The 40,636-nt window shown below is 64.9% G+C and carries 39 protein-coding genes and 1 riboswitch (1 of these 40 only partly in view); of the genes, 30 read left to right on the forward strand and 9 right to left on the reverse strand.

Annotation, left to right across the window (positions count from 1 at the left end; translation table 11 throughout):
- Window positions 1-1,527: the 3' portion of a CTP synthase gene (locus XI04_RS13830; RefSeq protein WP_028141581.1), read on the forward strand. Its footprint begins 105 nt before the window's first position; 1,527 of the gene's 1,632 nt are visible here — the last part of the coding sequence; the start codon falls outside the window, past its left edge; it ends in the stop codon at window positions 1,525-1,527.
- Window positions 1,528-1,531: 4 nt separating this feature from the next.
- Here the strand turns inward: XI04_RS13830 and XI04_RS13835 are convergent, their stop codons facing one another.
- From XI04_RS13835 to XI04_RS13845, 3 genes are all read right to left on the reverse strand, one after another.
- Complete coding sequence (locus XI04_RS13835; RefSeq protein ID WP_271592715.1) at window positions 1,532-2,194, reverse strand: class I SAM-dependent methyltransferase; 663 nt, start codon at window positions 2,192-2,194, stop codon at window positions 1,532-1,534.
- Between the two features lie 106 nt (window positions 2,195-2,300).
- On the reverse strand, window positions 2,301-3,677 hold the full coding sequence (locus XI04_RS13840) for a sensor histidine kinase (RefSeq protein WP_271610085.1): 1,377 nt from the start codon (window positions 3,675-3,677) through the stop codon (window positions 2,301-2,303).
- On the reverse strand, window positions 3,674-4,348 hold the full coding sequence (locus XI04_RS13845) for a response regulator (protein WP_028141583.1): 675 nt from the start codon (window positions 4,346-4,348) through the stop codon (window positions 3,674-3,676). The genes XI04_RS13840 and XI04_RS13845 overlap by 4 nt, the downstream gene beginning before the upstream one ends.
- A gap of 197 nt (window positions 4,349-4,545) precedes the next feature.
- On the opposite strand from XI04_RS13845, the gene XI04_RS13850 reads away from it, so the two are divergent.
- From XI04_RS13850 to XI04_RS13865, 4 genes are all read left to right on the forward strand, one after another.
- Complete coding sequence (locus XI04_RS13850; RefSeq protein WP_028141584.1) at window positions 4,546-4,872, forward strand: NIPSNAP family protein; 327 nt, start codon at window positions 4,546-4,548, stop codon at window positions 4,870-4,872.
- Between the two features lie 126 nt (window positions 4,873-4,998).
- Window positions 4,999-5,847, forward strand: coding sequence for a 3-deoxy-8-phosphooctulonate synthase (kdsA, locus tag XI04_RS13855; RefSeq protein WP_028141585.1), 849 nt, complete (start codon window positions 4,999-5,001; stop codon window positions 5,845-5,847).
- Complete coding sequence (locus XI04_RS13860; RefSeq protein WP_271623710.1) at window positions 5,847-7,055, forward strand: MFS transporter; 1,209 nt, start codon at window positions 5,847-5,849, stop codon at window positions 7,053-7,055. The genes kdsA and XI04_RS13860 overlap by 1 nt, the downstream gene beginning before the upstream one ends.
- A 111-nt stretch (window positions 7,056-7,166) precedes the next feature.
- A complete protein-coding gene (locus XI04_RS13865; protein ID WP_271610084.1) occupies window positions 7,167-7,658 on the forward strand; it encodes a GNAT family N-acetyltransferase in 492 nt (163 codons plus the stop codon).
- Between the two features lie 68 nt (window positions 7,659-7,726).
- Here XI04_RS13865 and queF read toward each other — a convergent pair whose 3' ends face one another.
- Window positions 7,727-8,179 (reverse strand): preQ(1) synthase, encoded by a 453-nt coding sequence (gene queF, locus XI04_RS13870; RefSeq protein ID WP_271610083.1) that lies wholly within the window; start codon window positions 8,177-8,179, stop codon window positions 7,727-7,729.
- Between the two features lie 154 nt (window positions 8,180-8,333).
- Window positions 8,334-9,311: a Vgb family protein gene (locus XI04_RS13875; RefSeq protein ID WP_028141589.1), complete on the reverse strand. Its 978-nt coding sequence runs from the start codon at window positions 9,309-9,311 to the stop codon at window positions 8,334-8,336.
- A gap of 176 nt (window positions 9,312-9,487) precedes the next feature.
- On the opposite strand from XI04_RS13875, the gene eno reads away from it, so the two are divergent.
- From eno to XI04_RS13955, 16 genes are all read left to right on the forward strand, one after another.
- Window positions 9,488-10,771: a phosphopyruvate hydratase gene (gene eno / locus XI04_RS13880; RefSeq protein WP_028141590.1), complete on the forward strand. Its 1,284-nt coding sequence runs from the start codon at window positions 9,488-9,490 to the stop codon at window positions 10,769-10,771.
- A gap of 44 nt (window positions 10,772-10,815) precedes the next feature.
- A complete protein-coding gene (locus tag XI04_RS13885) occupies window positions 10,816-11,949 on the forward strand; it encodes a zinc-binding dehydrogenase (protein ID WP_028141591.1) in 1,134 nt (377 codons plus the stop codon).
- A 112-nt stretch (window positions 11,950-12,061) separates the two neighbouring features.
- Window positions 12,062-13,060 carry an MBL fold metallo-hydrolase gene (locus XI04_RS13890; protein ID WP_271610082.1) on the forward strand — a complete coding sequence of 333 codons (999 nt, stop codon included), beginning with the start codon at window positions 12,062-12,064 and terminating at the stop codon, window positions 13,058-13,060.
- Between the two features lie 289 nt (window positions 13,061-13,349).
- Window positions 13,350-13,901, forward strand: a complete 552-nt coding sequence (locus XI04_RS13895) for an NADPH-dependent FMN reductase (protein WP_271610081.1) — start codon at window positions 13,350-13,352, stop codon at window positions 13,899-13,901.
- Window positions 13,902-14,147: 246 nt separating this feature from the next.
- Window positions 14,148-14,465 carry an FtsB family cell division protein gene (locus XI04_RS13900; RefSeq protein ID WP_028141594.1) on the forward strand — a complete coding sequence of 106 codons (318 nt, stop codon included), beginning with the start codon at window positions 14,148-14,150 and terminating at the stop codon, window positions 14,463-14,465.
- 214 nt (window positions 14,466-14,679) lie between these two features.
- Window positions 14,680-15,639 (forward strand): helix-turn-helix domain-containing protein, encoded by a 960-nt coding sequence (locus tag XI04_RS13905; RefSeq protein ID WP_161966439.1) that lies wholly within the window; start codon window positions 14,680-14,682, stop codon window positions 15,637-15,639.
- Between the two features lie 345 nt (window positions 15,640-15,984).
- Entirely contained in the window at window positions 15,985-17,502 is a 1,518-nt protein-coding gene (adh, locus tag XI04_RS13910; protein ID WP_028141596.1) for an aldehyde dehydrogenase, read from the forward strand.
- Window positions 17,503-17,770: 268 nt separating this feature from the next.
- Complete coding sequence (gene pdhA, locus XI04_RS13915) at window positions 17,771-18,793, forward strand: pyruvate dehydrogenase (acetyl-transferring) E1 component subunit alpha (protein ID WP_028141597.1); 1,023 nt, start codon at window positions 17,771-17,773, stop codon at window positions 18,791-18,793.
- A 29-nt stretch (window positions 18,794-18,822) separates the two neighbouring features.
- Window positions 18,823-20,208 (forward strand): pyruvate dehydrogenase complex E1 component subunit beta, encoded by a 1,386-nt coding sequence (locus XI04_RS13920; RefSeq protein WP_038971488.1) that lies wholly within the window; start codon window positions 18,823-18,825, stop codon window positions 20,206-20,208.
- A gap of 3 nt (window positions 20,209-20,211) precedes the next feature.
- A complete protein-coding gene (locus XI04_RS13925) occupies window positions 20,212-20,514 on the forward strand; it encodes a DUF5076 domain-containing protein (RefSeq protein WP_018320291.1) in 303 nt (100 codons plus the stop codon).
- 2 nt (window positions 20,515-20,516) lie between these two features.
- Complete coding sequence (locus XI04_RS13930) at window positions 20,517-20,969, forward strand: nucleoside deaminase (RefSeq protein ID WP_028141599.1); 453 nt, start codon at window positions 20,517-20,519, stop codon at window positions 20,967-20,969.
- A gap of 62 nt (window positions 20,970-21,031) precedes the next feature.
- The gene (locus tag XI04_RS13935; protein WP_028141600.1) at window positions 21,032-22,387 is read left to right on the forward strand and encodes a pyruvate dehydrogenase complex dihydrolipoamide acetyltransferase; all 1,356 of its coding nucleotides are present in this window, start codon (window positions 21,032-21,034) and stop codon (window positions 22,385-22,387) included.
- Window positions 22,388-22,409: 22 nt separating this feature from the next.
- On the forward strand, window positions 22,410-22,643 hold the full coding sequence (locus tag XI04_RS13940; protein WP_038974895.1) for a hypothetical protein: 234 nt from the start codon (window positions 22,410-22,412) through the stop codon (window positions 22,641-22,643).
- Window positions 22,644-22,660: 17 nt separating this feature from the next.
- The gene (gene lpdA / locus XI04_RS13945; RefSeq protein WP_028141602.1) at window positions 22,661-24,082 is read left to right on the forward strand and encodes a dihydrolipoyl dehydrogenase; all 1,422 of its coding nucleotides are present in this window, start codon (window positions 22,661-22,663) and stop codon (window positions 24,080-24,082) included.
- A 215-nt stretch (window positions 24,083-24,297) separates the two neighbouring features.
- Window positions 24,298-25,539, forward strand: a complete 1,242-nt coding sequence (locus tag XI04_RS13950; RefSeq protein WP_028141603.1) for a threonine synthase — start codon at window positions 24,298-24,300, stop codon at window positions 25,537-25,539.
- A 180-nt stretch (window positions 25,540-25,719) separates the two neighbouring features.
- Entirely contained in the window at window positions 25,720-26,691 is a 972-nt protein-coding gene (locus XI04_RS13955) for a tripartite tricarboxylate transporter substrate binding protein BugD (RefSeq protein ID WP_028141604.1), read from the forward strand.
- A 54-nt stretch (window positions 26,692-26,745) separates the two neighbouring features.
- On the opposite strand, the gene XI04_RS13960 is transcribed toward XI04_RS13955, so the two are convergent.
- The 3 genes from XI04_RS13960 to XI04_RS13970 all read right to left on the reverse strand — a co-directional run bounded on the left by XI04_RS13960 (window position 26,746) and on the right by XI04_RS13970 (window position 30,304).
- Entirely contained in the window at window positions 26,746-27,126 is a 381-nt protein-coding gene (locus XI04_RS13960; protein ID WP_085968097.1) for a response regulator transcription factor, read from the reverse strand.
- A 92-nt stretch (window positions 27,127-27,218) separates the two neighbouring features.
- Entirely contained in the window at window positions 27,219-27,884 is a 666-nt protein-coding gene (locus tag XI04_RS13965) for a response regulator transcription factor (protein WP_028141606.1), read from the reverse strand.
- Window positions 27,881-30,304 (reverse strand): PAS domain S-box protein, encoded by a 2,424-nt coding sequence (locus XI04_RS13970; RefSeq protein ID WP_038949824.1) that lies wholly within the window; start codon window positions 30,302-30,304, stop codon window positions 27,881-27,883. Before XI04_RS13970 ends, XI04_RS13965 begins: the two co-directional genes overlap by 4 nt.
- Before the next feature lie 709 nt (window positions 30,305-31,013).
- On the opposite strand from XI04_RS13970, the gene XI04_RS13975 reads away from it, so the two are divergent.
- Genes XI04_RS13975 through XI04_RS13985 form a run of 3 tightly spaced genes read left to right on the forward strand, consistent with a single transcriptional unit; the run spans window position 31,014 to window position 31,944 of the window.
- On the forward strand, window positions 31,014-31,409 hold the full coding sequence (locus XI04_RS13975; protein WP_095424098.1) for a hypothetical protein: 396 nt from the start codon (window positions 31,014-31,016) through the stop codon (window positions 31,407-31,409).
- The gene (locus tag XI04_RS13980; RefSeq protein ID WP_049801976.1) at window positions 31,406-31,594 is read left to right on the forward strand and encodes a hypothetical protein; all 189 of its coding nucleotides are present in this window, start codon (window positions 31,406-31,408) and stop codon (window positions 31,592-31,594) included. The genes XI04_RS13975 and XI04_RS13980 overlap by 4 nt, the downstream gene beginning before the upstream one ends.
- A 44-nt stretch (window positions 31,595-31,638) precedes the next feature.
- Complete coding sequence (locus XI04_RS13985) at window positions 31,639-31,944, forward strand: hypothetical protein (protein WP_244625800.1); 306 nt, start codon at window positions 31,639-31,641, stop codon at window positions 31,942-31,944.
- 80 nt (window positions 31,945-32,024) lie between these two features.
- On the opposite strand, the gene XI04_RS13990 is transcribed toward XI04_RS13985, so the two are convergent.
- Complete coding sequence (locus XI04_RS13990; RefSeq protein ID WP_212428631.1) at window positions 32,025-34,211, reverse strand: transglycosylase SLT domain-containing protein; 2,187 nt, start codon at window positions 34,209-34,211, stop codon at window positions 32,025-32,027.
- Between the two features lie 318 nt (window positions 34,212-34,529).
- Between XI04_RS13990 and XI04_RS13995 the strand changes: the two genes are divergently transcribed.
- From XI04_RS13995 to XI04_RS14020, 6 genes are all read left to right on the forward strand, one after another.
- Window positions 34,530-36,266, forward strand: coding sequence for an adenylate/guanylate cyclase domain-containing protein (locus XI04_RS13995; protein WP_095424100.1), 1,737 nt, complete (start codon window positions 34,530-34,532; stop codon window positions 36,264-36,266).
- 124 nt (window positions 36,267-36,390) lie between these two features.
- Complete coding sequence (locus XI04_RS14000; protein WP_018320305.1) at window positions 36,391-36,567, forward strand: hypothetical protein; 177 nt, start codon at window positions 36,391-36,393, stop codon at window positions 36,565-36,567.
- Between the two features lie 138 nt (window positions 36,568-36,705).
- Entirely contained in the window at window positions 36,706-36,915 is a 210-nt protein-coding gene (locus tag XI04_RS14005; RefSeq protein WP_271610079.1) for a hypothetical protein, read from the forward strand.
- Between the two features lie 114 nt (window positions 36,916-37,029).
- A complete protein-coding gene (locus XI04_RS14010) occupies window positions 37,030-37,293 on the forward strand; it encodes a hypothetical protein (protein WP_240536374.1) in 264 nt (87 codons plus the stop codon).
- Between the two features lie 43 nt (window positions 37,294-37,336).
- Window positions 37,337-37,551: riboswitch (cobalamin riboswitch) on the forward strand.
- Between the two features lie 114 nt (window positions 37,552-37,665).
- Window positions 37,666-39,894: a TonB-dependent receptor gene (locus XI04_RS14015; RefSeq protein ID WP_271610078.1), complete on the forward strand. Its 2,229-nt coding sequence runs from the start codon at window positions 37,666-37,668 to the stop codon at window positions 39,892-39,894.
- A gap of 63 nt (window positions 39,895-39,957) precedes the next feature.
- Window positions 39,958-40,539 (forward strand): hypothetical protein, encoded by a 582-nt coding sequence (locus XI04_RS14020; RefSeq protein ID WP_028141614.1) that lies wholly within the window; start codon window positions 39,958-39,960, stop codon window positions 40,537-40,539.
- The last annotated feature ends 97 nt before the right edge of the window (window positions 40,540-40,636 follow it).

The raw sequence follows: 40,636 nt of genomic DNA on the forward strand, positions 1-40,636 counted from the left end.
CGCCTCCGCAAGCTCGACCCCTATCTCAACCTCGATCCCGGAACGATGTCGCCGTATCAGCACGGCGAAGTGTTCGTGACCGATGACGGCGCGGAGACCGATCTCGATCTCGGTCACTACGAGCGCTTCACGGGCCGGCCTGCGACCAAGCAGGACAACATCACCACGGGACGCATCTACCAGGACATCATCTCCAAGGAGCGCCGCGGCGATTATCTCGGCGCGACCATCCAGGTGGTTCCGCACGTCACCAACGCCATCAAGGAATTCGTCCTCTCCGGCAACGACGATTACGACTTCGTGCTGGTCGAGATCGGCGGCACCGTCGGCGACATCGAGGGCCTGCCGTTCTTCGAGGCGATCCGCCAGCTCAAGAACGAATTGCCGCGCGATCACGCCATCTACATCCACCTCACGCTCCTGCCTTACATTCCGAGCGCCGGTGAGTTGAAGACCAAGCCGACGCAGCACTCCGTGAAGGAGCTGCGCTCGATCGGCATCCAGCCGGACATCCTGCTCTGCCGCACCGACCGCGAGATCCCGAAGGAAGAGCGGCGCAAGCTGGGGCTGTTCTGTAACGTGCGCGAAAGCGCCGTGATCGAGGCGCGCGACGCCGACAGCATCTACGCCGTGCCCGAAGCCTATCACGCGGCAGGCCTCGACGACGAAGTGCTTGCCGCCTTCGGTATCGAAGCGCGCATCCCGCCGGTGCTCAAGAGCTGGCACCAGATCAACGAACGCATCCGCAATCCCGAGGGCGACGTGACCATCGCCATCGTCGGCAAATATACCGGCATGAAGGATGCGTATAAGTCGCTGATCGAGGCGCTCTCGCATGGCGGCATCGCCAACAAGGTCAAGGTCAACCTCGACTGGATCGAGAGCGAGATCTTCGAGAAGGAAGATCCCGCGCCGTTCCTCGAGCATGTCAACGGCATCCTGGTGCCCGGCGGCTTCGGTCAGCGCGGTGCGGAAGGCAAGATCCGCGCGGCGCAGTTCGCGCGCGAACGCGACGTGCCTTATTTCGGCATCTGCTTCGGCATGCAGATGGCGGTGATCGAGGCCGCACGAAATCTCGTCGGCATCGAGGACGCCAATTCCACCGAGTTCGGCCCGACCAAGGAGCCGCTGGTCGGCCTGATGACGGAGTGGCTGCGCGGCAACGAGCTCGAGAAGCGCTCGCAGGCCGGCGATCTCGGCGGCACCATGCGGCTCGGCGCTTATCCCGCTGCGCTCAACCGCGGCAGCCGCGTCTCGCAGGTCTATGGCGGCGCGACCGAGATTTCCGAGCGCCACCGCCATCGCTACGAGGTCAACACCGCCTACAAGGCCCGCCTCGAGCAGCACGGTTTGAAATTCTCAGGCCTGTCGCCCGACGGCGTGCTGCCTGAGATCGTCGAGTACGAGGACCATCCCTGGTTCATCGGCGTCCAGTTCCACCCCGAGCTGAAGTCGCGGCCGTTCGAGCCGCATCCGCTGTTCGCCTCGTTCATTCAGGCGGCGATGGTGCAGAGCCGGCTGGTCTGACCGCTCAGCGCGCGGCGGAGTAGTCGCGCGTGCGCTGCATCGGCTCCGGCGCGGCCCGCGCGGATGATTCAGGCGCAACCGATCCCGCGACGATCTTCATCTGCGGCCGCCGCGTCAGCCTGTAGACGGCGGCAGGTGGCACGTTCAGCAAGGCGCGATCGACGAGCTTGGCGCGCAGGCCGAGCCGATCGAGCACGGGCCGCGGCACCGGGCAGCTCATGCCGTAGGTGAACTGGTAGAAGGCGCCGCCAGGGCGGACATAGCTGAAAGCGCCACCGATGATCGAGACGACCTTGCGCGTTGACATGTTGAGCAGCGGCAGGCCGCTCACGACGGCGCCGACGGGAGCGCCATCATAGAGGCGCTCGGTCGCAAGCCGGCCTGCGTCCATCCACAGCACGCGCGCCCCGGGAAAGCGCATCTGCAGGAGCTTCATGAAGTCGGAGCCGTATTCGATCAGCGTGAGGTCCTGCGGACGGACGCCGCGCTTGAGCAGCTTGTAGGTGAACGCGCCGGTGCCGGGACCGAGCTCGAGGATCGGACCCGTCGTTGCGCTGATCTCGCGCGTGATGAGATCGGCGAGCGCCGCACCCGACGGTGCGACCGCGCCAACCCGACGCGGGGACGACATCCAGGACAGGAAGAAGGAAAGAAAATCGTTGGGCATGCGCACTCCGGAATCTTGCTTTGCACCTCAATGAGGTGCGACGCATGCAGTGTCGCGGGAGCGCATTGCGACAGCATTGCGCTGACCTGTGCGAATGCGAATTGAATCAGCTCTGCCGCATTTCCGGCAGCGTCATCCGGAAACAGGCGCCGCCCTCCGGTCCGTCCGCGACCGAAACGTGGCCGCCATGCAGCTGGACGATCTCGCGCACCATGTTGAGGCCGAGGCCGGCACCGCGATCGAGCGGCGTCAGCCGGTAGAACGGCTCGAAGATCTGCTCGCGCTGACCGGCGGGAATGCCAGCGCCTTCGTCCGCGACCTCGATGCTCGCAGGCCTGCTGACGCGAATCCCGATCGTGCCGCGGCGCGGGCCGTGCTGGATTGCATTCTGCACGAGATTGGTCAGCGCGCGCTCCAGCGCCGCAGCATCGCCGATGGTCTCGATCGGTGTCGCCGGCGCGTCGAGGGCCAGCTCGTAGCCGGCGGCAATCGCCAGCGGCGCGAGATCGGCGGCGACGCTTTGCGCAACGGTGACGAGATTGACGCGCGTGAAGGGATGGCCGCAGCGGTCGATCCGCTGGATATCGAGCAATTGTTCGGCGAGCGTCGCCAGCCGCGCGGAATCCTCCAGCAGACGGGTCTTGTCCGGCCCAGGGGCCAGTGACTCCAGCCGCGTGTTCAGGATCGCGATCGGCGTACGAAGCTCGTGCGCGGCGTCGGCGACGAAGCGTTTGTGGCGGGCATAACCCTGGTCGAGCCGCGCCAGCGCGTCGTTGATCGCGCTCACGAGCGGCATGACCTCCAGCGGGATGCGCTCCACCGGCAGCCGCGCGCCGCGCTGATGGATGTCGATGCGCCGCGCCTCGTCCGCCGCGCTATCGAGCCCCCTGAACGCGCGCCGCACGATCATCGGCGTGGCGATGAACGTCGCCGTTCCCATCAGCAGCAGGCCGGGCAGGGCGATGCCGAGGAACGCAAGGGATGTCATGTACAGCGCCCTGGCGCCGGTCAGACGTCCTTGTGTCGCCGTGATGACCTGCACGTTGCCCGCATCGGTGTCGACCCGCTTCAGCCGTGCCGCCGGCTTGTGCGGATTGTCCTCGAACATCTGCCAGCCGAGCCGCGCCTGGCTGATCTGGTCGAGGCCGTTGCCGATCGCAGCGAATTCGGCCGGCACGGTGCCTTCGCTGAGCGAGTGGCCTTGCCGGTCGCGCACCAGAAACCAGAGGTCAGGTGTTTCACTGCGCAACTGCTTCAGCTCTGCGGTCGGCTGCAAGGCCAATCCGCCTTGCGCCTCGCGTGTGAGCGCGTGCTGGACGACGTCGATGACGCGGTCCTCGTCGCGCTCGGCCAGCACGAAGCCGGAGGCACAGAGCCCGGCGAGGACGACCGCAACCAGCGCGACCAGGATCGCGGCCTGAAGCGAGAGCAGGCGCCAGCTCAGCCGCGAGCGCAGGCAATAGGGATCGTCGTGCTTGCTCATATCAGCTTCTTCAGAAGATAGCCGACGCCACGGATTCCGTGGATCTCGATGCCCGCATCGGCTTCCGCGAGCTTTCGTCGGAGCCGCGACACGTGCGTGTCGAGCGCGTTCGACTGGATCTCGTCGTCGAAATTGTAGACCGCCTCTTCGAGCGCCGAGCGCAGCACGGTCCGGCCCATGCGGCGGACCAGGGCCTCGAGCACCAGCAGCTCCCGGCGCGGCAGCTCGAGTGGCACACCGTCGATGCTGGCCTCGCGGTGACTGAGGTCGAAGGCGAGGCGCCCGGCGCGGATCACATCAGGGGAGAGGCCGGCCGGCCGCCGCAGCACCGCGCGCAGCCGCGCCAGCAGCTCCTCGACGGCAAACGGTTTGGCCAGATAGTCGTCGGCGCCGCGATCGAGCCCGGCGACGCGGTCGGCGACCTCGCCGCGCGCCGTCAACACGATGATCGGCACCCCGTCGGCGCGGGCCCTCAGCTTCGGGATCAAGGCGAGACCGTCGCCATCGGGAAGCTGGCGATCGAGCAGGACGGCGGCGTGGACGTCGGCAGAAATGGCCTCCTCCGCCTCGGCGAGCGTAGGGGCATGGTCCACCACCATGTCGTAGCGCTTCAGCGCCGACGCCAGCGCGTCGGCCATTTCGGCCTCGTCCTCGACGAGCAAAATCCGCATGATCCGGCACCTCAACCTCACCCGTGCCATTCTAGCGGCCGTACCATTGCGGCAGCATTGCGGGAACCGGTCGCGACAGAGTGGCCTTGAGCGGGCCCCAGCCATGCGCGGAACGCGACAGGGGCGGTCGGGCGGGGCTCAAGACACCGTCAGGGCCAGTCGTTATAACCGCCGAACTTGGTCAGGGAGGAACAAGAATGATCTACGAAATGCGCATCTATCGTTGCGTGCCGGGCCGTCTGCCGGCGCTGCTCAAGCGATTCGAGACCGCGACGCTGAAGATCTGGGAGAAGCACGGCATCAAGCAGGCCGGATTCTTCACGACGCTGATCGGTGACTCCAATCAGGAGCTGACATATTTCCTGGCCTGGGACTCGCTCGCCGAGCGCGAGAAGAAGTGGGGCGCGTTCATGACCGATCCGGATTGGATGAAAGCACGCGCCGAGAGCGAAGCGGACGGCCAGATCGTCGGCAATATCGTCAGCCAGCTCCTGACGCCGACTGCCTTCTCGGCGGTGAAGTAGGAACCTGCCGATGCAAGGGCGGCGCCGGGGACCCCGGCGCAACCCTGATATTCGACCGGCCCTGGCCGAATAGGGTTGATCCGACCCTCATGGCGGCTATGGTCGCGCCGAAACGAGGGATTTGTCTTGAGCTCTTCGCATTCAGCGGCGCCGGTCGTCACCATTGGCACGGTCAAGTTCGGCAATGATCTGCCGATCTCGATCATTGCAGGACCCTGCCAGCTCGAAAGCCGCCAGCATGCGCTGGAGGTCGCCTCCGCGCTGAAGGAGATCGCGGCGCGGCTGAACATCGGCCTCGTCTACAAGACCTCGTTCGACAAGGCCAACCGCACCAGCGCGTCGGCGGCGCGCGGGCTGGGCCTCGCGCAGTCGCTGCCGATCTTCGCCGAAATCCGCTCCTCGCTCGGCCTGCCTGTCCTGACCGACGTGCACGATGCCGCGCAATGCGCCGAGGTGGCGCAGGCCGTGGACATCCTGCAGATCCCCGCCTTCCTGTGCCGGCAGACCGATCTGCTGCTGGCTGCCGCCGCAACCGGCAAGGTCGTCAACGTCAAGAAGGGGCAGTTCCTGGCGCCTTGGGACATGGCCAATGTCGTCACGAAGATTACCAGCGCTGATAATCCCAACGTGCTCGTCACCGAGCGCGGGGCGTCCTTCGGCTACAACACGCTGGTCTCCGACATGCGTGCTCTGCCGATCATGGCGCGGACCACCGGCGCGCCTGTCATCTTCGACGCCACTCATTCGGTGCAGCAGCCGGGCGGGAAGGGGACCTCGTCGGGCGGCGAGCGCGAATTCGTGCCGGTGCTCGCACGCGCCGCCGTGGCGGTCGGCGTCGCCGGTGTCTTCATCGAGACCCATCCCGATCCCGATCGCGCGCCGTCCGATGGGCCCAACATGGTGCCGCTGCGCGAGTTCGAGGGGCTGATCGCCAGGCTGAAGGCGTTCGACGCGCTGGCAAAGAACCCGCGCTGATGCAGCAAGGCGAGGCGCGGTCGCACGATCACGGCCTGCCGACAGCGCTCTACGTCATATCAGGAGCTAGCTTCGCCGCGGCGCTTTCGGCGCGCGCACTCGACCCGGTGTTGCCGCACGTCGCCGAGGATTTTGGCGTCAGCATTGCCACCGCCGCAGGCTTTGCCGCGGTGTTCGCCTTCACCTTCTCGATCATCCAACCCATTGTCGGTGCTGCCGCCGATCTGTTCGGCAAGACGCGGCTGATGATCGGCTGCCTCGCGCTGCTCGGCCTTGCCAACATCCTCGGCGCGCTCTCGTCCTCGTTCTCGGTTCTGTTTGCAACCCGCATCCTCGCCGGCATCGGCTCCGGCGGCGTGTTTCCGGTGGCGCTGAGCCTGACCAGCGATCTCGTCGGGCCCGAGAAACGCCAGGTCGCGATCAGCCGCACGCTTGCCGGCGCCATGACCGGCAATCTGCTCGGCGCCTCGGCTTCCGGCCTGATCGGCGATTTTCTCGGCTGGCGCGGCGTGCTCGCGGTGCTGGGCGGGCTCGTGATCGTGGCGTCGATCGCGGTCGCTGCCGGCTTTCGCGGCGCCAAGGTCAAGCATCCGCCGAAGACGAGCCTGTCGGCGTTGAAGGCCGGCTATCGCACCATCTTCACCAACCCCAATGCCTATGTCTGCTATTCGGCGGTGTTCGTCGAAGGCTGCTGCGTGCTCGGCCTGTTTCCCTATATCGCCTCGTTCCTGTTCGAGCTCGGGCAGACCTCGCTGTCGATCGCCGGCATGGTCATCGCGGGCTTTGCGGTCGGCGGCCTGTTCTACACGCTGACGGTGTCGCGTCTGCTACCGTGGCTCGGCGTCAAGGGCATGATGATCGCAGGCATGACGCTGGTCGCCTCGCAACTCGTCGCCGTCGCGTTCGGTCCACGCTGGGAAGTGCAGGCGCTGAATCTCATCGTGATGGGATGGGGCTTCTACATCGCCCATGGTTGTCTCCAGGTCTTCGCCAGCGAGCTCTCGGTCGAGGCTCGCGCCACCGCGCTGTCGCTGCATTCGTTCTTTTTCTTCATGGGGCAGACGGTGGGACCGCTCGCCTATGGCTTTGGGCTCCAGCATGCCGGCAAGATGCCGACCCTGTTCGCGAGCGCCGCGATCATGGTCGTGCTGGGCTGCGTCTGCGCCCGGCTGCTCAAGCAGCGGGCGCCGGCGGATGCGCGCGTTTAAGCGCTATGGTGTGGGACTAACCAGTCAGCCATCTGTCGCCCCTGCCGCGAGGGCTGTCGGGCGAGAGGCGCCTGGTCTATTGTCCAGATCATCGCCTGTGTGTCCTGCGCCATGTCAACGCAATTTGAGATCGAAGACCTTCACCGCGAGCCGAAAAGGGGCGCGCTGCTCCACCTGAACAATGCGAGCGCGCGCGAGACTTCGTTGCTCACGCCGGAGCGGTTCGACCGATTGATCGGATCGGCACGACTGGCGCTGTTCGTTCAACCCGGCGCAGCGCTTCTGCTGGCGTTCGAACAATCCGACGACTACGACGGCGGACACTTTCTTTGGTTTCGCGGTCGGTTCGACAGATTTCTCTATGTCGACCGGGTTATCGTTGCCGAGGCGTACCGGCGCCACGGTATCGGACGCTTGCTCTACGCCCATCTGCTGGAGCGCGCGGGGGAACTCGGCCATACCCGCGTCGTTTGCGAGGTGAACCTCGATCCGCCCAACCCTGTCTCCGACAGATTCCATGCAGCCCTGGGCTTTGTCGAGGTTGGAAGGGCAACCATCGAAAACGGCGCGAAGACCGTGCGCTATCTCGCCGCCAATTTGTAGGACGAGCATGGTCGCCAGCGCCAACTTTGTCGCGTTCCAAAGCCGCGGAAAAAACGACCGGTTGGCCGCTAACCCCGCCCGCGATACGGCGCGACGCCTTGCTCGGGCACCCACAGGCCCTTTGGCACGCGGCCGCTCTGCCAGAACACGTCGATCGGGATGCCGCCGCGCGGATACCAATAGCCGCCGATCCGCAGCCATTTCGGCTTGATCTCGCTCGCAATGCGCTTGCCGATCATCACGGTGCAGTCCTCGTGGAACGCGCCGTGATTGCGGAAGCTCGCGATGTAGAGTTTGAGCGATTTCGATTCCAGCAGCCACGCACCCGGCGCGTAGTCGATCATCAGATGCGCGAAATCCGGCTGGCCCGTGACCGGGCAGAGCGAGGTGAATTCCGGCACGGTGAAGCGCACCAGATAGTCGGTGCCCTTTTGCGGATTGGGCACGCGGTCGAGCTGGGCATCTTCCGGTGTGTGCGGCCATTCGACCGCGCGGCCGAGCTGGAGGGATTTCTTCGCCATCGTCGTCACATCCTTTGGAGCATGATCCGGACCCGAAGGGCCGCGTTAGCGCAAAGTGGGCACCGGTTTTCCGAAAGATCATGCTCAACAGAAATCGGAGCGCGACAAGATCGCGCTCCAGAGGATGCCGGGATGGACGCAAATGCCGCTGCCGTCAACCGGCGGCAATTGTCTGGATCAGCACGATGCGATCGTTGCCGGACTCGCAGCCCCAGAGTTCGCCCGGTCGGCCGTCGAGCTGGCGCACATTGGCGTTGGCCTTGTCGCTCGCGAACACGTTGAACCGCTCGGTGGCGGGATCGAAGCGGACAATCGCGTTGGCGGAGAAATCGGTCAGCCAGACCTTGTCCTTGTCGTCGACGAAGACGGCGTAGGCGCGGGGACGTTCGCCCGGCAGCTTCCAGCTCTTCCACGACCCATCGGCGGGATCGTGGACCGAGACATGGCCGCTGTTCCACTCGCTGACCCAGATCCGGCTCTTCGAATCCGACCAGACGCGCCGCGATCCCTGGCTTGGCGTTGGCGGCTCGACAACGCTGGCATGGCCGGTCGCCAGATCGATCCTGGCGATATAGCTGCCGGCAAGCGAGGCGTACCAGACCTCGCCCTTGGGCGTCACGGTGATGCCATAGGGGCCGACGCCCTTGGGCGCCCTGAACACATTCATGTCGCCGGACTTCGGCGCGAGCCGACCGTAATAGCCGGACTGGCCGGTGAACCAGTAAGTGCCTTCCTTGTCGAACACGCCAGTGTTGAGATTGGCCGAGGCGAACTTTTCCGGCAGGCGGAACAGCGTGACCTTGAGATCGCCGGGATCGACCCGTGCGATCGCGTTCTGGCCGCCCTCGGTGATCCAGGGCGCGCCATCGGGGCCGATGGTCACGCCATGCGGAGCGGCGCCCTGACCGAGGCCGACGGTCTTGAAACTGCCATCCCGGGGATCGAGCCTGCCGAGCAAGCCCTTGCCCTGCGCCGTGAACCAGACCGAACCGTCAGGGGCGGGCGTGAGATCGTGCAGGCCGATACCGGCACTGATCGGGAAGTATTTTGTCCGGAACGGGCCCTCTTGGGCAAAACTTGGGCGAACCACGAACAGGGCGGTGCTGGAAGCAAGAAACTGGCGGCGATTCATGGCGTTACCCCGACTGCTTGGGATTGAGGATGCACGCACAGACCCGATGCCCGCGACCTTAATCCTGGCGACTTCACGCGTCAGTCGAAGTGCCACCCTCAAGCGTTCACATTTGCTTGCGGCCCGTGTAAGACCCGCGGCGAACCGATCAGCTCCAACGAACGGAAGTGCACATCATGACCGCCATCATTGACATCATCGGCCGCGAAATCCTCGATAGCCGGGGCAATCCCACCGTCGAGGTCGATGTCGTTCTGGAGGATGGCGCGCTCGGCCGGGCCGCGGTGCCGTCGGGCGCCTCCACCGGTGCCCATGAGGCGGTGGAGCTGCGTGACGGCGACAAGGCTCGCTATCTCGGCAAGGGCGTCTCCAAGGCGGTCGGTGCCGTCAACGGCGAGATCTTCGAGGCCCTCAGTGGTCTCGATGCCGAGCAACAGGCCCAGATCGACCAGATCATGATCGACCTCGACGGCACGCCGAACAAGAGCCGGCTCGGGGCCAACGCCATCCTTGGCGTCTCGCTCGCCTGCGCCAAGGCGGCCGCGAATTCGCTCGACATGCCGCTCTATCGGTATGTCGGCGGCACCTCGGCGCGCTTGTTGCCGGTGCCGATGATGAACATCATCAATGGCGGCGTGCACGCCGACAACCCGATCGACTTCCAGGAGTTCATGATCCTGCCGGTCGGCGCATCCTCCTTCGCTGAAGGCCTGCGCTATGGCGCTGAAGTCTTCCACACCCTGAAGTCGGAGCTGAAGAAGGCCGGCCACAACACCAATGTCGGCGACGAGGGCGGCTTCGCCCCGAACCTGCCGTCGGCCGACGCCGCGCTGGAATTCGTGATGAACGCGATCGGTAAGGCCGGATTCAAGGCGGGCAGCGACATCGTGCTCGGGCTCGACTGCGCCTCGACCGAGTTCTTCAAGGGGGGCAAGTACGTCTATGAAGGCGAGGGCAAGACCCGCTCGATCTCGGAGCAGGCCAAGTATCTTGCAGACCTGGTCTCGCGCTATCCGATCGTGACCATCGAGGATGGCATGTCGGAAGACGACATGGACGGCTGGAAGGAGCTCACCGATCTCATCGGCAAGAAGTGCCAGCTCGTCGGCGACGACCTCTTCGTCACCAACGTCAAGCGCCTCGCCGACGGCATCAAGACCGGCCGCGCCAACTCGATCCTGATCAAGGTCAACCAGATCGGCACCCTGACCGAGACACTCGCCGCCGTCGAGATGGCCCACAAGGCCGGCTACACCTCGGTGATGTCGCACCGCTCCGGCGAAACCGAGGATTCCACCATCGCCGACCTCGCGGTCGCCACCAATTGCGGTCAGATCAAGACCGGCTCCCTTGCACGTTCCGACCGCACCGCCAAATACAATCAGCTCCTGCGCATCGAGCAGCAGCTCGGCAAGCAGGCGCTGTACGGCGGCAAGGCGGCACTGAAGGCGCTGGCATAAGCCAGCGCTTCGACTCGAGAAAAGACGGACAGGGGAGGATCGACATGAGCGACGGCAAGACCGGACTGCAACTGCGTTCGCTGCTGAAGAAGAGTGGCGAGCTGGAATTGTCGCTCGTGAATGTCCCGACGCCGGAGCCGGCCGACGATGAGGTCGTGGTTCGCGTCGAGGCCACGCCGATCAACCCGTCCGATCTCGGCCTCCTGATCGGGCCCGCCGACATGTCCGCCGCCAAGGCCTCCGGCACGAAGGAGATGCCGGTCATCACCGCGACAATGCCGGAGGCTGCGATGCGGATGATGGGAGCCCGGCTCGATCAGTCGCTGCCGGTCGGCAACGAGGGCGCCGGCACGGTGATCGCGGCCGGATCGTCGGACGCCGCGAAGGCGCTGATCGGCAAGACGGTGTCGATGATCGGCGGCGCGATGTACACGCAGTACCGCGTGCTGAAGGTCCGCGACGTCATGGAGCTGCCGGCGGGCACCACGGCCGCCGACGGCGCGTCCTGGTTCGTCAATCCGCTGACCGCGCTCGGCATGACCGAGACGATGCGGCGGGAGGGCCACAAGGCGCTCGTGCACACGGCGGCTGCGTCCAATCTCGGCCAGATGCTCAACAAGATCTGCATCAAGGACGGCATCGGCCTCGTCAACATCGTCCGGAGCAAGGAGCAGGCCGATATCCTGCACAAGATCGGCGCCAAGCACGTCGTGGATTCCAGCGCGCCGAGCTTCACAGACGATCTCACCAATGCGCTGGTCGAGACCGGCGCCACGATCGCCTTCGACGCCATCGGCGGCGGCAAGCTGGCCAGCCAGATTCTCACCGCCATGGAAGTTGCCGCCAACAAGACGGCGAAGGAATACAGCCGCTACGGCTCCAACGTGTACAAGCAGATCTACATTTACGGCAGCCTGGACAACCGTCCGACCGAATTGAGCCGGTCGTTCGGACTGACCTGGGGCGTCGGTGGCTGGCTGCTGACGCCGTTCCTCCAGAACATCGGCCCGGCCGAGATCGGACGGTTGCGCCAGCGCGTCGCGTCCGAGCTCAAGACCACCTTCGCCAGTCACTACACCAAGGTGGTGTCGCTGACCGAGGTGCTTGATCCCGCCAACATCGCCGTGTACGCCAAACGTGCCACTGGCGAAAAATTCCTCATCAACCCAAATAAATAATCGTGATCTGCGACGGCAGGTCATCGAAGGAAGGTCTTGCCTTCTGAGCGAAGCGGGGGATTATTCCGCCGCCATTGAATGCGGAAAACCGCAAGGCTCAGAAGGGGACTCCATGACCGATCTCAATCGTCGTCATTTGCTCGCTGGCGCCGCTGCCGTCGGCGCGGCCGCAGTAACCGGCCTCCGACCGGCCGCCGTCAATGCCGCGGTGCCGCAGGCCGGGACGCAGGCGCCGGGCTTCTATCGCTACAAGGTCGGCGCTTTCGAGTGCACGTCGATCAATGACGGTGCGCGCACCTTCCCGATGCCGGACAAGTTCGTCGCGAACCTGCAGAAGGACGAGGCGCTGGCCGCCGGCGAGGCGGCCTACATGCCGAAGGGCATGGTCACGGTGCCGTTCAACCCGCAGCTCATCAACACCGGCTCCAAGCTCGTCTTGATCGACACCGGCAACGGCATTGCGAATTTCGAAGCCAGCAAGGGCGCCGTCGGCCGCACTCTGCAAAATCTCCAGGCTGCCGGCGTCGAGGCGAAGAACATTGACGTGGTGCTGCTCTCACATCTGCACCCCGATCACACCAATGGCATTCGTCTCGCCGACGGCGCGCTCGCATTCCCCAATGCGGACATCATGGTGCCGGGCAAGGACTGGGAGTTCTGGACCAGCGAGGGCAACGCCGCCAAGGCCGAGTCCAATCCGATGATGAAGAACTACTTCGCCAACGTGAAGAAGACCTTCGCCGGCCTCGAATCCAAGGTGACCAAATACGAGTGGGGCAAGGAGGTCGCGCCGGGTATCACCTCGATCGCAACCCCGGGCCACACGCCGGGCCACACCTCGTTCGCTGTCGCGTCCGGCGATGCCAAGGTGCTGATCCAGTCCGACGTCACCAACATCCCGGAATTCTTCCTGCGCAATCCCGACTGGCACGTGATGTTCGACAACGATGCCGCGCTGGCGCAGGAGACCCGCCACAAATTCTACGACATGGCGGCGGCGGAGAAGGCGACCGTCATCGGCTTCCACTTCACGTTCCCGGCGGTCGGCCACGTCGAGAAGGACGGCGCCAAATATCGCCTGATCCCGTCGGCGTGGAATCCGACGATCTGATCGGGACCTGCAGCTTTGCGCGTACGTTCGGGCCGCCACTTGGCGGCCCGATTGTTTTGGATCGCATCCACGGGCACTGAATTGTAGCCCTGATGGAGCGCAGCATCATCCGGGACCGGCGTAGCTTGGGGCAGGGCCCTGGGTTACGCCGGCGCTCCATCCCGCCCAAACGTCTGCTTCCGCGAAACACAGCGTTTCCAAATCGGGCGGGTTCATGCACTTGCATCCACCGCACGAGATCGCTTAAGTGCCGTCGCGGTACTCCAGCTCAAGCCCTCAAGGACAATCCATGGCCTACAACATCGTCACGATCGCCGGCAGCCTGCGCAAGGACAGCTTTTCGCTGAAGATCGCCAATGCACTGGCCAAGCTTGCGCCTGATACGCTCAAGCTCGAGGTCGTCACGCCGGCGGGCATCTCGTTCTTCAACCAGGACCTCGAGGGCGCGCCGCCCGCGGACTGGCTGGCCTTCCGCGAGAAGCTTCAGAAGTCGGACGGCGTCATTTTCGTCACGCCGGAATACAACCGCGCGATCCCCGGCGTCCTGAAGAACGCCATCGACGTCGCCTCGCGGCCCTACGGCAAGAGCTCGTTCAACGGCAAGCCGGTCGGCATCGTCTCGAACTCGCCGGGTCCGCTCGGCGGCGTCAGCGCCGCAAAGACGCTTCAGAACATCCTGCCAGGCATTGCGGGCCCGATCATGCAGCAGCCGGAGATCTATCTGAATGCGGTCGGCGACGCCTTCGACGCCGAAGGCAACCTCACCAAGGACTCGCTGAAGCCCGTGCTCCAGGCCTATATCGACGCCTTCGCCGCGCACGTCGCCAAGCACCACGGCTGAGGCTTTTCCGCCGAAGCTTGCCCAACTCTCCGTCATGGCCGGGCAAAAGCGCGAAGCGCGTCTTCGCGCTGGATGTCCCGGCCATCCACGTCTTGGCCCCGAGCGACGAAGAACGTGGATGCCCGGGCCTTCGCCGCGCCGAAGCGGCTTCGGCCGCGCAGGCGGGACAAGCCCGGGCATGACGAGGAGGGATACGGGCAGGGGCTGATTAGCACTCCCTTAACCAACCTGTCCCATCTTCCCAAGATGGTCTCCCGCGCGCGCCTGAAATCGATCCTGACCGGTCTTGCCCTCTACGCGATGGCGGCCGCCATCGTCGGCTATTTCGGCGTCAACGCCTATACCGGCAAATATGGCCTCAACGCCCGCCAGGAGCTCGACCAGGAGATCATCGCGCTGACCAGCGAACTGGCCCAGCTCAAGCGTGAGCGCGCCAGGAGCGAGCAGCGGGTGTCGCTGCTGCGGTCCGAGCGGATCGACCCCGACATGCTGGACGAGCGGGCGCGCTTCCAGCTCGATTACGTCAATCCGCGTGATCTCGTTCGGATGATCCCGGCGAAGTAGCGTTTTCCGCAAGCTTTCGAAACCGACAGCGAAAGCCGCCGCCAAGATCCGACCACAGTGCCTTTCCTCCTGCGAAGGTCGTAAGTCCGGAACCGGGCGGCCGCCTTGACGGCAGTGCCGCGGCGGGGGCATGGCTTCTGTGGCTCGCCGAAGTTGACGCAGATCAAACGAGTGGCGCCGACACGATCTAGTCTGTGATCCGGAGGAAACAGTGATGAATGGGTCAATGCCCCGGCATCACGCGGCTCGCGTCGAGGCCGCCATCGCGTCAGGCCAGGCGGCACGATCCGCGCTCGTGGCCTCGTGGCGCCGTTCGTCCAGATTGCATCATCTCGATCCCGGCGGCCGCACCTCGCCGATGCGGCTGACCGAAGCCGAGCTGCACGAGGCGCGCGAGCGCATCGCGCCGCTGCTGGCCGCGGCGCAAGGCGCGATGGACCGGCTCTATCAGGCCGTCGGCGCGAGCGGGTGCTGCGTGCTGCTCGCCGACGGCGAGGGCGTGCCGGTCGATCGTCGCGGCACGGCGGCGGACGATGCGACGTTTCAATCCTGGGGTCTGTGGACCGGTGCGCTCTGGAGCGAGGAGCACGAAGGCACCAACGGCATCGGCACCTGCCTCGTCGAGCAGCGTCCGCTGACGATCGACCGCGACCAGCATTTCTTCACCCGCAACACGCTTCTGAGCTGCACCGCCGTTCCGATCTACGACCATGAGGCGGCGCTGGCGGGCGTGCTCGACGTCTCCTCCTGCCGCGCCGACCGCACCGACGCGTTTTCCAGTCTGATCGCGCTTGCGACGGGCGAGGCGGCCAAGCGTATCGAAGCCGATCTGTTCCGCAGGGCGTTCAGCCATGCCCGCATCGTCTTGACGCAAGCTGCGGACGGCCAATGCGGCGGCCTCATTGCGGTCGATGCGGACGATCTCGTGATCGGCGCGACCCGCTCCGCCCGGGCGGCGCTGGGAATCGCGCCCGGCCGGGCGTTGCAGCCGGTGCCCGCAGCCGATCTGCTCGGCGGCGAACCCGCGCGCGATCATCTTGCCGGCGGCCAGCGCGCGGTGGTGCAGCGGGCGCTGCTCCGCGCCGGCGGCAATGTCTCGGCGGCCGCCAAGGCCCTCGGCGTCAGCCGCGCCACGCTGCACAGGAAGCTCAAGCGGTTCGAGCTGAACCACTAGGCCGCGCTATTTCCCTGAAACCGTGCGCTCGAAATTCCGGTCTCGTGCCCCGGACGCAGCGCAGCGCGTCGCACTTGCGACGTGGTGCGCTGCAGAGTCGGGGCCCATGTCTCAGCATTCTCCCGTGCCGCCTGGGTCCCGGCTCTGCGCAGCAACGCGAAGAGCGTTGCAGCGCGTCCGGGACACGAGAATGAGCCGGGACACGAGTGTGTGTCGCAGAACTGCGACAGGTCGGCCCCGCCATCGCTCCCATCGGGGCTGACAGAAAACATCTCCCGCGACATCGTCGGTGCAAGTCGCGACCACGCGACGAATTGCGCAAACAGCAAACATCGGGAGTGATCAATGAACAAGGTGGAATTCCTCAATGTGACCAAAGTTCCCTTTGCCGAACGCTATGACAACTTCATCGGCGGCAAGTTCGTCGCGCCGATCTCCGGCAAATATTTCGACAATGCCTCGCCGGTGAACGGCCAGATCGTCTGCAAGATCGCGCGCTCGGACGCGCAGGACGTCGAGGCGGCCCTCGACGCGGCGCATGCCGCCAAGGGCGCCTGGGGCCGTACCAGCGTCGCCGAGCGCGCCGCGGTCCTGAACCGGATCGCCGACCGCATGGAAGAAAATCTCGAGCGTCTCGCCATTGCCGAGACCTGGGACAACGGCAAGCCGATCCGCGAGACCCGCGCCGCCGACATCCCGCTCGCCATCGATCACTTCCGCTACTTCGCCGGCGTCGTGCGCGCCCAGGAAGGCTCGATCGGCGAGATCGACCACGACACCATCGCCTATCATTTCCACGAGCCGCTCGGCGTGGTCGGCCAGATCATCCCCTGGAACTTCCCGCTGCTGATGGCCTGCTGGAAGCTCGCCCCCGCGCTCGCCGCCGGAAATTGCGTCGTGCTGAAGCCTGCCGAGCAGACCCCGGCCTCGATCATGGTCTGGGCCGAGATCATCGGCGACCTGCTGCCGCCCGGCGTCCTCAACATCGTCAACGGCTTTGGTCTGGAAGCCGGCAAGCCGCTGGCCTCGAGCCCGCGCATCGCCAAGATCGCGTTCACCGGCGAGACCTCGACGGGCCGGCTGATCATGCAATATGCCAGCCAGAACCTCATTCCGGTCACGCTGGAGCTCGGTGGCAAGTCGCCGAACATCTTCTTCAACGACGTCACCGCCGAGGACGACGATTACTTCGACAAGGCGATCGAAGGCTTCGTCATGTTCGCGCTGAACCAGGGCGAGGTCTGCACCTGTCCGAGCCGCGCGCTGGTTCATGCGGACATCTATGACCGCTTCATGGAGCGGGCGCTGAAGCGCGTCGCGGCGATCAAGCAGGGCGACCCGCGCGATGCCGCCACCATGATCGGCGCCCAGGCATCCGGCGAGCAGCTCGCAAAAATCCTGTCCTACATCGACATCGGCAAGCAGGAGGGGGCCAAGGTGCTCGCCGGCGGCGGACGTGCCGAGCTCGGCGGCGATCTCGCCGGCGGCTTCTACGTCAAGCCGACCGTGTTCGAGGGCCACAACAAGATGCGAATCTTCCAGGAGGAGATCTTCGGCCCCGTGGTCTCGGTCACGACCTTCAAGAACGACGACGAGGCGCTCGAGATCGCCAACGACACGCTCTACGGCCTCGGGGCCGGCGTCTGGAGCCGCGATGCCAACCGCTGCTACCGCTTCGGCCGGGCGATCCAGGCCGGCCGGGTCTGGACCAACTGCTACCACGCCTATCCTGCCCATGCGGCGTTCGGCGGCTACAAGCAGTCGGGCGTCGGTCGCGAGACCCACAAGATGATGCTCGATCATTATCAGCAGACCAAGAATCTCCTGGTCAGCTACAGCCCGAAGAAGCTCGGCTTCTTCTGATCGAGGTGCGGAGAGGGCGGCGCCATCCTGGCGACGTCCGCTCCGAAGGCCCGGATCGGCATGGTCCATAATTCTTGATCCGGTCACGAATCCGCAGGCGCACATGGCGCGCATAGATTTGTTGCCCGATCAGCGCCAAAGATTTTCCAATATTTCGACCACGTTGCACTGCGGCATAATGAAAGTCGTGTCATGCCGCTGCGGTGCTTTCCAAGGGCGTTTGAGTTGGGTTAGAGAGGACGAAAGTTTTCTCTGACCCGGAATTCCCATGGCCGCACCCAAGAAAGCCGCCGCAAGCACTCCACAGGACAAGACCGACGGCGGTTCGCCCCCGGAATTCACGAGGGAGCAGGAGCTCAAGGCGCTCCGCGACATGCTCCTGATCCGGCGGTTCGAAGAAAAGGCCGGCCAGCTCTATGGCATGGGCGCGATCGGCGGCTTCTGTCACCTCTATATCGGCCAGGAGGCCGTGGTGGTCGGCATGCAGATGGCCCTGAAGCAGGGCGATCAGGTCATTACCGGCTACCGCGATCACGGCCACATGCTTGCCACCGGGATGGATGCCAACGGCGTCATGGCCGAGCTCACGGGCCGCCGCGGCGGCTATTCCAAGGGCAAGGGCGGCTCCATGCACATGTTCAGCAAGGAGAAGCACTTTTACGGCGGCCACGGCATCGTCGGCGCCCAGGTATCGCTCGGCACGGGTCTGGCATTCGCCAATAACTACCGCGGCAACGACAATGTCAGCGTCACCTATTTCGGCGACGGTGCGGCCAACCAGGGCCAGGTCTATGAGAGCTTCAACATGGCGGAGCTCTGGAAGCTGCCGGTGATCTACGTCATCGAGAACAACCGCTATGCCATGGGCACCTCGGTCTCGCGCGCCTCGGCGCAGCAGGATTTCTCCAAGCGCGGTGCGTCCTTCAACATCCCCGGCAAGCAGGTCGACGGCATGGACGTCCGCGCCGTCAAGGCCGCCGGCGACGAAGCCGCCGCCTGGTGCCGCGCCGGCAAGGGTCCCTTCATCCTGGAGATGCAGACCTACCGCTATCGCGGCCACTCGATGTCCGACCCTGCAAAATATCGCACGCGCGAGGAGGTCGAGAAGGTCCGCCACGACCAGGACCCGATCGAGCAGGTGCGTAACCGCCTCTTGGCTGCCAAGGTCAGCGAGGCCGATCTCAAGGCGATCGACGCCGAGGTGCGCGACATCGTCAACGCGTCCGCCGATTTCGCCCAGCATGATCCCGAGCCGGATGCCGCCGAGCTCTGGACCGACGTTTACCGCTGAACGCGCGCAAGCTTTCTTTTGGAGTCGATATGCCAATTCAAGTGCTGATGCCCGCGTTGTCGCCCACGATGGAGAAGGGCAACCTCGCCAAATGGCTGAAGAAAGAGGGCGAGACGATCAAGTCGGGTGACGTGATCGCCGAGATCGAGACCGATAAGGCGACCATGGAGGTCGAGGCGACCGACGAAGGGACGCTCGGCAAGATCCTGATCCCCGAGGGGACCGCCGACGTCGCGGTGAATACGCCGATCGCGACCATCCTCGCCGACGGCGAAAGCGCGGCCGATCTTGCCAAAGCGCCTGCACCGGCCGCGCAGAAGGCTGCCGAGTCCGCTCCGCCTGCCGCCGCAAAGGCCGAGGTGCCCGCGCCCAAGGTTGCGCCGGCCCCGCAGGCTGTCGCCGAGCCGGATCCGGAGGTGCCTGCCGGTACCGAGATGATCACGCAGACCATCCGCGAAGCCTTGCGCGATGCCATGGCCGAAGAGATGCGCCGCGACGCCGACGTCTTCGTGATGGGCGAAGAGGTCGCCGAATATCAGGGCGCCTACAAGGTCACCCAGGGCCTGCTCCAGGAGTTCGGCGCCAAGCGCGTCATCGACACCCCGATCACCGAGCACGGCTTTGCCGGCGTCGGCGTCGGCGCCGCGATGACGGGCCTCAAGCCCATCGTCGAGTTCATGACCTTCAACTTCGCCATGCAGGCGATCGACCAGATCATCAACTCCGCGGCCAAGACGCTCTATATGTCCGGCGGCCAGATGGGCTGCTCGATCGTGTTCCGCGGGCCCAACGGCGCCGCTGCGCGCGTCGCCGCCCAGCACAGCCAGGATTATTCGGCCTGGTACTCGAACGTCCCGGGCCTGAAGGTCGTCGCGCCATTCTCGGCCGCCGATTACAAGGGTCTTCTGAAGGCTGCGATCCGCGATCCCAATCCGGTGATCTTCCTCGAGAACGAGGTGCTCTACGGCCACACCGGTGAGGTGCCGAAGCTCGACGATTTCGTGATCCCGATCGGCAAGGCCCGCATCGTGCGCTCAGGCAGCCATGTCTCGATCATCTCCTGGTCGAACGGCATGACCTATGCGCTGAAGGCGGCCGATGAACTTGCCAAAGAGGGCATCGAGGCCGAGGTGATCGACCTGCGCACGCTGCGTCCGATGGACACCGAGACCATCATCAACTCGGTGAAGAAGACTGGCCGTGCCGTCACGGTGGAAGAGGGTTGGGCCCAGAGCGGCGTCGGCGCCGAGATCGCCGCGCGCATCATGGAGAACGCCTTCGACTATCTGGACGCACCTGTGACGCGCGTCTCCGGCAAGGACGTGCCGATGCCCTATGCCGCGAACCTGGAGAAGCTCGCGCTGCCGTCGGCGGCAGAAGTCGTCGAGGCCGCCAAAGCCGTCTGCTACAGGTAGACCATGGCGGGCCCGAAGGAGCAGCCACTTCCGCCCGACGTCATGACCCGCGACGACGCGGTCGAGATCCTGCGCGTGTTCGTGCTGGACGGCGGGCTGTCGATGGCGTTCCAGCGTGCCTTCGAGGAGCCTGACATGTGGGGCCTGCTGCTCGTCGATCTCGCCCGCCACGCCGCGCGCGCCTATGCGCGCGAGAGCGAATATACCGAAGAGGACGCGCTGAACCGGATCCTGGAGATGTTCCAGGCCGAGATCGAGCGTCCCACCGACACCGGCACCACGACGCCGCGCGGCAAGGGACACTGACCGTGGCGATCGAAGCTCATCATTTCGATTTCATGCTGGAGGCGATCCGCGAGGCGGAGGCCTCGATCGCGCAGGGCGGCCTGCCGATCGGCGCCGTGCTGACGCGCGACAACAAAATCATCGCCCGCGGCCACAACAACCGCGTGCAGGAAAACAATCCGATCCTGCACGGCGAGATGAGCTGCCTGCGCGAGGCCGGCGCGATCTCGTTCCACGACACCGTCATGTACACCACGCTGTCGCCATGCTCGATGTGCGCCGGCGCGCTGGGGCTGTTCAAGGTCAAGCTCGTGGTGATCGGGGAATCCGTCACCTTCGAGGGATCCAAGGACATCCTCGACAAGTTCGGCATCCCCTGGATCGATCTTGCCGACGACCGCTCGATCACCATGATGAAGAATTGGCGTTCCATCCCTGCCAATGAGCGCCTGTGGCAGGGCGACATCGGCAACTAAACCTGGTCTGTTCGTCTCCGCTGTCGGAGGCGACGTTTTGCAAAGTTCTTCTTGAGGTCAGCATGCCCATCAACATCCTGATGCCCGCTCTCTCGCCGACGATGGAGAAGGGCAACCTCGCCAAGTGGCTGAAGAAGGAAGGCGACAAGGTCAAATCCGGCGACGTCATCGCCGAGATCGAGACCGACAAGGCGACCATGGAGGTCGAGGCCATCGACGAGGGCACGATCGCCAGGATCCTGGTGCCCGAGGGCACGCAGGACGTCCCGGTCAACGACGTGATCGCGGTGCTCGCCGGCGAAGGCGAGGACGTGAAGGCGGCGGGTGCCGCCAAGCCCAGCGCTTCGGCCGCACCTCCGAAGGCGGCCGAGGCTCCTGCTGCGGCGCCGGCTCCCGCAGCTGCGCCTGCCGCGCCCAAAGCCGCGCCGTCGCCGGCTGCTGCACCTGCGCCGCAGGCCGCTACTCCGGCCGCGCAGAGCAACGGCCAAGGTGGTCGCGTGTTCTCCTCGCCGCTGGCGCGGCGTCTCGCCAAGGACGCCGGCATCGACGTGTCGATGGTAACAGGCACCGGCCCGCACGGCCGCGTGGTCGCCCGCGACGTCGAGCAGGCCAAGTCGGGCAAGGGCCTCAAGGCGCCCGCCGCGGCACCATCAGGTGCGCCCTCGATCGCGCCCACCATGTCGGACAAGCAAATCCTGTCGCTGTTCGAGCCCGGCTCCTACGACATCATTCCGCATGACGGCATGCGCCGTACCATTGCGCAGCGCCTGACTGCATCGATCCAGAACGTCCCGCACTTCTACCTGACCATCGACTGCGACATCGGCAAGCTCCTCGCTGCCCGCGAGGAAATCAACGCTGCCGCGCCGAAGGACAAGGAGAAGAAGCCGCTCTACAAGATCTCGGTCAACGACTTCGTCATCAAGGCGATGGCAGTGGCGCTGCAGAAGATCCCGAACTGCAACGTCAGTTGGACCGAAAGCGGCATGGTCAAGCACCATCATTCCGACGTCGGCGTTGCGGTCGCAATGCCGGGTGGCCTGATCACCCCGATCATCCGCAAGGCCGAGACCAAGACGCTTTCGACCATCTCCAACGAGATGAAGGATTTCGCCGCGCGCGCCCGCTCGCGCAAGCTCAAGCCCGAGGAATACCAGGGCGGCACCACCGCAGTTTCCAACCTCGGCATGTACGGCATCAGCCACTTCACCGCCGTGATCAACCCGCCGCATGCGACCATCCTCGCGGTCGGCACCAGCGAGGAACGCCCTGTGGTACGCGGCGGCAAGATCGAGATCGCGCACATGATGAGCGTGACCTTGTCCTGCGATCACCGCGCCATCGACGGTGCGCTCGGCGCCGAGCTGATCGGCGCCTTCAAGCAGCTGATCGAAAACCCCGTCATGATGATGGTCTGACGCGGCGGCAGAGGGCGCAATTTTGCATGTCCGTACCCGCTGGCCATGGATATCGCTGCTGCTCGGAGCCGCGGTTGCGCTTAACCCGATCGGGCTCGATTTTCTGCACTCTGCGTTCTTTGCCGGTGAGCAACTGGCACGGAACATCGCCCAGCCCGTCGTGCTCATCGCTCTGGCCGTCATGGTCCTGGCGGTGATGCTCGAATGGCTGGTGAGGTCTTTTCTGGTCAAGCGCCGCGCCCGCGGCGCCTCTTGAGTTGAACGGGAGCCGCCATGGCCGACACATCCTTCGACGTCATCATCATCGGCTCCGGTCCCGGCGGCTATGTCACCGCGATCCGCGCCGCTCAGCTCGGCTTCAAGGTCGCGATCGTCGAGAAGTCGTATCTCGGCGGCATCTGCCTGAACTGGGGGTGCATCCCGACCAAGGCGCTGCTGCGCTCGGCCGAGATCTATCATTACATGCAGCATGCCGGGGATTACGGCCTGTCGGCGGAGAAGGTCTCGTTCGATCCGAAGGCGGTGGTGCAGCGCTCACGCGGCGTCTCCAAGCGGCTCAACGACGGGGTCGGCTTCCTGATGAAGAAGAACAAGGTCAGCGTGATCTGGGGCGCGGCCACGATCGACGCGCCCGGCAAGGTCACGGTGAAGAAGTCCGACGTCGAGGGCCCGAAGGGTGCGCTGGGCGAGGGGACCTATCAGGCCAAGCACATCATCGTCGCGACCGGCGCGCGGCCGCGCGTGCTGCCGGGGCTCGAGCCCGACAAGAAGCTGGTCTGGACCTATTTCGAGGCGATGGTGCCGGAGCGGATGCCGAAGTCGCTGCTGGTCGTCGGCTCCGGCGCGATCGGCATCGAGTTCGCCTCGTTCTTCCACACCATGGGTTCCGAAGTCACCGTCGTCGAGGTGCTGCCGCAGATCCTGCCCGTCGAGGACGCCGAGATCGCGGGGCTCGCCCGCAAGCGCCTGGAGAAGCAGGGCATCAAGATCATGTCCTCGACCAAGGTCACGAAGCTGGAGAAGAAGTCCGACAGCGTCGTCGCCACCATCGACGACGGCAAGGGCAAGCCCGTCACATCAGAGTTCGAGCGCGTGATCTCCGCAGTCGGCGTCGTCGGCAATATCGAGAATCTCGGCCTGGAAAAGCTCGGCGTGAAGACCGACCGCGGCTGCATCGTGATCGACGGCTACGGCAAGACCAACGTCCCCGGCATCTATGCCATCGGCGACGTCGCGGGGCCCCCGATGCTCGCACACAAGGCCGAGCATGAGGGCGTGATCTGCGTCGAGGCGATCAAGGGACTGCATCCGCATCCCATGGACAAGAACATGATCCCGGGCTGCACCTATTGCCAGCCGCAGGTCGCCTCCGTTGGCCTCACCGAAGCCAAGGCGAAAGAGAACGGCCGCGAGATCCGCGTCGGCCGTTTCCCCTTCGTCGGCAACGGCAAGGCGATCGCGCTCGGCGAGGACCAGGGCCTCGTCAAGGTGATCTTCGACAAGAAGACCGGCCAGCTGCTCGGCGCCCACATGGTCGGCGCTGAAGTCACCGAGCTGATCCAGGGCTACGTCGTCGCCATGAATCTGGAGACGACGGAAGAAGAGCTGATGCACACGGTCTTCCCGCATCCCACGCTGTCGGAGATGATGAAGGAAGCCGTGCTGGATGCGTATGGAAAGGTGTTGAATATTTGATGGAACGAGGGCTGCGGCGCAGCGTGCTGCCATCAGTCCCGTCATCCTAAGGTGCGAGTTCGGCGGCGCACCGCGCCGCCGAGTGACCCTCGAAGGATGAACGGCCGAGCTGCAGCAGCCGGGCTCGTTGCCCTTCGAGGCCTCCGCTTCGCTCCGGCGCCTCGGGGTGGCGGGTTTGATAGAGAAATACGAAAACAACAAAAGGGAATGAACCCATGCACGACAACGACAACCTCATCGTCGAACGCCCGACCTTCGTCACCCATCTCGAATGCGCAATGGAGGGCGATCATTACGCCGCCGACCAGGTCCACAATCTCTCCAAGGCCGGCAAACCGCTGCTGGTACGCTACGACCTCGCAGGCGTGAAGAAGGCGCTGACCAAGGACGCGCTCGCGCAACGCCCCGGCGACATGTGGCGCTACCGCGAGCTGCTGCCGGTGCGCAAATGCAAGGACATCGTCTCGCTCGGCGAGGTCACCACGCCCCTGATCCGGCTGCCGAAGCTCGGCAAGAAACTCGGCGGCGGCGAGATCATCGTCAAGGACGAGGGACGGCTGCCGACCGGCTCGTTCAAGGCGCGTGGCCTCGTGATGGCGGTGTCGATGGGCAAGGCGCTCGGCATCAAGCACATGGCGATGCCGACCAACGGCAACGCGGGGGCTGCGCTGGCGGCCTACGCCACCTCCTGCGGCATCAAGACCACAATCTTCTGCCCGGCCGATACGCCGGAGGTGAACGTCAGCGAGATCGAGCTGCAGGGCGCGACCGTCTACCGCGTCAACGGCTATATCGACGATTGCGGCAAGATCGTCGGCGAGGGCAAGGCCAAGGTCGGCTGGTTCGACACCTCGACGCTAAAGGAGCCGTACCGCATTGAAGGCAAGAAGACGATGGGCCTCGAGCTTGCCGAGCAGCTCGGTTGGGACGTGCCCGATGTGATCTTCTATCCGACCGGCGGCGGCACCGGCCTGATCGGCATGTGGAAGGCCTTCGACGAGCTCGAGAAGATCGGCTTCATCGGTTCGAAGCGCCCGCGCATGGTCGCGGTGCAGGCCTCGGGCTGCGCGCCGATGGTGCGGGCCTATGACGCCGGCACCGAGCACGCCACGCGCTGGGAGGACGCCCACACGATCGCCTCGGGCATCCGCGTGCCGCAGGCAATCGGCGACTTTCTCATCTTGCGCGCGGTCCGCGAGAGCAAGGGCTTTGCCATCGCGGTCGACGACGACAAGATCTCGTCGGCGCTGAACGAGGTTGCGCGCGAGGAGGGGCTGCTGCTCTGCCCCGAGGGCGCCGCGACCTATGCCGCCTACAAGGACAGCCTCGCCGATGGCCGCGTCTCGAAGGGTGACCGCGTCATGCTGTTCAATTGCGCGACCGGCCTGAAATATCCGCTGCCGCCGGTGACCCGCACGCTCGATCGCCACGAGCCGATCGATTACACACAGTTCTAGCTTGCTTCTCCTTCGCCCCGCTTGCGGGGAGAGGGTTGGGGTGAGGGGGAGTCTCCGCGGGGGCGGTGACAGCTGAACCTGCGGAGACCCCCCTCACCCGAATTGCTTCGCAATTCGACCTCTCCCCGCAAGCGGGGCGAGGTGAAGAAAAACAAGAACGACATCGCTGGGGAGAAGACAATGACGAAGGCCGTCTGGGCTGCGCTGTTTGCTATTCTCGCTGTGACCGGCGCCGCGCGCGCCGATGACTATCCCTCCCGTCCCATCACCATCATCGTGCCGTTCGCAGCCGGCGGCCCGTCGGATGCGATGGCGCGCGTGCTCGCCGAGCGGATGCGCACTCCGCTCGGCCAGCCCCTCGTGGTCGAGAACGTCACCGGTGCGGGCGGGTCGATCGGCGTCGGCCGCGCCGTGCAATCGCCGCCGGACGGCTACACCATCTCCTTCGGCCATCTCGGCACCCACGTCGCCAACGGCGCCGTCTACAAGCTCAAATACGACCTCGTTGCCGACCTCGAGCCGGTGGTGCTGCTGCCGAGCAATCCGATGATCGTCGTCAGCAAGAACGCGGTGCCGGCGACGTCGCTGAAAGAGCTGATCGAATGGCTGAAGTCACGGCCGTCGCCGCCGACAGCGGGCACCGCCGGCGCCGGCTCCGGCAGCCACATCGCCGGCGTCTATTTCGAGAGCGTCTCCGGCATCAAGCTGCAATACGTGCCGTATCGCGGCACGGCACCCGCGTTGAACGATCTCATCGCCGGCCAGATCGACGTCATCATCGACCAGACCTCCAACTCCATCGCGCAGGTCCGCGCCGGCACCATCCGCGCCTACGCCATCACCGACAGCAAGCGCCTTTCCTCGGCCCCCGAGATTCCGACCGCGGAGGAGGCAGGGCTCAAAGGCTTCAACATGACGCTGTGGTCGGGCATGTGGGTGCCGAAGGGCACGCCAAAGGAGATCGTTGCCAAACTCAATGCTGCGGCCGTGGAGGCGCTGAACGATCCTGCCGTGAGGAAGCAGCTCGAAAGCCAGGGGCTGGAGATGACGCCGAAGGACCAGCTCACGCCCGAAGCGCTCGGCACCCGTCAGAAGGCCGAGATCGCCAAATGGTGGCCGATGATCAAGGCGGCCAACATCAAGGTGGATTGAGCATGCCGCATGGCCGCAGACATGTCGTGGCCGTGGGGACGCGGGGCCGCCGCATCACATCGTGGCGTCACCGGGGTCCGACAATGCGGTCTCCAGGCACTGGATCAGGGCTGGGGTTGAAAACGGCTTGGCGAGAAAGCAGATCGCGCCGGCCCTGAGTGCGCGGTCGCGTACGGCCTCATCCGGAAAAGCCGTCATGAAAATGAAGGGCGTGACGCGCCCGAGGCCGCGCATGTGCGTCAGCAGCTCGACGCCGCTCATGACCGACATCTGCACGTCCGTGATCACGCAGCCGGTCGTCTCCAGTTGGGCGGATTGGAGAAATTCGTGAGCCGAGCCAAAGGTGTGGACCGTATACCCGCGCGACGTCAGGAGGTTGTTCGTCGCAAGACGAACGGAGGGATCATCATCAATGACGGAAATGATCGAAGACACTGGCAATATAATGCTCCTGCACGGGGAGCCGCCGGCTGCGATTCAGCCGCTTGAGGGAAGGTGGGCCACCGGAGCGAGATTGGAAAGCATACTTAGGTTTGCAAATGACCCCTGTTGCGCGGGATTCCGAGCGCGTCGGTCATTCTGACGAGGTCGGCCAACGACTTCGCCGCCATTTTCCGCATGATCTGGCCGCGATAGATCTTCACGGTGATTTCGGCCAATCCAAGCTCGGCAGCGACCTGCTTGTTCATCAGGCCGGATGCAACCAGGGCGAGGACGTCGCGTTCGCGCGCCGTCAGTCCCTCGAAACGGGATCGCACCCCCGAGATCGACTGCTCGGCATCGCGTCGCTTGCGATCGCGTTCGATCGCCGCCTGCACGGCATCCAGCATGTCCTGGTCGCGCACCGGCTTGGTCAGAAAATCGACGGCACCGCTTTTCATGGCTCTTACGGTCATGGGAATATCGCCGTGACCGGTGATGAAGATAATGGGCGTGTGAATATTGGCTTTGGCGAGGTCCGCCTGGAGGTCGAGGCCACTCAAGCCCGGCAGGCGGATGTCGAGCACGAGGCAACTGGGGACCGCCGGCGGTTTGGCTTCCATGATCTCCGCCGCCGAGCTGAAGGCTTCGACCTTGAGGCCGACCGATTGAAAGAGATTGGTGAGCGCACGGCGCATCGACGGATCATCATCGACGATCAGGACGATCGGATCACCGGCGCTCGCCTGGGCCTGCTTGGCATGATCAGTCACGACGTGTCCTTGTGTGGCAAGGGCAGGGCGATCTGGAATGTTGCTCCGCTCCCTTCATTTTGAATGGCCGAAAGCCGGCCCGCATGAGCCTCGATGATCGATCGGCAGATCGAGAGTCCCATTCCCAGACCGCCCGATTTCGTCGTGAAGAAGGGGGTGAAGATGCGTTCCTTGACGTCTTTGCCAAGGCCGACACCGCGGTCCGTCACGGTGAGGAGCAGGCGGTCGTCGTCCGTCCGGCTCGAGCGGATCGCCAGCTCGCGCGGGCGGTCGACATTGGCATGCATGGCTTCGATGCCGTTCACCACCAGGTTGATCAGCACCTGCTGAAGCTGGATCCGGTCGCCGCAAATCCTCGGCAGATCGGACGCCAACTCCATTCGCACCGACACCGCATGGATCGCCAGCTCGCGCCGAACCAGCGCCACTGCCTCCCTGACGACCTGGTTGATGTCGAGTGGAGCCATTTCGATCTCGGTCTTCTTCGCAAGCGCTCTGATCCGGCGGATCACCTCGCTTGCCCGATTGGCATCCTCGACAATCCACTCTGCGGAACGGCGCGCGGCCTTCAGGTCGGCGGGGTCGCGGTCAAGCCAAGCGATGCACGCGTCCGCGTTGGAGATCACCGCGGCGATGGGCTGGGTGATTTCGTGGGCAATCGAGGTGGTCAGTTCCCCGAGCGTCGTGACGCGGGTGACGTGGGCGAGCTCGCCTTGCGCCTTGCGCAGCGCCTCTTCCGCCTGCTCGACGCGGATCGCCGCCGTGACGTCGCTGCTGACGCCGCGATAGCCGAGAAAATTGCCTGTCGCATCATGGAACGGCTTGCCGCTGGTCCGCACGTAGATTGGAGATCCGTTACCATCCCTGCTGCGGTAGATCAGATCGCGGAACGCAACGTGGGCATCGAGCGCCGCGCGATGCTGCTCCCATTTCTCCGGCTCGAACTCGGCGTCGGGCGGAATGTCCCAGCGGGCCAGGCCGATCAGGCCCTTCGGCGCAGCGCTGGAGGTTTCGGCGTGCTCCGATATCCTGGTAATGCGGTGGTCCGGCCCGGTCTCCCAGAACCAGTCCGATGCGGTTTCGGCATAGTCGCGGAAGCGCTGTTCGGATGTCTTGAGCTCATCGAACGCCTGATGCAGGGCATCTTTCGCCGCGAACTGCTCGGTGACGTCCACGTGCGTGCCGATGATTTCCATCACCTCGCCGTCGCGGCCGATCACAGGATGTCCCTCGCTGTGGACGTGTCTGATCGAACCGTCGGGGCGCACAATCCGGAAGTCGATCTGGAAGGGCTGCTTTTGCCTGACAGCTTCACGTTCCACCTCGACAATCCGCCGAAAGTCCTCCGGCAGGATACGTTGCTGAAAAGCCCGGGCCGGGACATCGGTCTGGTCCAGCTCAAATCCGAACAGGCGGTACAGTTCAGCCGACCGGTAGGCGAACTCCTGACGATGAACGTCCCAGGCCCAGCTGCTCGTATGGCTGAGGCGTTGGGCTTCGGCCAAATAGGCTTCGCTGCGACGCAGCCTCTGTTCCGCTTCCTTCGCAATCGTGACATCGGTCACCGCTCCGACGAACTCGATGCGCCCGGACGGGTGCCGCACGGCGCGCGCCACGGAATGGAGATATTTGATCGATCCGTCGGGCATCAGCAGGCGGTATTCGTGGTCGAAATCCTCCGCCAGCCGGTAGGCCCGATCAAGGGTGCCGCGTACTATGTCGCGATCTTCCGGATGGATGCGCTGAAAGGCGAAGTTCAGGGTCGGCTTCGTCGCAGGGTCGCATTGGAAGATGCGGAAGGTCTCCCTCGACCAGACCGCCTCGCCGGTGGCGAGGTTCAAGCCGAAGCTGCCGGTGTGGCTCAATTCCTGGGCCTGGGCGAGGTAGGCCTCGCTCTGTCGCAGCGCATCCTCGGCTTCCTTGCGCTGGGTGATGTTCTCGCAGGCGACCAGCAGGATCGGCGTGCCGTCGCCGCGCAGCATCGCCTTGGCGTTTTCGCGGACCCAGAGCACCGACCCGTCCTTCCGGAACTTGCGAATCTCCCAGGTATGCGACTGGTCCACGGTCGTCAGGCACAAAGCGACGCATTGACGAACGAAGTCGTGGTCTTCCTCGAAGAAGACGTTCAGCACGGATTGGCCGATCAGCTCGGCCGTCGAGTAGCCCAATTGTGCGGCGCCAAACGTATTCACGTTGAGCACCGTTCCGGACGGATCGACCATGAAGTACATGACCGGATTGTGCTCGAACACCTCGCGCCATTGCTTCATGGCGTCACGCAGATCGGTGTTCTGCCGCGAGGCGTCAGCGACCGCGGACCGGTCCTTCTCGCCGTTGCCGAATGATCGAAGCGCCGCAAGGCCGCCGAGCAGGAATTGTGCGGCCGAAGTCCCGATTTTCGTGATCTGGCCAGGCATCATCGCAAGCGTCCCGGCGCGCTAGCGTCACGGCAAGTAGAGCACTTTGCCAGAACAGGGGCAATTGCCCCCGACCAAAGTCGGATTCCCGGCAAAGCTCCCGGTTGCCGTGCAGCTTGCGCGCGTTGCGCCGTCTCGTTGCGCGGGTGGGCCAGGACCGCAAAACTACGGCACAAACCTACGTATAGCTCGCACAACCCTAGTTCTAGCGCGCATTTACCTCCGTACAATTGAGCGATGCGGTGCAGGCGGCCTAGTTTTGCGGTCAATCGAGAGGAGACGATTGCGGAGCACATTCGCTGAAAGGCTCGGGGTGTTGCCCCCAAAGAGCCAGGCTCCGCATCCGCCCCCTGACTTGCCGGATGAGTTGGCGGTCACGATTGAGAGGCCGCATTTTCCGTGACGACCGTGGCGACCCGAGCTTGCGCACAAGGAAGCCGGGACCCCTGAGAGGTCAAGAGGAGAGGATGATGTGCGATAGCCCAGAGCATTCCGAGCGCCGTCCCGAGACCAAAGGCTGTGCCGTCTGCACGGCGAAGTTTGGCCTGATCCGATACTATTCCTGGAGGACGCCGCTCTGCTCGAGGAAATGTCTCGACCGGTTCAGGGCGCGCCGCGAGCGCGACCGCCGCTGGTTGTTCCGATATCAGGCGGCCTGAGGACCAGCCGCCGCGCCTGCCACCTCAGGCAATTTCTTCGTCGGGAGGCTGCGTTGAACCGTACCTGCAAGCTCCTGTTGGCGATCGCGCTGCCGCTTCCGCTGGTGACGGGCGTGGAGGCCGACGAAGCCGGAGGGAATGGGCCACATCGTCACCATCCGCCCCAGGATCAACTGCTGCACGAGAAGTTCTATTCGAGCTGGCACATGCCGGACAATCCGGTTCTGAGCTGCTGCAACAATGCCGATTGCTACCCGACCGAGATTCGCTACGTCGACGGCAGGATCTACGCGCGGCGCCGGGAAGACGGCAAATACATCCTGATCCCGTCCCAGAAGGTCGAGCGCAACAGGGACAATCCCGATGGCCGCAACCATATCTGCGCGCCACCGCCGTCCGCCTCTCTGGTCGACTTGGTCTACTGTTTCGCGTTGGGAGGTGCCACGTGAGATTCATATTGGTGAACGGCAGAACCCCGTTCCGCAAGACGTCGTGCCTTTGGTGCTGCGAGGAGATCGATGGTGGCTATCTGCGGGACGCCAGGACGCTGCTGCGCTACTGCGGCTACGAGTGCTTCGCACTTCATCACGAGGCCGCGCCGTTGATCGAGGGACGTACGCGCGCGGCATCTTGAGCCGTCAGGCTGGCAGGACGCATTCGGCAGGAGAGGACACGGCATTGAGATTCATGCTCGTCAATCAGGAACATCCTTGCCACGGCGTCTGCGGCGCATGCGCGCGGCCGCTGGGTGCGAGTTACGTCCGGCATGTGTCCAAGCAAGAGCGGTATTGCGACTACGGTTGCTACCGTCAGCAGACGGCCATGGACATGCTGTGGCCCCGCAGCCCGTTCGAGGCGTTCGCGGTGCTGACGGCGATCTCGAGCTGGGGCTGGATGATTCAGATGGGCGCGCTGTCGCGCTCATTGGCCGAGGCATATCTGCGCGAGTACGACCTTCTGACCATGGAAGGAGGTGACGGCTAGCTCGATGACGGCCGCGCAGAACAGTCGGCCGCAGTCACCGCGTCCAGCCCGCGCCGCGTCCAGCCCCGGCGGTGGCGAGGCTAGGGCGAGGGGGCTGCGGCCGATCCCGTTGGTGCTGCGCTCACTTCCTGCGTCGTGACGCGCTGGTCGGACTTGCCGGCGATCATGCTGCTGCCCTCGAACCTGGCGCGGTACACCAGCACGTTCTCCATCACGCGCTGGACGTAGTTGCGCGTCTCCGACAGCGGGATGCGCTCGACCCAGTCGACCGGATCGACCTTGGGATCCCTGGGGTCGCCGCGCGCCTGCACCCATTCGCGCACGCGGCCGCGGCCGGCATTGTAGCCGGCAAAGGTCATGATCTGGTTGCCGCGATATTCCGACAGCAGCGCGCTGAGCTCGGCCGCGCCCATTTGCGTGTTGTAGACGGGATCGGAGACCATCTTGTCCCAGTCGTAAGTCAGGCCAAAGCGCTTGGCGGTGTCGCGGCCGGCTTCAGGCGTCACCTGCATCAGCCCGACCGCATTGGCCGGCGACTTGTCGCGCTGGTCGAACGAGCTTTCGGTGCGCGCCACCGAATAGATCACGCTGGTCTCGATCGCGGGCGCGACCTGCTGGTGCTCGGGGATGCCGATGGTCGGAAAAGCGTAATGGTCGAGGGCGAGCCCGCGCGCCAGCGCCGACTTGCCGACCTCCAGCATCACGCGCGCATCGCGGCGCTGTCCGGCGAGTTCGCCGAGGCCCTCGAGGGCCGCCACGTCGGTGCTCTCTCTGGCGAAATCCTCGGCGTAATAGAACACCGTGTCGCGCTCGCCGATGCCGTAGAGCATGTCGGCGGCGCGCACGCGCTCGTCTGCGGGCGGGGTGTCGAGCGCGGCCAGCACGGGCGAGGGCGGTCGCAGCTCGATGCGATCGAGGCCGAGCTTTGCGCGCGCAAGCTGGCCGTAATAGGCGGTCGGATAGCGCGCGGCCGCCCGGTAGCTCATGCGCGCATCGGCCGTCGCCCCCATCGCCTCGGCGGCACGGCCGCGCCAGTAATGGGCGCGCGACAGCGCGATCGGATTGGCCGAGCCTTCGTCGATGGCGGCGAAGTGCACCATCGCCGCCTGGGGATCGCCGAGGAAGCGCAGCGCGATCCAGCCGCACATGAAATGATAATCGACGCGGTAGACTTCCTTCTCGGGCACCGCGGCGGTGCGCACCACGTCATACGCCGTCTTGAACTTGCCCTGGTCGAGCAGCTTGCGCGCGAGCAGGCGACGCTCGCGCCACCAGGCGTCGGTGTCCTGGGCGGCCATGGTGTCGGGCGCGGCGGCCAGGATCACCTCGGCGGCGTCGTCGATGCGGTCCTTCTGGAGGTGCCATTGGGCGCGGCACAGCACATAGCCGAGATCGCGGCGCGCTTCAGTCGGTACGTCCTCGAGATCATCCTTGGCCTTGCTGGCCTTGCCGGTGACGGCGGCGCAAGCCTTGACGATCGCCAGCGCATCCTCGCCGAGCCGTTTTGCCGCGCGCCGCGCACCGGCATAGTCCTTGGCGCCGAGCCGCTTGTCCATGCGGGCGCGATGATCCTCGGAGTTGAGCAGATCGCGGAACGCTTCGTAGGAATCCTCCTCGCTCCGCTCGGACAATTCGTCAGTGCGCCAGGCCTCGCGCACGAGCCGGGTAGCCCTGTCGACGTCGCCTTCAGCGAGCAGCACGCGGGCGAGGGCGAACTTGCCCTTGGCGCTGGTCGGGCGGTCCATGGTGAATTTGTGCACGGTGGCCGCGTCGGCCTTCTCCTGCCACAGCCGCGCCTCGGCGCGGCGGCGGAGCAGGGCGCTGCTCGGCCAACCCGGATTGGCGGCAAGGAAGGCGGCATAACGCTTGAAATTCGCCGTGCTCTCGGAATGGCGCAGCATGAACCAGTCGGCGAGCTTCTGACCGGCGGGATCAGTGATGCGGTCGCGCGCCGCGCTCGCGTCATCCGTCTTGCCCTTGCGCGCGAGGTCGATCGCATCCTTCAGCGCGGCGAGGTCGCCGGTGAGGGGCGGGGCGGCCGGTTTCTCTGATGGCTCGTCGCCGGTCTTCTTCGACTTGCGCTTGGCCTCGGCATGCTTGCCGTGACGGGACTTGGCCACGGTATGTCGCTGCTTGCCGGCTTTCGCCTCATGCGACTTTTTCGGCGCGGACGATTTGTGGCTGCTCTTCGCCGCCAGCTCGGTGGGGAGGAGGGCCATTGCGGCCACGGCAACGAGACACGCGAGCGAGCGTAGGCACTGGTTCATCCCATGGTCCCCCTGCGAAACCACTACAAACCAAGGTCCGCGACGACATGCGGCTTGAGAATCAACGACATCGAGAACGATGCCACGGCATCGTTTCGCATTCCTCACGCTGTCGCAACAATGCGGCAAAATACGGATGTGACGAGGGAACTTCCGCTGGGGGGCAGTTCCTTTAATCTTTGTTAACGATCCGGGCCCGCGCGACGGCCTGGCCTGGTTCTGGGCGCCAGGAGGAACCAGATTGCGCGTGTTCCCGCAGCAAGATCCGGTGTATGGAGTTCCCTTGCTCCGTCCCTTTGGCCTTTGTCCCTGCTAGCTATGCCGATTTTCAACCAGTCGATCAGGCGCAAGATCGTCGGTATCGCCCTCGGATTGATCGTCCTGATGCTGGTCACCTCGATCCTGTCGATGGTGATGTCGAGCCAGGTCGGCGTCCTGCTCGACGAGCTGACCAACCGCTACATCCCGGCCTATGGCGATCTCGCGCGCGTCAACATCCGCTCGCTGGAGCGATCGGTGGCGCTGCGGCGGATGATCATGACGAAGATGCAGGCGTCCTCGGACGAGGAGGCCTATGCGGCGCGCCTTCGCGAGTTCGAGGACGCCGACCGCAAGATCGAGGAGGAGGCCGAGCGCGCGCGCAAGCTGATCAACGCGATCATAGACGACCCTCGCACGCCGTCCGACAACGCCGCGCTGGCACGGATCGAGACCCGCATCGAGACCGCCGTCGGCGAGCTGCGCCGCGATCAGAAGGAGAGCCACGCGAAACTCCTCAACCAGATCGACGCACAGCAGATGGCGGAAGCGCGCATCACGCTCGAGCATATCGACGCGCTGCGCGACCAGTTCAACCAGAAGATCGATGCGATCCGGGCCGACATGCTCAAGCAGGTCTTCGCCAGCACGTCGCAGGTGATCGGCCATCAGCACCAAGCGATCATCGTCTCTGGCATCGTGACGTTGCTCGCGGCGATCGTCGGCTTTGCCTTTGCGCTCCTGGTGTCCAGCGGCATCACGCGCCCGGTGCGGCTGCTGCTCGCCGGCACCCGCGAGGTCGAGGCCGGCCGCTTCGACAAGACCATCACCGTCTCCACGCAGGACGAGATCGGCGAGCTCGCCGCGGCTTTCAACCGCATGACCGAGCAGCTCAGGCACAATGAGCGCATCCGCGAGACCTTTGGCCGCTACATCGATCCCAAGGTGGTGCAGGGGCTGATCGACCGGCCCGAGGTCGCGATCGACGGCGAGCGCCGGGTCATGACCATCATGTTCTGCGACATGAGCGGCTTCACCTCGATGAGCGAGGGCATGACCCCGCGCGGCCTCGTCAGGGTGATGAACCACTATTTCACGGTGATGTCCGGACCGATCAGGGGTAATCGCGGCATCATCGACAAATATATCGGCGACGCCATCATGTCCTATTGGGGCCCGCCCTTCATCGAGGAAGACGAGCAGGCGCTCCTGGCCGGCATCGCCGCAACCGAGATGGTCGACCAGGTGCCCGCGCTGCAGAAGCAGCTGCCCGACCTGCTCGGCATCCGCGCCATGCCGGCGCCGTGTGACCTGCGGATCGGCATCGCCACCGGCGAGGTCCTGACCGGCAGCATCGGCTCCGAGCTGATGATGAGCTTCACCGTGATGGGCGACGCCGTGAACCTGGCCTCGCGGCTGGAGGCCGTCAACAAGGTCTACGGAACCCGCATCCTGATCTCGCAGGCAACTGCTGACGCGATCGGAGCGCGGCTCGAATTGCGCGAGATCGATCGTCTGGCGGTCGCGGGCCAGAGCGCGCCGCAGCCGATCTTCGAGGTGATGGCGCGGGCGGGCGCACTCACCGGCGCGCAGGACAGCCTGCGCACGCATTATGCCGAAGCGCTCGCCGCCTATCGGGCCCGCCGCTTCGACGAGGCCCGCGCCGCCTTCAACGCCGCGCTCGAAGCCGTCCCCGGCGACGGCCCCTCGCGCACGATGCTCGGCCGCATCGCGCAGCTCGAGGCCAAGCCGCCGGAAGAGGGGTGGGACGGCGCCTGGCGGCTGGAGCAGAAATAGCCGTTTTTGTTGCGCCAGCTCGCCCTGTCCGGAAAAAACGTTTCTACTCGATAACGATGTTCGCCATGACCTATTTCCCGGGCTTAGGTTGGATGTCCTTGAGGCGTTTGACGGGGACACGCCGATGACGGAACTTCAGGACAGGCTGGAACGGTTCGAGACGCTCACCGCCGAATGCGAGCTGATCGCCAAGCTCGCCACCGACAGCACCAAGCGCGAGTTCTATCTGAAACTCTCGGAGCAATACCGTCAGCTGGCGGTGGACATGCGGCAGGCGATCGCGACCAAGGCTGCTGCCTGACGCAGGCTGCAATCCGTTCTTAAGGTTTGGCGCGCATCCTTGACCTCGCGAGCGATCGCTCGTGGTGGAAAGGCCGGGGTTCGCTGCAATGCAGCGCACCTCGCGAGTGTCATTTGCCATGCTTGACAGGGCAATCACATGCGCCTCGTTGCCGTGATCATATTCGCGCTCATGACGGCGGCCTGCGACCAGGAGCAGGACATCACCGGCTCGACGCCGACCTGCCCGATGCGGAACTACAGCCATAACCCCCGCGACATGAACCAGTGCGTCAATGCCTGCAAATCGTGCGATCGCGGCACCACGGTCACCTGCACGACCTCCTGCACCCTCAAGGGTGCGCGCTGAGCGCACCGCCTTCTGCCTTTGTAGGGATGAAACCCGTGGAATGGGCGGTGCCTGGGCACCGGAACGATTCACATGGGTCAATCATTGAGGCAAGTGGGCAGGACGCGGAGTCCGATGGAAATGGGTATGCTCGATCCCGGCCGGTTTCTGGTGTCGTGCTCGCATTGCGATGCCTGGCCGATGGCAGCCAACGTGAAGCGGTCGAGTTGGACGGCGTCTCCACACGAGGTGCGCTTTGTCTGCACGCGCTGCCGGCGCGAGGAGACCGCGATCGTCTCGGCCTCCGGCGAATTGACCCCGATCAAGCGCGTCGATGTTCCGCCGCGCGACGTCGCTGCCGCCTGGGCCCAGGCGCAACGGGTGCGAGGGCGGACCTGAGCGGCCGGCACCTAACGGTCGATTGACTCCCGGGGCGAACGGCTCGTAAATGATCGGCGACGGTTCTCCTCATGGAGATCAAAAGGGAATGTGGTGCGGGATTGTCCCAACGCAGGGATTTGTCTCAACGCCACGGCTGCCCCCGCAACTGTAAGCGGTGAATCTTTCGTCTCATGCCACTGGGAATCTCGGTCCTGGGAAGGCGACGCAAGGTCACGACCCGCGAGCCAGGAGACCTGCCGTCAGCCGTGGTCACACGCGAAGATGTCGGTCGGGGAGTACAGACATTAGCTTCACCGGAGCAATCCATCGCTCTGCCGTGAAACCTCGTTCGCTGTGACGTGCCACTGACGTCATACCGAGGTTACCATTGTGTCCCGTCTCGTCTCTGCCGCCAGGCGCTTTGCCGCCGGCCTGCTCGCATCCGTTTCCCTGCATTCGCTCGATCCGTCCTCCGCCTTCGCCCAGCAGGCGCTTGCCGAGCAATTGCCGCCGATCGAGGTGACCAGGTCCGACGATCAGAACCGAACGCGCGCCAGGGCGATCGGCGATGGCGAGGCGGGGGTGAGGACGAATGTCGCGCCGGCAGGCAATGGCGCCGGCTCATCCGGCTCCGGCGGTGAGGCTGCCGCCGGCAGCGGCGGCATCGTCGGGGCCGCGACGACCGTCATCACGGCAGCCGATATCGCGCATTCGCCATCGCAGACGCTCGCCGAGATCATTGCGACGCAAACGCCGGGGGCCCAGATCACGACGTTCTATGGCGGCCAGATCGGCGCCAAGACCAGCGTGGACCTGCGTGGCTTCGGCGCCTTTGCCACTGCCAACACGCTGGTGCTGGTCAACGGCCGGCGGCTGAACGACGTCGACATGGCGCAGGTGGACCTCTCCACCATCCCGCTCAATTCCATCGAGCGCATCGAGGTGACGCGCGGCAATTCCGGCGCGGTGCTCTACGGCGACAACGCGGTCGGCGGTGTGATCAACATCGTCACCAGGAACGGCGTCGGCGGACCGCCCGTGACCGCGCGCATCGAGGCCGGCTTCGGCTCGTTCAACACCAGACTCGGCAACGTTTCGACCTCGCTCAATTCCGGTCCGTGGTCGACCTCGTTCTATGGCAACACGGTCAGGACCGATGGCTATCGCGACAACAATCGTTATTCGCAGCAGAACGGCGTCGGCAATCTCAACTACACCACGCCAGGCCTGACGGCCTTTCTCACCGTCACCGGCGACAATCAGGAGTTGCGACTGCCGGGCGGCCGCACCGTCGATCCCTCGATCGGCCTCAATGAGGTCGCGACCAACCGAAGGGGGACCAGCACGCCGTTCAACTATGCCAACCAGCAGGGTATTGGCGCGACCGCCGGGTTCACCAAGACCCTGGTCAACGGCGTCGATCTCATCGTCGACGGCGGCGTGCGCGACAAGAAGCAGCAGAGTGCGTTCTTTTCCAGCCCGACGCCGGTTCCGGCTTTCTTCTCGTCGACCTATGTCGGTTCCCATCTGACGACATGGTCGATCACGCCGCGGCTCAGCGTGAAGAGCCTGCTGCTCGGCATGCCGTCGCAGCTTCTGACCGGCATCGACTATTACGATGCGAGCTTTGAGCAGAACCGCGGCGCCGGGCAGGGGCTCGCCCCCTGGCACAATTACGACCTCAGGCAGCAGACAGTTGCGGGTTATTTCCAGCACACATTGGGAATCGCCCCCACGACAGACATCTCCTACGGCGCGCGGTTGCAGAACGTCAGTCTTGCGGCACGCGACAATTTCGACCCGGCAGCTCCGTTCAACGCCGACATCGGCGCGTTGCCGCTGACGAGCAACGAGACCCAATATGCGCTGCATCTCGGCGCCGAGCATCGCCTGAACGACCAGGTCTCGCTGTTCGGCCGCGTAGCGCGCGCGTTCCGCACGCCTGATGTCGACGAGCGCCTGTCCTCAGGGCCTTCGTTCGATCCCTTGACCTTCGCTGCGATCCCGCAAACGTTCCAGCTCAAGACCCAGACCTCGCAGGACATCGAGGGCGGTGTTCGCATCAAGGGCGGCGGGTTGCAGCTGCAGAGCAGTCTCTATCTGATGGATCTCACCAACGAGGTCCATTTCAATCCGGTCCTGTTCTACAACACAAATCTTGATCCGACCCGCCGCTACGGCTCTGAGACCAGTCTGTCCTATCGCGTCAACGACGCCCTGCTGCTGCGCTCCGGCGTGGCCTATACAAGTGCGGTCTTCCGCGAAGGTATCTGGGCCGGCAACGACGTGCCGCTGGTCTCGCGCTACACGGCGAGTGCGGGTGTCACCTGGAACATCTGGCAGAATTACGTGGTGCTCGATGCCACCGCGCGCTTCTGGAGCGAGCGTCGCATGGACAACGACCAGGCGGGCACCCAGAAGCCGATCCCCGCCAACGGCACGATCGATCTCAAGCTCAGCGGCCAGGTTGAGCGCTACTTCTGGTCCCTCAGCGTCAACAATGTGCTGAACGCGCTCTACTACGACTACGCCATCGCGAGCACCTTCACGGACGGCCGCTTCAGCGCCTATCCGCTGCCCGGCCGCACCTATCTGCTCAAGGCCGGCGCAACGTTCTGATTTTCGCCAGGGCCGTCACACGCCCTCAAACGGACTAGAATTCGAAGAGAAGGAGATTCAACCATGGCTCTCGGCATCCTGCCGTCTGGTGACGATCGCTCCCGGCTTCACCCGGTCGCGCCGCGCCTTGCGCCGATGTTCTGCTTTGCGCTGCTGACGGCGTCATGCGCGCTCGCAAGCTTTGCGTTCGCGTGCGCCACGCCGTTCGCGGCCTTCGCCGTCATTGCCGCGGCGATGCTGCCGCAGCGTCCGGCGCTGCTCGTCGTCACCGGCGCCTGGCTCGTCAACCAGATCATCGGTTTCGGCGTGCTGCATTATCCCGTTGATGCCAGCACGATTGCCTGGGGCTTCGTCATCGGCGCGGCTGCGCTTCTGGCGACCGCGGCAGCTTCGGCGGTGCTCGGCCTGCTGCCGCAGGGCCGCACGCCGTTGGCGCTGCCGATCACGCTCATCGCCGCCTACGGGATTTACGAGATCGCGCTGCTCGCCGCGACGCCGTTCCTCGGCGGCGAGGGCGCCTTCACCGCCGCCATCGTGACGCGCATCGCTCTGACCTGCGCCGTCTGGCTCGCCGGCCTCGTCGCGATCTGCGAGATCGTCCGTCTGGTCGACCCGGCCGGACGCAAGCGTGCGATGTCGGCCTGAGCGGCCGCTCGTGGCCGTAGCCTGTGTCGCCCTCTGTCAATCCGCGTCGCTGAAAATATTCCACTTTACCGAAATTCGGTTTCGGCGTATGTGTGGT

This window comes from Bradyrhizobium sp. CCBAU 11430 (genome assembly GCF_028128855.1).
GTDB lineage: Bacteria > Pseudomonadota > Alphaproteobacteria > Rhizobiales > Xanthobacteraceae > Bradyrhizobium > Bradyrhizobium ottawaense.

Bases quoted from the DNA above. Each gene is read 5' to 3' on its own strand.
- XI04_RS13835 (WP_271592715.1), bottom strand. From the start codon at position 2,194: ATGCCCAACGATTTTCTTTCCTTCTTCCTGTCCTGGATGTCGTCCCCG.
- XI04_RS13840 (WP_271610085.1), bottom strand. From the start codon at position 3,677: ATGAGCAAGCACGACGATCCCTATTGCCTGCGCTCGCGGCTGAGCTGG.
- XI04_RS13845 (WP_028141583.1), bottom strand. From the start codon at position 4,348: ATGCGGATTTTGCTCGTCGAGGACGAGGCCGAAATGGCCGACGCGCTG.
- XI04_RS13850 (WP_028141584.1), top strand. From the start codon at position 4,546: ATGATCTACGAAATGCGCATCTATCGTTGCGTGCCGGGCCGTCTGCCG.
- XI04_RS13860 (WP_271623710.1), top strand. From the start codon at position 5,847: ATGCAGCAAGGCGAGGCGCGGTCGCACGATCACGGCCTGCCGACAGCG.
- XI04_RS13865 (WP_271610084.1), top strand. From the start codon at position 7,167: ATGTCAACGCAATTTGAGATCGAAGACCTTCACCGCGAGCCGAAAAGG.
- queF (WP_271610083.1), bottom strand. From the start codon at position 8,179: ATGGCGAAGAAATCCCTCCAGCTCGGCCGCGCGGTCGAATGGCCGCAC.
- XI04_RS13875 (WP_028141589.1), bottom strand. From the start codon at position 9,311: ATGAATCGCCGCCAGTTTCTTGCTTCCAGCACCGCCCTGTTCGTGGTT.
- eno (WP_028141590.1), top strand. From the start codon at position 9,488: ATGACCGCCATCATTGACATCATCGGCCGCGAAATCCTCGATAGCCGG.
- XI04_RS13885 (WP_028141591.1), top strand. From the start codon at position 10,816: ATGAGCGACGGCAAGACCGGACTGCAACTGCGTTCGCTGCTGAAGAAG.
- XI04_RS13890 (WP_271610082.1), top strand. From the start codon at position 12,062: ATGACCGATCTCAATCGTCGTCATTTGCTCGCTGGCGCCGCTGCCGTC.
- XI04_RS13895 (WP_271610081.1), top strand. From the start codon at position 13,350: ATGGCCTACAACATCGTCACGATCGCCGGCAGCCTGCGCAAGGACAGC.
- XI04_RS13900 (WP_028141594.1), top strand. From the start codon at position 14,148: ATGGTCTCCCGCGCGCGCCTGAAATCGATCCTGACCGGTCTTGCCCTC.
- XI04_RS13905 (WP_161966439.1), top strand. From the start codon at position 14,680: ATGAATGGGTCAATGCCCCGGCATCACGCGGCTCGCGTCGAGGCCGCC.
- adh (WP_028141596.1), top strand. From the start codon at position 15,985: ATGAACAAGGTGGAATTCCTCAATGTGACCAAAGTTCCCTTTGCCGAA.
- pdhA (WP_028141597.1), top strand. From the start codon at position 17,771: ATGGCCGCACCCAAGAAAGCCGCCGCAAGCACTCCACAGGACAAGACC.
- XI04_RS13920 (WP_038971488.1), top strand. From the start codon at position 18,823: ATGCCAATTCAAGTGCTGATGCCCGCGTTGTCGCCCACGATGGAGAAG.
- XI04_RS13925 (WP_018320291.1), top strand. From the start codon at position 20,212: ATGGCGGGCCCGAAGGAGCAGCCACTTCCGCCCGACGTCATGACCCGC.
- XI04_RS13935 (WP_028141600.1), top strand. From the start codon at position 21,032: ATGCCCATCAACATCCTGATGCCCGCTCTCTCGCCGACGATGGAGAAG.
- lpdA (WP_028141602.1), top strand. From the start codon at position 22,661: ATGGCCGACACATCCTTCGACGTCATCATCATCGGCTCCGGTCCCGGC.
- XI04_RS13950 (WP_028141603.1), top strand. From the start codon at position 24,298: ATGCACGACAACGACAACCTCATCGTCGAACGCCCGACCTTCGTCACC.
- XI04_RS13955 (WP_028141604.1), top strand. From the start codon at position 25,720: ATGACGAAGGCCGTCTGGGCTGCGCTGTTTGCTATTCTCGCTGTGACC.
- XI04_RS13970 (WP_038949824.1), bottom strand. From the start codon at position 30,304: ATGATGCCTGGCCAGATCACGAAAATCGGGACTTCGGCCGCACAATTC.
- XI04_RS13990 (WP_212428631.1), bottom strand. From the start codon at position 34,211: ATGAACCAGTGCCTACGCTCGCTCGCGTGTCTCGTTGCCGTGGCCGCA.
- XI04_RS13995 (WP_095424100.1), top strand. From the start codon at position 34,530: ATGCCGATTTTCAACCAGTCGATCAGGCGCAAGATCGTCGGTATCGCC.
- XI04_RS14000 (WP_018320305.1), top strand. From the start codon at position 36,391: ATGACGGAACTTCAGGACAGGCTGGAACGGTTCGAGACGCTCACCGCC.
- XI04_RS14005 (WP_271610079.1), top strand. From the start codon at position 36,706: ATGCGCCTCGTTGCCGTGATCATATTCGCGCTCATGACGGCGGCCTGC.
- XI04_RS14010 (WP_240536374.1), top strand. From the start codon at position 37,030: ATGGAAATGGGTATGCTCGATCCCGGCCGGTTTCTGGTGTCGTGCTCG.
- XI04_RS14020 (WP_028141614.1), top strand. From the start codon at position 39,958: ATGGCTCTCGGCATCCTGCCGTCTGGTGACGATCGCTCCCGGCTTCAC.